The sequence below is a fragment of the Luteimonas padinae genome (assembly GCF_014652935.1).
In the GTDB taxonomy this organism is placed as follows: domain Bacteria; phylum Pseudomonadota; class Gammaproteobacteria; order Xanthomonadales; family Xanthomonadaceae; genus Luteimonas; species Luteimonas padinae.
Window position 1 is genome coordinate 55,411 of sequence record NZ_BMZT01000004.1, and the last position, 56,006, is coordinate 111,416.

The following is a 56,006-nucleotide window of genomic DNA, read 5'->3' on the forward strand; positions in this document are numbered from 1 at the left end:
CAAGGCGCGACGCAGCAATGACCGCATCCCCTCCGCCCCCTGCCGACGACGACGGCGCCCCGATCCTCGATCTGGAGCGCTTCGTTCCCTACCAGCTCAGCCTGCTGTCCAACGTGGTCAGCCAGGAGATCGCCGAGGCCTACGGCGAGCGCTTCGGGCTGGCGATCACCGAGTGGCGGATCCTCGCCGTGCTCGGCCGCTTCCCCGGCATGTCCGCGGCGGGCGTGGCCGAGCGCAGCGCGATGGACAAGGTGGCGGTCAGCCGCGCGGTGGCGCGCCTGCTGGAGCGCGGCCTGCTGCACCGCGAGACCCACGGCGACGACCGCCGGCGTTCGGTGCTCGAACTCAGCGAGGCCGGCCGCAAGGTCTATTCGGAGGTGGCACCGCTGGCGCTGTCGTACGAGCGCGAGCTGCTGGCGCCGCTCAGCGAGGAGGAGCGCCAGCTGTTCTCGCGCATGCTCGATCGCCTCGGGGAACGCTACGGGCTCTGAGCGCCACCCATGACGCCGCCCGCCACCGGACCCGACCCCGCCATGGCCGCGCCCGACGACGCAGCGGCCACGCGCGAGCGCGCATGGGCGCACGCGAACGCGCTGGCCGCGGCCCGCGACTGGCCCGGCGCCGCTGACGCCTACGCGGCGCTCGCCGGGTCCGACCCCACGGACGCCGCCGCCTGGATCGGGCTGGCCAAGGCCAGCGGGCGGGCCGGCCGCTACCGCGCGATGCACGCCGCCGCGCTGCGCGCGCACGCCGCCGGGCCGCGCGAGTGGCCGCATACGCTGGCGCTGGCACGGCTGCTGCGCGACCTGCACGAGACGCGCGCGCTCGCGGCGCTGTGCACGGCCATGGCCGGCTTCGCCGATGCCGCCGGCCCTGACGGACTGGTCGCGCTCGCCGACCTGCTTGTCGACGAGGACCTGCACGACGAGGCGCTGGCGTGGCTGGATCGCGCCGTCGACCGCGCCCCCTCGCACGGCCCGGCACGCTACGTGCGCGGCAGCACGCGCCTGTTCCTGGGCGACATGGCAGGCGCGCGCGACGACCTCGAGCGGGCCATCGCCGCCGCGCCGCACTTCGCCCACGCGCACCGCCGGCTGTCGCAGCTGCGTGCGCAGGACCGCGCCGGCGCCGCGGCGCGCGTGGAGCGCCTGCGCCACGAGCGCGCGCGCGTGGCCCCGGGCAGCGAGCACGACATCCACTTCAGCCATGCCCTGTTCGACGAGCTGCACGACCTCGGCCGCCACGACGAGGCCTGGCCCGAGCTCGAGCGCGGCATGCGTGCCAAGCGCGCCACCCTGCGCTACGACGTCGCCGACGACCTGCGCCTGGCCGAGGCGATCGGCGACCGCTGCGACGCCGGCTTCATCGCAGGCGCCGGCTTCGAACCGGCCCCGGACACCCCGGCCCCGGTGTTCATCGTCGGCCTGTTCCGCTCGGGTTCGACCGTCCTGGAGCGCATGCTCGGCGGGCACCCGGCGGTGGCCGCGGGCGGCGAGAGCATGGGCTTCGCCGCCGCGCTGCGCCTGGCCGCGGACCACCGCAGTCGCGGGCCGATCGATGCCGGCCTGCTGGAGCGTCTGGACGCGGTCGACTGGCCGGCGCTCGGCCGCGATTTCATGGCCGCGAACGCCTGGCGCGCGCGCGGCCGCGCGCTGTGGACGGAGAAGCTGCCGACCAATGCCCTGCTGCTCGGCTGCATCGCGCGGGCGCTGCCACGGGCGCGCTTCATCCATGCGGCGCGCGCGCCGATGGACGTCTGCTTCTCCAACCTGCGGATGCTGTACGGCGGCTTCGCGCCCTGGTCGTACGACCAGCGCGAACTCGCGGCGTGGCACCAGGCGCACGTCCGCCTCATGGCGCACTGGCACGCGGTGCTCGGGCCGCGCCTGCTGGACGTCCGCCACGATGCCCTGCTGCGCGAACCCGAGGCCGTGATGCGCGGCGTGCTCGCCCACCTCGGGCTCGGTTTCGATCCCGAGGTGCTGCGCCCCGAGCGCAGCGGCGGCGCCGTTGCCACCGCCAGCGCCGCCCAGGTGCGCTCGGGCCTCAGGGCGCCCGGGCCGCCGGAGTGGCGGCCCTACGTCGACCGGCTCGGCCCGCTCATCGCGGGCCTGGGGCTGGACGGTCCGCCAGGCTCTGGACCGCCGGCCTGAGCCGGCCGCGCCGCCTCAGCGGCGCTCCTCGGTGATGTCGATGCCCGCAGCCTGCGCTTCGGCCAGCTCGCCCTGCCCGGCGAGGTCGTCGTCGCGCAGGGTGTCGAGGTGCATCAGCTTCTTCACCAGCGGGGCGATCACCAGCATCACGATGCCGACGCCCACCGCCAGCCAGCCGACGTTCGAGTAGACCTCCATCACCCGCTCCACGCCGCCGCCCTCGCCGCCGGTCGCGGCCGAGATCAGGCCGGCGGCGAAGTTGCCGGTGGCCGAGGCGAAGAACCACGCGCCCATGATCAGGCTGGCCATCTGCGCCGGCGCCAGCCGGTTCATCGCCGACAGGCCCACCGGCGACAGGCACAGTTCGCCCATGGTGTGGATCAGGTAGATCAGGAAAATGAAGATCACCGGCGTGGCGCCGGCGCCCGCCGCGGCGGCACCGGCCACCAGCACCAGGAAGCCCGCGCCCACCAGCACCACGCCGAGCGCGAACTTGGCCGGTGCCGAGGGCTCCCAGCCGCGCTTGGCCAGCCACAGCCAGAACATGGCGAACAGCGGCGCCAGCGCGATGATGTACATCGAGTTGAGCGACTGGAACATCGACGCCGGGACTTCCCAGCCGAAGATGTGGCGGTCGACCGAGCGGTCGGTGAACAGGTTCAGCGAGGCACCGGCCTGCTCGAACAGCGCCCAGAACAGGATCGAGCCGATGATCAGGTACAGCGCGGCGATGATCCGGTTGCGCTCCTCGCGGCCCAGCTTGAACACCGCCGTGAACAGGACGTAGGCCACCAGCACCAGGCCGGCGCCGCCCAGGAGGATGCCGACCATCGACTGGTGCTGGATCAGGTACCAGACCACGCCGACCGACAGGAACGCCAGCGCGTACAGCACCCACTCGAAGGTGATGCCGCCCAGCACCGGCTTCGCCAGCTTTTCCGGCACGCGCGACTCGCCGCGGCCCATCAGCATGGGCTTGCCGATCACGAACACCACCAGGCCCGCCAGCATGCCCACGCCCGCGGCGCCGAAGCCCCAGGCCCAGCCGTAGGTCTGGCCGAGGTAGCCGGCGATGAGCGAGCCGAGCATCGCGCCCAGGTTGATGCCCATGTAGAAGATCGTGTACGCCGGGTCGCGACGGATGTCCGTGCGCGGGTACAGCTGCCCGACCATCACCGAGATGTTGGCCTTCAGGAAGCCGGAGCCGACGATGATGAAGGACAGCGCCAGCCAGAAGATGTTCATCTCCGGCGCGTTCTGCCCGCCATCGCCCTCGAACGCCATCAGGAAGTGGCCGAAGGTCAGCAGCACCGCGCCGAACAGCACCGCCTTGCGCTGGCCGAGGTAGCGGTCGGCGAGATAGCCGCCGACGACCGGCGCGATGTACACCAGCGCGGTGTAGGCGCCGTAGATCACCGACGCTTCGGAGTCCGAGAACATCCAGTGCTGGACGAGGTAGAAGATCAGCAGCGCGCGCATGCCGTAGTAGGAGAAGCGCTCCCACATCTCGGCGAAGAACAGCACGAACAGTCCGCGCGGATGACCCAGCAGGGTCTTCTGGGCCTCGAGGGCGTGGTCTGGATGGGCCAACTCGCTACTCCGTGATTGCGCCCGCGTTTCGCGGGTCGAATCGGCCAACTTACCGCGTGCCGCCACCACAGGGAAGCTGAACGGGACGCCGAAACGCGAACGGCGGCCCGGAGGCCGCCGCTGCGCAGGCGCTGCGGGCGCGCGCGGCGCCCGCAAACCTCACTTCACGCCGTGCATCAGCCGCTGGATCAGCGGCGCGATCAGGAACAGCAGCACGCCCGCGCCGAGCAGCGCCCAGAAGCCGAAGCTGTAGCCGGCATGCGCCGATTCCACCGTCATGCCGCCTTCGCCGCTCACGCTGGAGGCGAACATGCCCGACAGGTTGTTGCCGATCGCGATCGACAGGAACCAGCCGCCCATCGCCAGGCCGGTGAGCTTGGCCGGCGCCAGCTTGGTGGTCATCGAAAGCCCGATCGGCGACAGGCAGAGCTCGCCGATGGACTGGATGACGTAGACCATGAACAGCGTCCAGAACGGGATCTTCAGCGTGGCCGGGTCGACCATGCTCGACAGCGCCAGCATCAGCAGCAGGAAGGCGAGGCCGTTGAAGATCAGGCCGAGGCCGAACTTGCGCGGAATCGACGGATTGGCCCGGCCCATCGCCACCCACAGCCAGGCGATGACCGGCGCCAGCGTGATGATCGCGATCGAATTGACCGACTGGAACCACCCCACCGGGAAGATCCAGCCGCCGAGGTCGCGGTTGACGATGTTCTGCGCGAGGAAGTTGAACGAGCTGCCTGCCTGCTCGAAGAACATCCAGAACAGCACGTTGAAGCCGAAGATGATCAGCATCGCGATCACCATGTCGCGCTGCTTCGAGCCTTCGCGGATGCCTTCGACCAGCAGCATGATCGCCGGCACGATGAACAGCGCCAGCAGGATCCAGTTGAGCAGCTCCGCTTCGATGGTCAGCAGGAAGTAGAACGCGGGGATCGCCGCCAGCGCGCCGACCGCCACCGCCAGCACGCGGCCCATGCCCGGCGCATCCGCCGGCGCGGCGCCGATGCCCTTGAGCTGCGCGCGGCCGAACCAGAACCACAGCAGGCTGAAGAGCATGCCGATGCCCGAGGCGATGAACACCACCTTGTAGGCCGGCATGCCGTCGCTGCCGAACACCTTCTCGGCCAGCCAGCCGGTCAGGATGGGCGCGATGAAGGCACCCATGTTGATGCCCATGTAGAAGATGGTGAAGCCGGAATCGCGGCGCTCGTCGCCGGTGGCGTAGAGCTTGCCCACCATGGTCGAGATGATCGGCTTGAACAGGCCGTTGCCGACGATCACCGTGGCCAGGCCGAGCTTGAGCCAGGCGTCGCTGGGCGTGGTGATCATGAACAGGCCGGCGGCCATGAACACCGCGCCGAGCAGGATCGCGCGCTGGTAGCCGATCAACTTGTCGGCCACGTAGCCGCCGAAGATGGCGGCCGCGTACACCAGCGCCAGGTAGGCGCCGTAGAGCTCGCTGGCCGGCGCCTCGCCGGAAGCGTCGCCCTGATAGAACTGCGCCACGATGTACAGCACCAGCGCCCAGCGCATGCCGTAGAACGCGAAGCGCTCCCAGAACTCGGTCATGAACAGCATCCACAGCGGACGCGGGTGGCCCATGACCTGGGCGAATTCCGGGATCACGGGACCGGAGGCGGGTGGGTCAATGCCCGGTCCGGCGGGCTCGACGCGGTTCGAATTCATCGTGCAGGTTCCCCAAGTGGATGGCGAAACTTAGCCCGTAGGGGGCGCTCTTGGGAACTGCCCGGAGCCGCCGGCACCCGCGCTGGTGCCCGTTCTCAGGTGCCCGAAGGCCGTTTGCCGCTACATCGGGCGCTCCGGGCCGAGGTAGGTGCGGTCGTCGAAGCTCGCGCACCACTGCGGCCGGTACACCACCACCAGCACCATGATGCCGCCGCTGAGGAAGGCCTCGCCGAACATCAGCAGCGGCGTCGCGACCAGGTAGGCCGCCACGGCCCCGCCCAGCAGCGCCGCGACGACGGCCTTGGCCAGCGACGAGGCCGCCATCGCCACGGCGGCCGCGGCGAAGGCGTTGACCATGACGTAGGTGAAGATGTTCGAGGGCACCCAGCGCATCGCCGCCAGGGACACCGCGACCGTCGCCGCCACCGGGACCACGCCGGTCAGCAGGAAGTCCCAGGCCCAGCCCTCCATGTCGGTGCCGAGCAGCACGCCGGCCAGGCTGGCCGCCGCCATCACCCAGCAGGCGACGCGCGCGCCGAACAGCAGGGTGGCGACGGTCGCGCCGAGGAAATGCAGCACCACGCCCTGCAGCGCGGCGGTGTTGAACCAGCGTATCGCCATGATCGCCAGCGTGGCGCACAGCAGCACCCGGCGCGCCATGGCGTCGTCGCGCCAGCGCGCAAGCGGCAGGCCGCGGGCGGACAGCGCCAGCACCGCGGCGGCGGCGCCCCAGGCCGGGACCGACGCCCAGACCGGGAAGCCCGCGCCAACGTCCATCGGCGGTCAGTACGCGGCCTCGGCCGGCAGGCCGCCGATCCGGGTGCGCACTTCGAACAGTTCGGGGAAGAAGGTCAGCTCAAGCGCCTGCTTCAGGAAGCCCACGCCGCTGGAACCGCCGGTGCCGCGCTTGAAGCCGATGATGCGCATCACCGTGCGCATGTGGCGGAAGCGCCAGAGCTGGAACTCGCTTTCCAGGTCCACCAGGTCCTCGCACAGGTGGTAGGCCTCCCAGTGCTCGCGCGTGCCGGCGTAGATGCGCTCGAACACCGCCACCAGCTCCGGGTCCATCACGTGCGGGCGGGTCCAGTCGCGCTCGAGGTGGCGCGCCGGGACCGGGTGCCCGGTGCGGGCCAGGTGGCGCAGGGCCTCGTCGTACAGGCTGGGCGCCTCGAGCGCGCCGCGCAGCATCGACTGCGCCGCGGCGTCGTGGGCGAACACCTTCAGCATCCCGGCGTTCTTGTTGCCGAGCAGGAACTCCACCGTGCGGTACTGCGCCGACTGGAAGCCCGACGAGGGGCCGAGCAGGTGGCGGAACTCCGCGTATTCGGAGGGCGTGAGGGTCTCCAGCACCGACCACATCGCGGTGAGCTGGCGCAGCACCGCCTTGCAGCGCGCGAAGATCTTCTGGCAGGGATCCAGCCGCCCCTCGCGCAGGTGGCCGGTCGCGGCCTGCAGCTCGTGCACCAGCAGCTTCAGCCACAGCTCCGAGACCTGGTGCTGGATGATGAACAGCATCTCGTCGTGGTGCGGCGGGTCGGACACCGGATGCTGCGCCGACAGCAGCCGGTCCAGGTGCAGGTAGCCGCCATAGGTCATGCGCCCCGACAGCTCGGTGTGGATGCCGGCTTCGAGGGCGCGTTCGTTCTGTTCGGTGCTCATGCGCGAAAGGGTAGCGCAGGCCGCCGCTGCAGCGGCGGCGAGGCCGGCGGCCGTGTCACCCTGCTGCCGCATCGCTGGTGCACAATCGCGAGGCCGCGGCGGGGGCCGCGCCAGCCATCTTCCAGGGGAACCATACGATGCAACCGATTCCGCGCCGCCTGGCGCTCGCCCTTGCCCTGTCCGCGGCCATCGGCGCCGCCCAGGCCGACAGCACGCCGCAGACCCTGCCGTTCGCGCAGGACTGGACCGATACCGGCCTGATCACCGCCAACGACGACTGGTCGAACGTGCCCGGCATCCTCGGTTTCCTCGGCGGCGACCTGACCTCGGCCAACGGCGTGGACCCGCAGACCGTGCTCGGCGCCGACGCGACCGGCGTCGTCGACGTCATCGCCAACCAGACCAACACCAGCATCACCAACGGCGGCGTGGCCGAATTCCACATCGCCGACCCGGTGGTGGCGCTGCAGGGCAGCGGTTCGGCGGATGCGCCCTATCTCAGGATCCACCTCGACACCCGCGGCGCGAGCGGCATCCAGGTGTCCTACCGCCTGCGCGACGTCGACGCTTCGGCGGACGACGCCGCCCAGCAGGTCGCGCTGCACTACCGCGTCGGCGGCACCGGCGACTTCGTCAACGTGCCCGAGGCCTACGTGGCCGACGCGAGCAGCCCCGGCGGCACCCGCGAGACGCCGGTGTCGGTGACCCTGCCCGCCGCCGCCGACAACCAGGCCCTGGTCGAGCTGCGGATCATGACGACGAACGCCGCCGGCAACGACGAATGGGTCGGCATCGACGACATCAGCGTGGTCGCCGCCGGCGTCGGCTCCACCCCGGTGATCAACGTCGGCAACGGCAGCGTGGCCGAGGGCGATTCGGGCATCACCGAGATGTTCTTCCAGGTCGCCCTGACCCGGCCCGCCGGCCCCGGCGGCGTCAGCTTCGCCTATGCGACGGTCGACGGCACCGCGCTGGCCGGCCAGGACTACATCGCCGAAAGCGGCACCGCCATCATCGCCGAAGGCGACACTTCGGCCCTGCTCTCGATCGGCGTGATCGGCGACACCGTGGCCGAGCCCGACGAAACCTTCGGCCTCGCGCTGTCGAACATCTCCGGCGCGCAGCATGGCACCCTCGTGGGCACCGGGACCATCGTCAACGACGATTTCGCGATCGTGCCGATCGCCGCCATCCAGGGACCGGGCGCGACCTCGCCGCTGGCCGGCCAGTCGGTCGTCACCGAGGGCATCGTCACCGCGCGCAAGAACAACGGCTTCTTCCTGCAGACCGCGGACGGCCAGGACGACGGCGACGACGCAACGTCCGAAGGCATCTTCGTGTTCACCGCCGGCGCGCCCCCGGCCGCCGCCACCGTCGGCAACCGCGTGCGCGTGCAGGCCACGGTGGAGGAGTACATCCCCGCCGCGGACCCGTACCAGCTGCCGATGACCGAGCTCACCTTCGCCACTGTCACCCAGCTCGGTACCGGCCATGCGCTGCCGGCGCCGGTGGTGCTGTCGGCCGACAGCGTGCTGCCCGATGGCCCGCTCGACCAGCTCGAGGCCTACGAGGGCATGCGCGTCAGCATCCCCAGCGCCACCGTGGTCGCGCCCACCCGCGGCAACACCAGCGAAGCCAACGCCACCTCGACCGGCAACGGCCAGTTCGCGGTGGTCGTCACCGGCGTGCCGCGCCCGCTGCGCGAGGCCGGCATCCAGGTGCCCGACCCGGATCCGAGCGGCACCACCGCCACCGCCATCCCGCGCTGGGACTTCAACCCCGAAGTCATCGCCGTGGACAGCGACACCATCGGCGCGCCGCAGGCCGACCTGGCCGCCGGCTGCCGGATCGTCGACGGCACGCTCACCGGCCCGCTCGACTACACCTTCCGCCGCTACACGATCTACCCCGAAGGCGCGCTGGCGACCGCCTGCGACGGCCGCGACCAGCCGCGCGGCGCGGTCGTGCCGAGCGAGGACCACGCCACCTTCGCCACCTACAACCTGCAGCGTTTCTTCGACACGGTGAACGACCCCGCGATCAGCGAGCCGGTGCTCACTGCCGACGCGTTCGCGGCCCGGCTCAACAAGGCCTCGCTCGGCATCCGCGCCTACATGCATTCGCCCGACGTGATCGGGGTCAGCGAGGTCGAGAACCTCGGCGCGCTGCAGGCGCTGGCCGCCAAGGTCAACGCCGACGCGGTCGCGATGGGCGCGCCCGATCCGGGCTATGTCGCCTATCTCGAGGAAGGCAACGACGTCGGCGGCATCGACGTCGGCTTCCTGGTGAAGGCCGGCGACGTCGCCGCGGGCCTGGCGCGCGTGGACGTGCTGTCGGTCGAGCAGGTCGGCAAGGACGTCAGCTGGACCTACGCCCCCTCGGGCGAGACCAGCCTGCTCAACGACCGCCCGCCGCTGGTGCTCGACGCGGTGGTGAACTTCGCCGACGGCCGCACGCTGCCGGTCACCGTGGTCACGGTGCACCAGCGCTCGCTCAACGACGTCGAAAGCGAAGACGCTGCCGGTACCGGCACCCGCGGCGACCGCGTGCGCCAGAAGCGCCAGCTGCAGGCAGAGTTCCTCGCGGACATGCTGCAGGACAGGCAGGCGGCCGACCCGGAGCGCGGACTCGTGGTGCTCGGCGACTTCAACGCCTTCGAGTTCAACGACGGCTACGCCGACGTCATGGGTACCGTCATCGGCATGCCGTCGGCCGACGACACCACCGCGGTCAATGGCGACGGCGCCGACCTGGTCGAGCCTGACCTGGTCAACGCGACCTACTTCCTGGATCCGTCCGAGCGCTACTCGTTCGTGTTCGAGAACAACGCGCAGTCGCTCGACCACATCCTGCTCAACGAGGCGGCGCTGGGCTCGCAGATCAACTCGTGGACGATCAGCCACGCGCGCCTCAACGCCGACTTCCCGGAAACCGCGCGCAATGACGCCAACAGCGCCGCGCGCCTGTCCGACCACGATCCGTCGGTGCTGATGCTGCGCCTGCAGGCGGTGCAGTTCGCGGACATGGCGGCCGTGGTGACCGCGCCGCAGCCGGTGGTCGCGGTGGCCGGCAGCATGGTCTGGCAGGTCACGGCCAGCAACGCCGGTCCCGACGCGGCGCAGTTCCCCGGCCTGGGCTTCGCGGTGGACGCGGCGCTGCCGCAGCTGGCGGTCACGGCGCCCACCGGCTGGACGTGCGGCCCGACCACCGTCGAGGGCGATGACAGCAGCATCGCGTGCACGGCCGACACGCTGGCCAGCGGCCAGTCCGCCGCGTTCAGCGTCTCGGGCGTGGCCACGCCGGAGACGGCCGGCACCGCCGTGACGCTGACGGCGGCGGCGACGTCGCAGACGCAGGATCCCGACAGCGCCAACGACAGCGACAGCGCGGCGATCGCGGTGGAGGTGCAGGCCGACCTGGGCGTGCAGGTGTCCGGAGCGTCCACGCACTCGCGCGGCGCCACCACCAACCACTCGATCGTGGTGAACAACAACGGGCCGTCCGCGGCGCCGGTTCCGGTGGTCGAGATCGTGACCTCGGTGCCGCGCGCACGCGTCACGGTCGAGCCCTCCCCGGGCTGGACCTGCGCGCCCGCGGCCACCTCCGCGTTCCGGGCCACGTGCACGGCCGACGGCGGCGCCATGCCGGCCAGCGCGACCGCGCTGTTCAGCGTGGTGATCGACACCTCGGGCAGGCTGATGCCCCCGCTGTTCCGGATCGAGGCGGCAGTGGACTCCGCCGCCACCGACCCGGCGCTGCATGACAATGCCGACGCGATGCAGGTGAAGACCGTCCGCTGAGGCCTGCGCTCCGGCGGGACCAGGAAAGCGCGGCCCACGGGCCGCGCTTTTTCGTGCCTTCCCGGATCGCCCCTCGCGACGCGCCGCGGGTTGCCGCAGCGCGCAAAGACCCCCGCATCCCCGGCGGGTATCATGTCCGGCTCCTGTGGATGACCGAGCACGTGACCGCATGAGCGTTGCCGCAAGCTTCGAGATCGAATACCTCCAGTACCTGGGCCCCGACGGCACCCTGGTGGCGGACCTGCCGCCCGAGGCCCCGTCGGCCGCCGACATCCTGCCGCTGTTCCGGCAGATGCTGCTGGTGCGCACCTTCGACGCCAAGGCCATCGCGCTGCAGCGCACCGGCAAGCTCGGCACCTACGCCGCCTGCCTCGGCCACGAGGCCACCCACGTCGGCATCGGCGCCTCGATGCGCCCCGAGGACGTGTTCGCCCCCAGCTACCGCGAGTACGGCGCCCAGTTCATGCGCGGGGTGAAGCCGCGCGAGGTGCTGATGTACTGGGGCGGCGACGAGCGCGGCAACGATTTCTCCGGCCCGAAGCACGACTTCCCCTGGTGCGTGCCGATCGCGACCCAGTGCCTGCACGCGGCCGGCTCGGCGCTGGCGTTCAAGCTCCGCGGCGAGGACCGCGTGGCCGTGACCTGCTGCGGCGACGGCGGCTCGTCGAAGACCGACACCTACGCGGCCATCAACTCGGCCGGCGCCTACGCCCTGCCCTTCATCCAGTGCATCATCAACAACGGCTGGGCGATCTCGGTGCCGCGCAAGTCGCAGACCGGCGCGAAGACGCTCGCGCAGAAGGGCCTGGCCGGCGGCCTGCACTGCCTGCAGGTGGACGGCAACGACCTGTTCGCCGTGCTCGAGGGCATGCGTCGCGCCATGGAACGCGCGCGCTCCGGTGAGGGCGGCAGCGTCATCGAGTTCATGACCTACCGCCTGCACGACCACACCACTGCCGACGACGCCCGACGCTACCGCGACGAGGCCGAGGTCAAGGACGCCTGGACCCGCGACCCGATGACCCGCCTGCGCACCTGGCTCACCGCCCAGGGCGTGTGGGACGAGGCGCAGGAGAAGGCCTGGGTCGAGGAGTGCGGCCAGATGGTCGACGTCGAAATCAACGCCTACCTGGAGAGCAAGGTGCAGCCCGTGGAAGCCATGTTCGACCATCTCTACGCCGATCCGCCGGCCGACCTGCTCGAGCAGCGCGCCGCCGCCATCGCCCTGGAGAAGCGTTCGTGAGCGCCGTGGCGAAGGACGCGGCACCGGCCGCCATCACCCTGATCGAGGCGATCACCCAGGCACTGGCCTACGAGATGCGCAACGACGATTCCGTCGTCGTGCTGGGCGAGGACGTGGGCGTCAACGGCGGCGTGTTCCGCGCCACCGCGGGCCTGCACGCCGAGTTCGGCGACCTGCGCGTGATCGACACCCCGCTGGATGAAACCACGATTGCCGGTTTGACCGTCGGCATGGCCGCGCAGGGCATGAAGCCGGTGGCCGAGGCCCAGTTCGACGGCTTCGTCTATCCGATGCTCGACCATGTGATCTGCCACGCCGCGCGCTTCCGCTATCGCACCCGCGGCCGCCTGACCTGCCCGATGGTGCTGCGCGTGCCGTGGGGCGGCGGCATCCGCGCGCCCGAGCACCACTCCGAGGCCAACGAGGCGCTGTTCACCAACGTGCCGGGCCTGCGCGTGGTCCTGCCCTCGTCGCCGGCGCGCGCCTACGGCCTGCTGCTGGCCGCGATCCGCGAAGAGGATCCGGTGATCTTCTTCGAGCCCAAGCGCATCTACCGCCAGTACAAGGAAGTGGTGCCCGACGACGGCGAGGCGCTGCCGCTGGACGTGTGCTTCGTGCTGCGCGACGGCACCGACGTGACCCTGGTGACCTGGGGCGCGCAGGTGAAGGAGACGCTGGAAGCCGCCGAGGCGCTGGCGAAGGACGGCATCAGCGCCGAGGTCATCGACGTCGCCACGCTCAAGCCGCTTGACTTCGCCACCATCGCCGAATCGGTGGCGAAAACCGGCCGCTGCGTGATCGTGCACGAGGCGCCCAAGACCGCCGGCTTCGGCGGCGAGATCGCCGCGCGCCTGGCCGAGGAGTGCATGTACGACCTGCTGGCGCCGGTCGAGCGCGTCACCGGCTACGACACGCACATCCCGCTGTTCCGGCTGGAAATGAAGTACCTGCCGAGCGTCGAGAAGATCGTCGCCGCGGCGAAGCGGGCGATGGCCGCCGGCTGAGGACATTCGGCGGGGCCGTTCACGCGGCTCCGCCAACCCGCCGCGAAGGCAGCGCGTCCCGCGCGACGGGGCAGCTGCAGGACGCGGCAGGCGCACTGACAATGACATCGCAGGGCCCGCAGCATCGGCACAGCACGCCGGCATCGGGCCAGTGACCAGATCGAACCGCTCCCGCAGGGAGCACCGGATTCCCGAGGACACCATGGCCGACAAGAAGACCTTCCACCTCCCCGACCTTGGCGAAGGCCTGCCCGACGCGACCATCGTCGAATGGTTCGTGAAAGTCGGCGACACCGTGCGCCTGGACGAGAACCTGGTGTCGATGGAGACCGCCAAGGCCGTGGTCGAGGTGCCCTCGCCGGTCTCGGGCAAGGTGCTGAAGCTGGCCGGCGGCGCCGGCGACGTGGTGATCACCGGCGCGATGCTGGCCGAGTTCGAGATCGACCCCAGCCTGCCACAGCGCGCCGAGGGCCAGGACACCGGCCACCACCACGGCGGCGGCCACGGCGTGGGCAGCGAGGATCCGGCGCCCGACCACCGCGTGGTCGCCTCCGACGAGGGCGGCGCGATCGAGGACGCCGGCGAGCCGGCACCGAAGGCAACCGCCACCGGCGAGCGCGCCGACAGCGGCACCGTGGTCGGCGCCATGCAGTCCTCCGACGCCGTGCATACCGAACAGGCCGTGGCCGTGGGCGGCGTGCGCGCCATGCCCGCCGTGCGCGCCCAGGCGCGCAAGCTCAAGGTCGACCTGTCGCGCGTGCGCGGCACCGGTCCCGACGGCACCGTGACCATGGCCGACGTGAAGCGGGCCGCGGCCGACGGCAGCGCCGCTGTGGGAGCAGCTACAGCTGCGACCCGCGGTGCGGCAATGGCCAATACTTCCGGCCAGCCCGGGGTCGCAGCTGTAGCTGCTCCTACAGGGGCGAGCGGGGCGGACCGCGGGCGCACCGCGCTCTCCGCCTCGGGCAAGCCGATGCGCACGCAGCCGCCGGGCGTCACCGCCAGCGGCCAGCCCGAGCAGCTCAAGGGCGTGCGCCGCAACATGGCGCGGGTCATGGCCGACGCGCACAGCAAGGTCGTGCCGACCACGCTCGTCGACGACGCCGACCTGCACGCCTGGGTCGGCAAGCAGGACATCACCGCGCGCCTGATCCGCGCCATCTGCGCCGCGGCGAAGGCGGTGCCGGCGCTCAACGCCTGGTTCGACGGTGACAATCTCACCCGCACGATGCATCCGCACGTCGACATCGGCATCGCCGTGGACACCGACGACGGCCTGTTCGTGCCGGCCCTGCGCAACGCCGATGTGCTCGACGCGGCCGGCGTGCGCGCCGGCATCCAGCGCCTGCGCGCCCAGGTCGAGGACCGCAGCATCCCGGCCAGCGAGCTCTCGGGCTACACCATCAGCCTGTCCAACTTCGGCATGTTTGCCGGCCGCTACGCCACGCCCGTGGTGGTGCCGCCCTGCGTGGCCATCGTCGGCGCCGGCAAGCTCAGCCAGGACGTGGTCGCGGTGATCGGCGGCATCGAAGTGCATCGCCGCATGCCGATCTCGCTCACCTTCGACCACCGCGCCGCCACCGGCGGCGAGGCCGCGCGCTTCCTCAAGGCGATCCTGGACGACCTGGTGCTTCCCAACTGACGGGCTCCGGCTGACGGCGGCGCCTGGCGCGCCGCCGCATCGGCGTTCCCGTGGCGGGAGGACTTGCCTGCGTCGGCCGCGGCGTGGAGGATCGGGCGTAGCAGCGGGACCCTTTCGGGCCGCACCTCAACCACTGGGACTGACCGGCTGGACTGATCGGTGGATGGGGTCGCAGCTGTAGCTGCTCCTACAGACGGCAGCCGAGGTGGCCCACACCCCTGTAGGAGCAGCTACAGCGGCGCCCCGTCCCGGTCCACCGCAGGAGCAGCTACAGCTGCGAACGCCCCGCCGCGCGACGCTCGCGCTCCAGCCAGGCGACCAGCCCCTGTGCGTTGAGCTCGATATCCATCTCCAGCAGCGCCGGCACCACCCGCTCCGGATCCGTCACCCCGTGGATGCGCGCGCGATCGACGTAGAGCTTCGTCAACGCCTGCTTCAGCGCCTCGTGGCGTTCCGGCGCGTCGTCCAGGAACTGCGCCAGCGCGACCATCGCATCCACCTGCTCGATCAGCCGCAGGCCGACCCGTTGCACGTCACGCACGGCGCCGAAATGGGTCACGTGGCAGACCTTCGGCCCGGCCGCGAGCAGGCGTCTGATCGAATCCTTCATCTGCAGCGGATCGAACTGCACCGGCGAGGTGGTCGGGATCGCGAACGACCGGCCGTCGACGTCGAGCTCGCGGTAGGAAATGCCGAAGGCGTCGCCGGTGAACCAGGCACGCGTGCGTTCGTCCCACACCGACAGGTGGTGGAGCGCATGACCCGGCGTGTGTGCGAGCAGCAGCGGCCTGCCGGCGAGGTCCAGCACCTGGCCGTCCGCGGCTTCAAGCACGCGCTCCGCAGGCGCCGGCACCAGGCCGCCGTAGGCCACCTCGAACAGGGCATCGCCATAGACCTGGCGCGCGCTCGCGATCAGCTTCGCCGGATCGACGAGATGCGGCGCACCGCGCGGATGCACCACCAGCTTCGCCGCCGGCAGCTCGCGCAGCAGCGCGCCCGCACCACCGGCATGGTCGAGGTGGACGTGGGTGGCGATGAGCCAGTCGACCGCGTCCGGCGCCAGCCCCGCGGCATCGAGCGCCGCGAGCATGTTCGGCACGCTGTGCAGGGTGCCGCAGTCGATGAAGGCCGCGCGGCCGTTCTCGACCAGCAGCCAGGCGGCGCAGAACGCCGGCCGCTCGCCGAAGCCGGTGTCGATGATGGTGATGCCGTCGCCTGCCCGCACGCCCTTTCCTTACACCGTGGACCACGCTGCAGTCTAGCGACCAGCACTGCCCGCGCCGATGCGGCCTTGGTCGAACGCGTCGCTCAGCGGCGGCGGAACAGCAGCATCCGCAGCACGAACGCCACCAGCATCGCCGCCAGGAACACGCCATAGCCCGCCGCGGTGGCGAGGATGTGCCGCCACATGCGCCCGTGCGCGGGATCGGCGAGGTCCTGCAGCCAGTACAGGCTGGCCACGAACAGCGCCAGCGACGCGAGGATCGCGGCCAGGTCGTAGAGACGGCGCGCGACGCCGCGCGGCTGCCGCGGCCAGATCCAGAACAGCGCGGACAGGATCAGGAACCAGGGCAGAAACAGGATCAGGGTGAGGTTGTTCTCGACCAGGGGGTTCACGCCGCATCCTCCGCGAAGCGATCCAGCGCCCGCAGCAGCGCGTCGTCGTCCACGCCTTCGCCGAGCACGCCCACGGCGGCGTCGTCCAGCCAGACGCGGCCCGCGGCATCGACACGCGGCGCGGCGGCGCCGGACCTGAGCATCGCCACCACGCGACCGGCGTCGCGCGGCGATTCGAAGCCATCGCCCTGCAGCAGCAGCCGGTCGCCGTCCACCAGCTTGAAGTGGAAGCGGCCGTCGGCCTCGCGGTACTGCTTGAACACCGGCAGGGCGGGCTTGGCCTCGACGTCCCCGGCCTGTGCATCGCGGCCCGGTGCCAGCGACAGGTCGCGCAGGCCGACGGCCTCGCGCAGGCGGGCGAGGAAGGGCCGGGCGTGCGCGTCACGCAGGCGCTCGCCGCCCCGGCGCAGCACGCGCTCGATGCCGGCGGGATCGGCGACCAGGGCCTGGTAGCGCTCGCGCAGCGGCGCCAGCTCGGCATCGATGCGCTCGAACAGCTGCGTCTTGGCCTCGCTCCAGGCGATGCCATCGGCGAAGGCCCGGCGCATCGCCTCCGTCTCGCCGGCGCTGGCGAAGGCCTGGTAGAGCTGGAACAGCGCCGAACCTTCGGTGTCCTTCGGCTCGCCCGGCAGGCGCGAGTCGGTCAGGATCGAGAACACCAGCCGCCGCAGCTCCTCGCGCGGCGCGAACAGCGGGATCACGTTGTCGTAGCTCTTCGACATCTTGCGGCCGTCCAGGCCCGGCAGCGTCGCGACCTGCTCCTCGATCGCCGCCTCGGGCAGCGTGAAGTGCTCGCCGTACAGGTGGTTGAAGCGCTGCGCGAAATCGCGCGCCATTTCGATGTGCTGCACCTGGTCGCGGCCCACCGGCACCCGGTGGGCGTTGAACAGCAGGATGTCGGCGGCCATCAGCACCGGGTACATGTACAGGCCCGCGGTCACGCCGGCATCCTCGTCCATGCCCTCGGCGCGGTTGCGGTCGACCGCGGCCTTGTACGCGTGCGCGCGGTTGAGCAGGCCCTTGCCGGCCACGCAAGTCAGCAGCCAGGTCAGTTCGGTGGTCTCGGGGATGTCGGACTGGCGGTAGAACGCGACCTGGTCGGGGTCCAGCCCGCAGGCGATCCAGCTCGCCGCGATTTCCAGCGTGGAGCGCTGCACGCGCACCGGATCCTGGGTGCTGATCAGGGCGTGGTAGTCGGCGAGGAAGAAGAAGCTTTCAGCACCCGGAAGCGTGCTCGCCACAACCGCGGGACGGATGGCGCCGACGTAGTTGCCGAGGTGGGGAACGCCGGTGGGCTTGATGCCGGTGAGGACGCGGAGGCTCATGTGCGGGGACAGGGACGCGGGAAAATGGGGCCCATTCTATCCCCGCGGCCCCGGCGGCCACCGCCGCCACAAAAGAAGAGGGCCGGCATGTGCCGGCCCTCCGGGTCACGCAGGCAGTGGATCAGCCCAGGTCCTTCTCGAAGTCGCGGACCTCGCGCTCGGCGCGGTCGCGCTCCCAGCCGTACTGCTCCTGCAGCTTGCCGGCCAGGTATTCGCCGTTGCCCTCGGCGACGTCGAAGACGTCATCGGTCAGGTCGCCCCAGCGTGCCTGGGCCTTGCCCTTCAGCTGGCTCCACTTGCCCGAAATGATGTCCTTGTTCATGCGCTGCTCCTCGATCTTCTGTGGGGGGAGTGCCGCATCGCTGCGGAACGCCCCCAGAGTGCCGCGGACCGCATCACCGCAAGGTCAAGATTCCGTTGCGCCGGCCTTCACCTCGGCAACGCGGGTTCAGCGCGGATCGGTCGCACCGGTGTCGTCGGCCGCGTCTTCGACCTTCTCGCCGACCTTCTGCACGTCCTTGCCGGCGCCGGCCACGGTGTTGCACGCGGTGAGCATGCCGATCGAGAACATCGAAACCATCATCAGGATCGCAATACGCTTCATGTGACTCTCCTTCTATGCAGGGTGCCGCAGGCGGCCACCGCCCCGGTCAGGGACATGAAACGCAGCATGAGGTGAATTCCGCGTTGACGCGGGCCGCCGCGCCGGACCTCGGCGGGCCCGGTGTTCATGTCCCCGGTCAGTCGCGCATCAGCGTGGACTTGCCGAACAGGCTCTCCACCAGGTCCACGGCCAGGCGCGCGGTGCGGTTGCGCTTGTCGAGCGCCGGGTTGACCTCGACCACGTCGAGCGAGTCGGCGCCCCCCGCGTCGGCGATCATTTCCATCATCAGCTGCGCTTCGCGGTAGTCGAGGCCGCCGGGCACGCGGGTGCCGGTGCCGGGCGCGATCGAGGGGTCGAGCACGTCGACGTCGAAGCTCACGTGCAGGTGGGTATCGGCGTCGAGACCGGCCAGCGCCTCCTCCATCACCTGCTTCATGCCGACCTCGTCGATGTAGCGCATGTCGTAGATGTCGAGGCCGTGCTCGCGCACCAGGCGCTTTTCCTCGGGATCCACCGAACGGATGCCGATCTGGCGGACGTCGGCCGGCGAGATCATCGGGCCCTGTCCGCCCAGATTGACCAGCGCGTCGGGGCCGAGGCCGCAGAGGCAGGCCACCGGCATGCCGTGGACGTTGCCGGACGGCGTGATCGCGGAGGTGTTGAAGTCGGCGTGGGCATCGAGCCAGAGCACTCGCAGGCGCTTGCCCTGCGCGCGGCAGTGGCGCGCGACCGCGGTGATCGAGCCCATCGCCAGGCAGTGGTCGCCGCCGAGCATCACCGGCATGCGGCCGGCCGCGAGCTCGGCGGCGGACATCTCCATCACCGCGCGGTTCCAGGCCACGACCTCGTCGAGGTGGCGGTAGCCTTCGACCGGCGGCATCCAGGGATTGCGCGGGCCGGCCACGTCGCCGCGGTCGGCGACGTCGATGCCGCGCGCGGCCAGCGCCTCCACCAGGCCGGCGACCCGCAGCGCCTCCGGCCCCATCGACGCCCCCCGCGTGCCGGCACCGACGTCGGTCGGGACTCCAAAGACGGACACGGGCTGCGGCTTCAGCGACATGCGGGGCTCCAGCGGACACGGGCGGGATGGTGCCGGCAGTCCGGATCGAACGGACGACCTACCGCTTACAAGGCGGTTGCTCTACCAGCTGAGCTATGCCGGCACGTGCGCCATGAAGGCGCGCGGCATTCTAGCGCGACGCGACGACCACGTCGGCACAGTCGATCTCGCGCGCTTCGGCGGCGCCCGCGGTCGTGCGCGCGGCCGCGGCATCGAAGGTGGGACCGGCGGCGAAGTCGAGCCAGTGGCGCGTCGACGCTTCGCCCAGCGGCTGCGCCTGCACGGGGAAACCGGCGCCGCGCAGCGCGGCCTCGCGGCGGCGCGCGGCGGGCTCGCTGCCGTAGCGGCCCAGCGCGATGCCGTTGGCCTCGTCGCCGGACGGGATCACCAGCAGGTCGTCGAAGCCCGCCTCGCGGATCCTGGCCGCCAGCGCATTGGCGGCTGCTCGGTCGGGCTGGGGCGCCATCACCACGCGCCAGCCGCGCGGCGCTTCGACCACGTCGCGCACGCGCGTGCGCGTCGCGCCGAGCGGCTGCAGCGCGCCGCGCGCCGCGGCCACCGACGGGGCGTCGGCGTAGGGCCCGAAGCTCAGGCAGCGCAGCGGCGAAGCCGGGGGCGTCGCGTCGGGCGCCGGTGCAGGCACCGCGGCGACGCTGGCGACCGCCGCAGGCGGCGCGTCGGCAACGGACTGCGACGCCGCTGCCCCGGCCTCGTCCACGCCAGGTCCGCTCACGGCCTCCGCGTCGCGCGCAGCCTGCGTTGCCGGCTGCGCGACGGCGCCATCCGCGCCTTCGGCGGCTTCGCCAAGCAGCCGCAGCGGCTGCACGCCCTCGGGCTGGACCCAGGGCGTCGGCGGCAGCGGCCCCGGGCGCAGCAGCCACCAGGTGGCCACGCCGAAGTTGAGCATCACCAAGAGGACGAGCAGTGCGCGCGCGGGCATGCCCGGATTCTAGCCCGCGCCTGCGGGCTGGCGGGACAGCCGCGCCAGCCCGTCCATCACCAGCGAAGGCCGGTGCAGCGCGCCCGGCAGCGCCGCCAGCAGCATGCCCGCGCCTCCGCCATGCACGACGATCGCCGGCGGCGCGCCTGCCAGCCGCGCCGCCGCGTCTCGGCTGCGCTCCACCAGGCCCAGCGCCGCGCCGGCGCAGCCCGCGGCCAGGGCATCCTCGGTGCCGGTGCCGAATTGCACGAGGGCCCCGCCCTCCAGCGGCAGCTGCGACGCGCGCGCGTGCAGGGCTTCGCGCATCAGCGTCGGCGAGGGTGCGATGCAGCCGCCGAGATGCACGCCTTCGGCGTCCACCAGATCGATGGTGAGCGCGGTGCCCACGCCGACCACCAGCACCCCGCCCGCCACCTGCGCGCGCGCGCCGATCATCGCCAGCGCGCGGTCCACGCCCAGCCGCGCGGGATCGTCGTAGCCGATCCGCACGCCGCCCATCTCCCGCGCCACGCGCACCTCGACCACGCGCGCCGCGCGCGGCACCAGCACCTGCAGCAGCGCCGCGCGCAGGGCGGCCGGACCCACGCTGGCCACCCAGGCCACGTCGATCCGCGGCGGCAGCGCTGCCATCCAGCCCGCGCCCAGCACATGCTCTCCGTGCGGAAAGGCCGCCACCTCGCCCGCGCTGCCGTGGCGCAGCGGCGCCAGCTTGAGGCGCGTGTTGCCGAGGTCGAAGGCCCAGTCGCTCATGCCGCCGCCCGCAGGCTGGCCTCGCCGGCGTGGAAGTGGCGCTCGACGCCGTCCACGTCCACGCGCAGCGCGCCGTCGGCTGCCAGGCCCAGCGCCCTGCCCGCGTGCACCACGCTGCCCGCGCGCACCTCGACCTCGCGGCCGGCCAGCGCGTCCAGCGCGGCATGCCGCGACAGGAATGGCGCCAGGCCCTCGCGGTCGAAGCGGGACAGTGCCGGCACCAGGCTCGCGACCATCGCCGCCGCCAGTGCGCTGCGCGTCGGCGCCGCCGGGTGCGGCAGGCCGGCCAGGTCGCACCAGGGCTGGTCGATCCCGGCGGCGACGGCCGCCGGCATGCGCACGTTGAGGCCGAGCCCCACCACCGCGCGCACCGGCCCGGCGTGTTCGCCGCCGCCTTCGACGAGCAGGCCGCCGAGCTTGCGCAGTGCGCCCGTCGCATGGTCGACCAGCACCAGGTCGTTGGGCCACTTCAGCCGGACGGCCCCGTAGCCGAGGCCATGCAGCGCTTCGGCCGCCGCTACGCCGGCCACCAGGCCAAGGCCGCCCAGCCTCGCCAGGCCGCCATCGAAAGCGCGGGCCAGCGACAGGTAGAGGTTGGCGGCCAGCGGCGACACCCACTCCCGCCCGAGCCGCCCGCGGCCGCCCAGCTGGCGTTCCGCCAGCAGCACCTCGACGCGGCCCGCGGGGACCCGGCGCCGCAGCAGTTCGCTGTTGGTCGAATCGATCGCCCAGGCCACTTCGGGCCCCTGCACTTCGGCGCGCACGCTGTCGGGCAGCAGGGCCGCGATCGCGTCCGCTTCCAGCAGGTCCACGGGCGCCTCCAGGGCGTAGCCGCGCCCCGGCCGGGCACCGATGGCGATGCCGGCCGCGCGCAGGGCCTCGATCCGCTTCCACATCGCCGCGCGGGTCAGGCCGGCCTCGCGCGCGAGCACGTCGCCCGACACCGGGCCGCGCGCCAGGCGCAGCAGCAGGGTCTTCTCCGCCGTCTCGCCCTCGCGGGAAGCGGCTCCGTCGTCGTGCCCGGTCATGGCCGGATTATCACATTCCGCCCCGCCAGGCCGCTTGCGCCGCCCCGCATCCATGTATGATCCGGGGGTTGACCCGGTCACCGAACAGGCCTCCGTCATGTCCGTCCGCGCCTTCCTCGTCCTGACGCTGCTGTCCCTGGCCCTCCCCGCGGAGGCCCGCGAAGCGCGCATGGCCGGGCCGGGCGGCGACGGCTCAGCCTGCTCGACCGACTACGCCGCCAGCGCCGGCCCCGACGTGGACCCGGTCCGCGCAGCCAGGCGCCCCGAGTCCGAGAAGCCCGCGATTCCCCGCGGCACCGGCGCCGATGCCGATGCCTCGCGCCCGCCGCGCTGGCACAGCTTCCTGCCGGGGATGTTCCGCTAGGCGATGGCGTGATCAGGCGCCTGTTCCGGCGCCCGCCCGCCGACGTCGACCCGGCCTCGTGGCAGCAGGTGCTGGCCACCGTGCCCTGGGTCGCCGCCCTTGACGACGCGCGCGCGGAGCGACTGCGGATGCTCGCCGCGCGCTTCCTGCGCGACAAGGCGATCACCCCCATCGGCGGGCTCGCGCTCGACGACGCTGATCGCACCACTCTCGCCGCCCTGTGCTGCCTGCCGCTGCTGGAGTTCGGCGCCGAAGGCCTGCACGGCTGGTCCGAGCTGCTGGTCTACCCGGACGCGTTCCGGGTCGACCGCAGCCACGTCGACGCCGCGGGCGTGATGCACGAGTGGGAGGACGACCTCGCCGGTGAAGCCTGGGAGCACGGTCCGCTGGTGCTGTCCTGGGCCGACGTCGGCGCCGACCTCGCCAGCCCGCGCGACGGCTGCTGCGTGGTGGTGCACGAGATGGTGCACAAGCTCGACGCGCTGGACGGCGTGCTCGACGGCACGCCGCCGCTGCCACGCGCATGGCAGCGCGAGTGGGCGCGCGACTTCCAGCAGGCCTACGACGGCTTCGTGGAGCGCGTCGACCGCGGCCTGCACACGCGCCTCGACCCCTATGCGGCCGAGGCGCCCGAGGAGTTCTTCGCGGTCTGCAGCGAGTACCACTTCAGCGACCCCGCGCTGCTCGCGCGCGAACTGCCGGCGGTCGCCGCGCACCTGCTGCGGCTGTACGGCCCCTCGCCCTTCGCCCGCGCCTGAGCGCGCTCAGAGCCCCGGCGGCAGGCGCACGAGGAAACGCGCGCCGCCAAGCTCGGGCGAGGCCGAGACATCCAGCTCGCCGCGATAGCTGCGCACGATGTCCTGCACGATCGACAGGCCGATACCGTGGCCCTGCACGCGCTCGTCGCCGCGTACGCCGCGCTGCAGCACGTGCGCGATGCGCTCGGGCGGAATACCCGGGCCATCGTCATCCACCGCGAGCAGCAGGCCCGGCCGCCGGCGCGGCGCGCTCGCGCCCGACTCCACCGTCAGCAGCACGCGCGAACGCGCCCACTTGAAGCCGTTCTCCAGCAGGTTGCCCAGCAGTTCCTGGAGGTCGCCCGGTTCGCCATGGAAGCGCGCGGCCGGATCGATCTCGAATTCGCAGACCACGCCCTTGGCGGCGTAGATCTTCTCCAGCCCGCGCACGATGGCCTCGGCATAGGGCTCGATCTCGATCGGCGCCGCGAACAGCTGGTGCCCGCCGGACGCGCCGCGGCTGAGCTGGTAGCTCACCAGCTCGTTCATGCGCTGCACCTGGTCGGCCACCTCGGCGCGGAGTTCGGCCTCGCTGGCGTCGCCGTCCAAGCGCGTGCGCAGCACCGCCAGCGGCGTCTTCAGACTGTGCGCGAGATCGCCCATGGTGTTGCGCTGGTGCTCGAGGTTCTGGCGCTCGCTCTCGATCAGGGCGTTGACGCTCTCGGTCAGCGGCTCCAGCTCGCGCGGGTGCAGCTCGCTCATGCGGTCGGCCTGGCCGCGCTGCACGCGGTTGAGCTCGGCCACCACGCGGCGCAGCGGCAGCAGGCTCCAGCGCAGCACCAGCGCCTGCAGCAGCAGCAGCACCAGGCCGGCAATGCCGAGGTAGCCCCACAGCGCGCCGCGGAACACGCGCACCTGCTGTGGCAGCAGGCCGGCGTCTTCCATGATGTAGATCGTGTACGGGAATTCGGCCTCCGGGCGCTGCTCGAGATCCCAGATGAAGCCCTTGCCGTAGCGCAACACCTCGCCGTACGCGCCGTCGGCGCGCGTCATCGGCAACGGACCCTCGAACTTCTCCACGCCGCCTTCCAGCAGTTCCGCGTCCGGAAGCTGGGGGCCACTGGTGGACTCCGACGACCAGGTGCCGTTGGGCAGCACGACCAGCGCGTACAGGCCGCTGCCCGGGCGCTCGAAGCGCTCGTCGGGCTGGGTATAGGGCGGAATCAGGTTGCCGGCGCGGTCGAACTCGATGTCGCGGGCATAGGAGGTGGCGTAGCTGCGCAGGCGGTCGCGCTGCAGCTCGCTGGCGACATCGACGAAGGCGCGGTCGAGCGCGTAGCCGGCGGCCGCCAGGAACGCCAGCAGGCCCAGGCTCGCGGCCAGCAACTGGCGCGCCTGCAGCGAACGCGGCCGCCAGGCCAGTCTCCGATCCTTGCGCGCCTGCCCCACGCCGCCTCCACTCTGCCGCGGACGCCGGGGCGTCCCGCCGGGCTCAGCCCTCGTTGCTGCGCGGGATCGCGAAGCGGTAGCCGCGTCCGCGCACGGTCTCGATCGGCTTCAGCGTGCCTTCCGGGTCGAGCTTCTTGCGCAGGCGGCCGATGAAGACCTCGAGCACGTTGGAGTCGCGGTCGAAGTCCTGCTGGTAGATGTGCTCGGTCAGGTCGGCCTTCGAGACCAGTTCGCCGGCGTGCATCATCAGGTACTCCAGCACCTTGTACTCGTAGCTGGTCAGGTCGACGTTCTGGCCGTCCACGCTGACCGTCTGCGCGGCCAGATCCAGCACCACCGCGCCGCACTCGAGCGTCGGCTTGCTCCAGCCCGCGGCGCGGCGCACCAGCGCGTTGATGCGCGCCAGCAGCTCCTCGACGTGGAAGGGCTTGACCAGGTAGTCGTCGGCGCCCTGCTTGAGGCCATCGACCTTGTCCTGCCAGCTCGAACGCGCGGTCAGGATCAGCACGGGGAACTGCTTGCCCTCGTCGCGCAGGGCCTTGATCAGCTCCATGCCCGACATCTTCGGAAGGCCGAGGTCGATGATGCCGACGTCGAACGGAACCTCGCGGCCCATGTACAGGCCCTCTTCCCCGTCCTGGGCGGCGTCGACGGCGTAGCCCTCGCGCTTCAGCCGTGCGGCGAGGGTCTCGCGCAGGGGCGCTTCGTCTTCAACAAGCAGGATGCGCATCGATGTCTCCGGTGGGCCGTCGCGGCACGACCGCGGCGGCGAAAAGTGGCCTCAGGGTGCGCATTCAGTCGTCGTCGCCGCGTGTAGGGCGAGCCGGCCGGCGCGGACGGGCATCGGGGTCGTCCATGTACACGCGGACGCGGCCGCGGTCGTCGACCACCTTCACCCGGTTGATGTCGCGACCGTCGTAGGGAACACGCTCCGCGCTCAGCACCTGGCCGCCAGTACGGCTCTGCACGCGACGGACCGAGTCCGAGAGCGCGTCCCGACGCGCGCTGCGCTGGGCCGGCGCCGGCCTGCCCGGAATCGCCAGTTCACTGCGGGGCGGCTGCGCGCCGCCCCTGCGCGACGACCGCTCCCCGTCATCGGCATGCGCCGCCGTCACCGCGAACGCGGCGAGCAGGCACAGCAGCAGGGGCAGGCAGCGGACGGTCATGGGCGGCATTTCCGAAAGAATACAGAAAGTTACAGGGCGCGGCAGGAAGGTCATCCGGACGTGGAGGGACGATTCTCTGGACCAGGCGGTGAATTACCCCTTAACTTTTCCGGTCGCGGTCCCGCCCTGTTCATTTTTGTGCCGACGCGCCCACGGCATCGAAGCCGTGGGCCTCGGGCGGCCGCGCAGCCGTCACCGCGATCGCCTGCTCCACCAGCGACCAGTCGGCGCCGGGGCGGTGCGCGCCCTCGCTCAGCACCTGGCGGAAGGCGCGGCCGCCACGCTCGCCCTGGAACAGCCCCAGCCAGTGGCGGCTGATGTGCTTGAGCTGGGCGCCGCGGGCCAGCTGGCGCTCGACGTAGGGACGCATCGCGCGCAGCACGTCGGCGCGCGTGGACACAGGGCCGCCGTACCAGGCCGCGTCCAGCCGATGCAGCAGCCAGGGATCGTGGTAGGCCGCGCGGCCCAGCATGGCGCCGTCGACATGGTCGAGGTGCGCCGTCGCCTCGCCCGCGTCGGCGATGCCGCCGTTGACCACCACGGTCAGCGCCGGACGCTCGCGCTTGAGCGCGTAGGCCCAGTCGTAGCGCAGCGGCGGCACCTCGCGGTTCTCCTTCGGCGACAGGCCCTTCAGCCAGGCGTTGCGGGCGTGGACGATGAAGTCGCGGCAGCCGGCGGCCGCCACGGTGTCGATGAAGGCGAGGAAGCGCGCGTACTCGTGATCGTCGTCGACACCGAGTCGGCACTTCACGGTTACCGGCACGTCGCAGGCCGCGATCATCGCCGCCACGCCCTCGGCCACCAGCGCCGGCTCGCGCATCAGGCAGGCGCCGAAGCGCCCGGCCTGCACGCGGTCGGAGGGGCAGCCGACGTTGAGGTTGATCTCGTCGAAGCCGTGGTCGGCGCCAATGCGCGCCGCCTGCGCCAGCAGCGCGGGTTCGCTGCCGCCCAGCTGCAGCGCGACCGGATGTTCGACCGGGTCCATCGCCAGCAGCTTCGCGCGGTCGCCGTGGATCACGGCGTTGGCGTGGACCATCTCGGTGTACAGCCGCGCGTTGGGCGCAAGCAGGCGGTGGAAGACGCGGCAGTAGCCGTCGGTCCAGTCCATCATCGGAGCGACGGACAGGCGCACCGATGCGTCGTAGCGTGATTTCGCGTGCTCAGCCAACGACTTATCCGAGTTTTGGAGTACCTCAGTTGCGCTCATGTTCGGTTAATTTCGGCAGTTTTCGGGCGGTCGTTGCTACGCTGGATGCTACGCAAAGGGCCATGTAGCATCGTCCCTATGGGAACCATCGTCAGTCGACGCCGCAAAGACGGATCGCTAGGTTACACGGCCCAAATCCGCATCCACCGGCAGGGCAAGTGCATCCACTCCGAGTCGGAGACCTTCGACCGCCGGCAGTTGGCCACCGAATGGATGCGCCGCCGGGAAGCAGAGTTGGACCAGCAGCGCGCCCGCGGGGAACCGCTCGGCAAGGGCTCCACGGTCGCTGAGCTGTTGGACTGGTACGGCACGCACATCAAGGAACTGACGCCCTGGGGACGCACCAAGGAAGCCGACCTCAAACGCCTGACCGGCTACGAGATCGCCAGTAAAAACGTGCTGCACCTATCGACTGCCGACTACATCGCACACGTCGAAGCCCGCCGACGGGAGGGCGCCGGCCCGGCCACAGCCAACAATGATTTGATCTGGCTGCGGGGTGTATTCCGCACTGCACGAGGATCGCTGGGACTACCGATCAATTTGCAACTGCTGGAAGACGCCTCGCACGAACTCCGCCGTCGCCGCGTCATCGGCAAGCCCAAGGAACGCCAGCGTCGGGTGACGCCCTTGGAAGAGAAGGCCTTGCTCGACCACTTCGCCGTTCGAGACGTACGCGCCGAAATCCCAATGGCTGACGTCATCCGATTCGCCTTGGCGACTGCCCGCCGCCAGGAAGAGATCACCCGGCTCAAGTGGGCCGACCTCGACCGCGACAAGGGCATCGCTTGGTTGGATGACGTGAAGCATCCACGCAAGAAGGTCGGCAACCGCCGCGCCTTCCGCTTGCTGTCCGAAGCGTGGGAGATCATCGACCGGCAGCCCAAGGTCATGGCGGAGGGCCCAGACGGAAAGCAGACGCCCGATCCGCGCGTATTTCCCTACAACTCGAAGTCGATTGGTGCCAACTTCACCCGCGCCTGCAGGCTGCGGGGGCTGGACGACCTCCGCTTCCATGACCTCCGCCACGAAGCGACGTCCCGGCTGTTCGAGCGGGGCTATGACATCTCGGAAGTCGCCCAGTTCACGCTGCACGAGTCGTGGACGACCCTGAAGCGGTACACCCACCTGCGGCCGGAACAGGTCGAGGAGCGTCCAGCGAGAGCCTAGTCGAGTATCGCCGCTACCCTAGGTATGGAAATTTGACACCCTACTGGTGGGGCCGCAATACTACCGACCTAAGGTCTCCAAGCTTCCACATAAGAACCGTGAATCGTAAAACGAGATACGGAACGAGCGGAACCAACGTCTAGTCAGGTGGGTACTGCATCTTCCCTACCATGGCCTGCCGAATCCATTGAAGCGGGACATTGGTGTTCGTACCTTGGCTCCATCCACCGCAAGGCCGCCACCCCATGTCCGCCAAGAATCCCGAAGCTGAAATCATAGAGTTCCCCAAGCCCGGCAAGAGGCTCTCTTCCACCGAGAAGATCTGGGGCAAGCCGGTCTACAGCCACGGCTACACCGGCATCCCGTCGATCCTGCTCCAAGGTCAGCGCCGCTTGGGCCTGAACCCCATGCAGATGAACATCTGCGTCCAGTTGCTCGACTACTGGTTCGATCCCACGCGCAAGCCCTTTCCCACCAAGAAGGATCTCGCGCAACGGATCGGCTGTAACGAGAAGACGATCCAGATCAACATCCGTGCGCTGGAGAAGGCAGGACTGATTCGACGGGAGTACCGCAGAACTTCGGCAGGCGACTGGAACAGCAACATCTATCACCTCGACGGACTGATCGCGAAGGTGCAGGCGTTGGAACCGGAATTCGCTGCAGAAAAACTGCAGCGCGCTGCTCTGAAGTCCCAGCTCCAGAAGCCTGGCGGACTGAACGCGAAGTCCAAGTAAAAAATTACCCCGGCCGCGTGCCCTGTCGGGCAGAGACGGTACCGGGGTGTACGGAACTAAAGTACCCCACCGGGAAGGGCCTTGCAAGTGGCCTACCAAGGACGTTCAGGACGGGATGAACCACGCGAATCTCGAGCAAGCACTCTCTCTGGAGCGCTTCGGCCGCTACCTGGCCTGGGCAGCTGGCGACCGGGCTCGCGCCATCAATCTCTATGGCCTGAACACACGTCTTTCAGAGAGCTTGTACACCCCCCTCCAAACGCTGGAGGTCGCCCTGCGCAACCGCATCCATACCGTTCTCACCGCGGCCAACGGCGAGGACTGGTATAGCGAAGCCGCAGGCTTGTTGCTGAACGCACGTCAATTCGAACAGGTTACAGAAGCTATCGAGGAACTCACCAAGGCGGGCAAGCCGGTGACCGCAGGGGCTGTCGTCGCTAGTCTCACCTTCAGCTTCTGGACAACGATGTTCAATAAAGATTACGAAATCCTGTGGCAGCAAACCCTCCACAAAATTTCCGACACTGCCGCGCCGAGCGGGCTGAAGCGGAAGGATTTCTCTAAACGACTAACTCCGGTTCGGATTCTGCGCAACCGCATCGCACACCATGAACCGATCCTCAGCTGGAATCTCCCCAAGCATCATCGCCACATCATGGAGCTGATCGAGTGGCTGTCCCCACCGGCTCAGCATTGGTGTCGCACACATGATCGTTTTCCGCAGGTCTATCCCAATGAGGGCATAGTGCTGGGGCAAGGTCAGCTCGCAAACGTCTCGAATAGCTCACCTGTTAGGGAGGTGCCGCAATGACACCAGGTGACTCTCTCGAACGGCCCGACCACCATTCGGCCAACCTCCAAGAAGGGAGCAGGAAATTTCCAGCCTCGCCCATCGACGACTTCGCTGCAGGCATAGTCCGGACTTTGGAGGAGATCCAACGTGATCCCCTCCTCCATCACCGGCTCAGCCAGCGAGGCTTCTGATGTCACCCCGCCCTCTCCAACTCGGTCCCGATCCAGACCGCTCGTACCTTGAGCGATGGACCGAGATGCACCCTGATCGGTACGGAAGGACGGACGCGCATGATGAGTCAGACGACGCCTGGCACAAACGCGGTGCCGAAGGCGGCAGGGGTGCTGATCCCGGCACGGGAAGCCTCCTAGAGACGCTCCTGGGCTTGACCATATTTGTCCTCGCGCCACTGGCCGGAGCTATCGCAACGCTCCTGCTCTACCGATGGTCCGGACCTGATCACCTGACCTCCGGGTGGGTGCTTGGTTACGCTGGCGCATTCATTGCCTGCACCCTCGCAGCCGCCTTCCTGGTCTATGCACTTCGACGTCTGTTGCTGGCTGTCGCGATCTTCGGTGTAACGCTGGGCGTGGGCTACCTCACCTGGAACCTGTTGCACTGATGCCCAAGTCGATCCCTGTCGCTCCGCGACCTGCGTGCCGTCCCGGCACCCGGCCACCATCCGGGTGGCCTACTCGCCACGTCCCTGCGGCTCGCCGGATTCTCGCGAATCCGGTCTGGTTCGCCGGGGAGCACAGACGGGGTTGGCCGACGGACAGGCCCTCTCAATAGTTCGGCTTCAGTTCCAAACTCTCAGCCAGGGCCGACATATCCCAGTCGCTTATCTCTGCACGCGCCCGCTCGGCCACGACCTCATCGCTGGGTAGGCAAGGCATCTTGCGAAGCCGCTGCACCTCCGAAAGGTTGGCATCGATCTCCATCACGGACTGGCGCAGCCTCCAAATGCCGCGCACGGCCATACGGCCGATCAGACAAATGACGAGCGTCCCAATGATCGGCGCGGCCCTGACAGCCAAGCTCTTCATGGCGCGAACCCGGACGAGCTACTCGCAGAGCCCACGCGCTCCCCGCGCTCAGTAAGCCTCTTAACGCGATGACGACTGCAGACCAAGCCTTCCAACCTCAGACGTTCTGAGATTCTCCGATAGCTGGCACGTACGCCAATCTCTTCGACCACGCTCGCGATCGCCGACCTCAGCCTCCTGTCTTCGCTAAAACGCGTTTCCGAAGATCGCCTAAGCCATGCGTAGTACCCGCTCCGAGCGACCCCGAACGCTCTACATGCCATAGCAGCCGGAAAGTCATTCATGCGATCTCGTATGAATGCGTAGGCGACTTCGGCTGGAACCGGCGACGCCCCGAATCGCAAAGCCTGTCGTTCCAGAACCCTGGCAACCCTAAGCGCCTCAAGCAGCTCCGACTTGCCTACACCGATCCGCTCCACGGATGAGAGTGAGTCTTCCCGCCCAATCCATTGAAGAGCCGCCTCAGCCGCCAACAACTCAGCTCGAAGTACCTGGACGCTGGTGTGCTTCAGTGCGCATTCGACCAGCTCCGAGCACTTCTCCCAGCGGTACACACTGGCAACCGAGACACCGTAAGACTCCGCCACACGCTGTGCGTCTCTTTGCAGCAGGGCGAACTCTCGCACCACTGCGACTTTCGTAGCGTCCGCAACTTCAAGTTCGCTCATCACCCGGCCAAGAATCTGCGCGCGATCAAGATCGCACAAGTGTCCACAAATATTGACCACACAGATTGTTCAGTTTTCGTTCACCATTTCGTGAGCACCTAATAGGCCGTTTTTGAGGTACTTTTGTGCCATTGTGCCATTGTGCTCAGGCTTTCATGGGCTTTCGCCCGTTTAGCCTCAATTCTCACGCACTTTCGTGAGATGCACGTAATGACACCCACGGAGCTACAGATCGTCCAGCAGTACGGGGCACCGCTGATCCCACTTACGGCTGTCGCAAGCATCCTCGGACGCAGCCCCGGCTCGTTGCGCATCCTGATCAATCAAGGCCGAGGCGATCAGACGCTCGCCACAAAGCTCCGAGCCTGCCGCGCTCAACTGGGTCGTAGGACGATGTTCCGGGTGACCGACATTGCCCGCTTGATCGACGAGGCCTGAATCGTCGTGGGCGAGATCGCCACCATCCGGAAGAAGCGGAGCCGGCACTACACCACGCTGGGCAACGAACTCCTGCGGGATGCGCGCCTGAGCTGGAAGGCTCGCGGGCTCTTCTGCTACCTGTGGAGTCACTCCGACAACTTCCGCTTCAGCATCGAGAAGCTGACCACCAAGGCATCTGACGGGAGGGACTCGACAGCATCAGGGTTGGCCGAACTGCAGAAGCTCGGCTATCTGGTCATCGAACGTGTCCGCGGACCTAAGGGACGCTTCATCCGAGCAACCTGGACCCTCACCGAGGATCCGGAATCCTTCGTCAGTAGCGCGTCCACACCATATCCGGAAAACCCGGACGTGGTCGCCCACCACGAACGGGAAACCGGGGTTCCCGTAAAGCCGTCGCGTACTACAGAAGCACTATCTAGAAGAACTGGCGAGGCCTGCTCCACACGCTACTCACCCGGGGCTTCACGCCAAACAGGTGCCGTGCGATCGAGAGCGAGCGCGCCCACCGCGCCGCGCAGGAGTTGGCGTCCCGACAACGCGCTGCTGAGCGGGCGCGCCTGAAGCCAGCCGACCCGGCTACCACCAAAAAACACATGGAGGCCGTGACGGCGCTGCTTCGTACCGGGAGCTCTGCATGCTGAGCACGTTCCACACATCGCAGCAGTCCAGCGAATTGGCCCAGGAGTCCAGCATGCTGGACTCTCTATGGGGAGTGCAGGATAGCCTTGGCGGTGCCAAGACCCGGGATTCCTCCCGGCGGTTCCACTCCCCATTGGCCGAGCAGACCCGCGGGGGCATGTCATGCCTCGCGTAGAGACCAGCCTCGACCGTGCCACGAAGGAAGCTTTCCGCAGCCTGGCGAGACAGTCCGGCACGACCGAAGCCGCGCTTCTTCGGCGGGTGATCTCCACCGTGGTCAAGTCGAACCCCGATGCCCGTGCCGACCTGAGGGGAGCGACCACCCGTTCGATGCGGCTCACGGTTCGGGTGACACCGGAGATCTTCGAAGCCGTTACCCGAGCGGCCCGCAATGCTGGGACCACCCGGCCCGGGATTGTCCTCGGCACGCTGCGAGCGCGATTCCTCCAAGCGCCGACCCTGCTCCCTGCAGAGGCCGAAGCTGTCGGCCGTGCTGCCTACCAGCTCTCCATGGTCGGGACGAACCTCAATCAGCTGACTCGATCCCTGCACCAAGGCAGGATCGAGACATTGAAAGATCGCGACCCGGTACTCGTCGAAACCGCTTCGGCAGTCATTGCCTTGCGCGAGCAGGTCCGCGCTTTGGTGGAGGCGGCCACGACTCGATGGGCACCTGAGGAAGGCTGGAAATGAGCCAGACGCTCGAATCCCTGGACCGCCTGCTGCGCGGCCCTGTTCGCTGGAGGAAGGGCTCGCCCATCCTCGACGACAAGCGGCGACGGGCGTCGCTGGCGGAAGACCTACGGACGGTCGCGCGTATAACGGCGCGCACTCCGGAGGTGATGGTTCGGATTTCGGGCAAGGCCAAAGGTGGGAAGCATGTCGAGGATCACCTGCGCTACATCACCCGCAACGGCGACTTGACCGCCGAGGACGAGAGCGGGCGACTCGTCATGGGCCGGCGGATGGTCAAGGAGACGGCCGCCGCCTGGATGGAAGGCAGCGCGCTCAACCGACGCAGCAACAGTCGCGACACGGTGAACATCATCCTTTCCATGCCACCTGGGACGGACCGGGACAAGCTCTTGAGCGCTGCGCGCCAGTTCGGTCGGGAGATCTTCGGTGCAGAACATTCCTATCTGCTCGTTCGTCATGACGACACCGATCATCCGCATTGCCACCTGACCGTGCGATCCCTCGGCTTCTCCGGGCGCCGGCTGAACCCCAAGCGCGACGACTTACAGGCGTGGCGCGTGGTCTTCGCCGCTGCCTGCCGGCAACAAGGGATCGCCGCGGAGGCCACCCCCAGGCGTACGCGCGGCGTGGTCCGCAAGCCGAAGAAGCAGGCCGTCCTGCACGCCGACAAGGCGAAGCGATCGACGGTGCAGAAGTCAAAGGTGCGGGAGGCCTTGAAGGCTGTGACCGATCCTGCCGCCGGCTTGCAAGCACCCGACAGACGCGCGGTGGAGCAACAGGCGCAGACACGCGCCGATTGGAGCCGTGTTGCCAACGAGCTATCGCAGGCGAAGACAAGCGCGGGCCAAGAGCTTGCCCGACAGATCCGGAGCTTCCTGGCGCACATGCCCGCGCGCGAGACCGAACGGATGCAGCTGCAGAAGCAGTTGCGCCAGCACCTCCAACAACAGAAGGAGCTACACGATGCGAAGCCCGAAAGGACGCTTTGAGGACCCGAACACCCTGCAGACCGGCGAGTCCGGTCGCGCGATGCGAATGTTCCTGATGGCCTGCGAATACGGGAGCACCACCGTTCCACTTGCCCGATGCGCGGAGCTGTTCGGCTACTCGCCTGACGAGGCAGCGAAGCGAGCGGTCCGTGCCGCCCTTCCGGTACCGGCTTTCCGGTGTGGCAGCCAGAAGTCTCCTTGGCTGGTCAACGTGGAAGATCTCGCTGACTACATCGAAAGCCAGAGACGGCAGGCACTACAAGAGTGGCAAAGGGTCAACGGGGCCACGCACCGCCTGTCTTAGAAGTCCGATCTGAAATCTTGCACCACGGGTGAAGGGTCACGCCCGGCGCACTGCGCAAAAGCTCAAGGCATCCCTCCGCGGCACGACCGGCCTCCAGCAGGTCGCATCCATAGCCACGTGAGGAGAAGACTATGTCCGCCCAGGACCAGCGCTCACCCGCAATCATCACAGTCAGACCTACCCGCGTCATCGTCCGAAGGCGGGAGCCTGAGACCGTCACCATCAGAGCTGGCGGCCCCGAACCTGAGTCCGTGACCAAATGGATCTCCCGGTTCGCGCCAGCAATCGTTACGGGCGGCAGCCTGGCGATCGTGACCTGGCTCGCGTCCTTTGCCGTCTCCTACGTCAGCTCCTCGGCCAGCCTCTCGATTGTCCTGCTCGGGCTGCTGTCCACTGGCGCGGCGATCTACCGCGAGCTGCTTCGAGCCGGACTGATACCCCACTGGATCGTTGGCGCTTTCATCGCCTTGGCGCCCTTCTTGTTCACAGGCGTCGTCAACCTCCTCCCCCTCATCTCGATCAACCGGACTTACGTGGCGGCGATCTGCCTCGGCCTGGTCACCGGCGCCGCGGCGCATTGCCTGGGACTGCTCGGGCCTTCGCCCCGCCGCTAAGCCCCATCCCTCCGCCTACAAGGAACACCGCAATGAAGATCAAGGCCCTTATCTTTTCTATCGCGCTAGGCGTGACCGCCATCGGAGGCGTCGTTTCCACCCTCCCTGTCCGAGCCTCGGGTATTCCCGTGCTGGACGTCGCGAACCTCATGAACGCGATTCAGCAGTACACGCAGATGGTCGAGCAGCTGGCGCAGCTGCAGGCCCAGTTGCAGCAGGCCAAGCAACAGTACGAGTCGCTGACGGGTAATCGCGGACTCGGCGGGATCATGCCTGAGAACTACACAAGCACTGTTCCGCGCAACTGGCAGGAGACTCTGGCAGCCATGGAGGGCGGTGGATCAATCGGAAGCCTTGCTACCTCCATCGCCGAGCAGGCATCGCAACTTGACGATGAGCACTTCAACGGTGTCCTGGACGAAGTCACCGCGTCCCTGCGCAGCAACCTCGAGCATGACGCGAGCGCGCAAGCACTCAACGCCCAGATCTACGACAACTCCGGCGATCGGTTTGAACGACTCCAAGGACTCATGGGCGAGATCAACTCCGCCCAGGACATGAAGGCTATCGCGGACCTACAGGCCAGGCTGCAGGTCGAGACAGGGATGCTTACGAACGAGCTGATCAAGCTGCAGGCGATGAACGCCATGATCGCCAAGCGCAACAGCATCCAGGAGAGCGAAGCAATCCAATCCGGCTTCCGGCTGCGTGCCGGCGGCTACTGACGGAGCCGGACCATGCAGACCCGTCTCGCCACCGTCCTTGCAGCCGCCCTGTTGGCGGCTGCATGCAGTCGAACCGATACAGGTGACGCCGAACTGCGGGCCACATTGGAGGTCAAGCCCGCGTTCGATCCCGGCTCGATGACCACGCCCCCCGCCCTCGACGAAGTAACCGGCAGTGATGCCGTGAGTCGAGCCAAGGCGGAGGAGGTCTACTTCCGTTGCTCCAAGGTGCCACGCGCGGAACGCAAGGAGGACCCGTGGTGCCAACTGCGCGACAAGATTCTCTGAGGAGAAGGACATGGCCGCACCAGAGACTACCCGCATCGCCCACTTCCTCCTGGAAAACATTCCGGAGACCGTGACTACATACGTCAACGACAAGTCGGCTGTGATGATCGGCTATATCGGCCCGACGGCCGTCATCCTGCTGACCCTGTTCGTGCTGTTCTGGGGCGTTGCAATGGCATCCGGGCAGATCAGCGAACCCTTCACCGACGGCATGAAGCGGATCATCCGCATTTGCATCATCGTCGGGTTCGCGCTGACCGTCGGCATCTACCAGGACTACGTCGCCGACTTCTTCCTCCGGGTGCCGTCCGAGATGGCTTCGGAACTGGCCTACGAAGGAAGCAGCGGTGGATACGAACCGGCCTCCATCGCAACGGTGCTGGACGCCTCACTCCAACAGGGGTTCGACGTCGGCGACAAGGCTTGGGACAAGGGCGACGAGATGGCGCAAACCGGTATCAAGGCGGCCATCGCCGGCATGGGCTACTACGCATTGGCCATCCTGGTCTACCTGGCCGCCGCGGCACTCGTTGCAATCGCCGCGGGCATCCTGCTGGTGGCCTTCCTCGCCACGGCGCTGCTGCTGGCAATCGGCCCCTTGTTCATCCTTTTCGCCATCTTTTCCATGACCTACCGCTGGTTCGAGACCTGGCTGGGGCAGCTCGTCAACTTCGCGATCCTCTACGTCATGGTCGCAGTGACCGTCGGCCTAGTCTTCGGAATGTTCGACCAGTACCTGTCCATGCTGCCGATCACCACGCTGTCGGAGACCGTGGTCAACACGCTGAAGCTGATTGGCATGACCATCGCGGTCGCTGCCGTGCTGTTACAGACCCGATCGATGGCCGCCGCACTGGGTGGTGGAGCTGCGATGGCATCACAGAACCTCGCGGGCAAACTTGCTTCGGCGGGGGGCGAGTTCGCGCGCCTAGCAGCCACCGGTAGCTCTAAACGGAGCTTGATGCCGAACGTGTCCGCTGGCAAGGCGATCGGATCGACTGTGAAGGCGGGAGGCCGAGCGGCGAGCTATGTGAAGAAAGGGCTCGAGATGGCCAGAAGAAAGTACCAACCACCGAGCACTGTAATCGGGAGCACAGCTCAGTGACTCCGAAGACAGCGGGCCATGTCCCCTGACCTTCGTGTGCTGGAAGCTAGCCAGCCTCAGGCTCGGCGAACTTTCTGGTGGTCAATTGTGCGCAGTACGGCCGGGCCGCCAGTGGCGATTTCCCTGCGACGCCCCTCTTCTGGGAAGGCGGGGCACGTGGGACCTCACATCTTCAGCGCAAGGCCGTACGCAATTCGGGGACAAGTCAATGCGATTCGACGGTTGAAGGCTGAGGGGAGTGCGTGGCGAATCATATCAACCGCCTGAAATGACCCGTGCGCTCACGCATGGTCAACGCGGAAGGTCATCACCGTCTCGGTGCGCATGCGCTTCGACAAAGCGCCCCGCGTAGGCATGGGGAGATAACGGCTTCCTGGGGGGAGTTCCCTCTCACGGGTGCTCACTAACACCAGTCCTGACTGCCGCGCTGCCTGCGCGACGCCATCAGAGTTGCGAATAAAAGTATCTTTCAAGCATGAATTCCCTACCACAAATGTGGCATGCCCGTGGCCAGAAAGGACTCGCTCAACCTGCGAGAGCATGCGCAGAAGATCGCCAGCATAGCGTTCCACCATCCGCCGTTGACGGGGCTGCAACTGCTCAAGCCGCCCCATTGCTTCGGCGACTGACCTAACACTGCTTCCGCCATCTTGGTCGGCTGCTCGTTCAGCGCCGATAGTAGTGGAGCGGATTGTGCGTAACTCGGCGAGCGTGTAACCCAGCCACACAAGTGCCAGTCGATGACCACGCATGTAATCGATGGCGTTCAGGTACGGGGGTGACGTCAGGACTGCATCCACGCTCCGTGGCGCGAGCTCCAGATTTCTAGCATCACCCAATTTCACGTCGGCAGGACGAGGGGATGGCTGGTCTGCAAGTCGCTGGCTCAGCTGCCGAACCGACCTGACAAAGCTCGACTCGACGTCATAGCTCGATGTAAGGGCAACCTTGTGTGGTCGGCTGTGCGATGTGTCACGCGCAAGCGACGCGCCCTGCTCCTTGGTCACGATCAACCGGCTTAGGGCAATCGATAAAGCATCGACCGCCGCTCGCCGCGGAGGTGACAGTCTGGCACGACGTCGCTGATCCAGCACGTATGCGAGGCGCGCTAGCGAGCGCCTTTGTGGTGCGTCGAACCAGTAGCCCACGAACTCACGCGTTTCCTGATCGTGCCAGTGCAACTGCTGAGAACGGAGGTCGACCTGTGCTGCGTCACACAACAACTGCTTCAGCTCGCTATCTAGCACCTGCTCACTAATAGGCGTTGTCCAGACACGGCTCATCAGTACCGCCAATGGATCCATATCGAAGCCGACCGCCCGGTGACCAAGGGCCAGCGCCTGCCGGAGGACCGTCCCTGAACCAGACATTGGATCCAAAACTACGCTGTCCGCCGGCAGGTCGGCCAACGAAGCAAGGGCCAGCTCCGGGGCCATACGCGCGGGAAAGGGGTGAACGGTGCGGATCAGCATATCGATAGCCCTGCGGGTGCGGCGGTGATAATTTCGTCTAGCGCCATGTCACGCGGTGCGACTAATCCGGCCGGGGCGCCACGGCAGAGAGCGCTCTTTGCAGTTGAGCGAGGGCCTTGCGCACGTCATCCCACCCCTCTAGCGGTCCTGATCGCACACCTCCTTGCCATTCCAAAATATGCATGCAGTGAATCACGACGGCTGCAGGCGGCACGACGTGGCCACTCTCATATTTGCTGATCAACCCCTGGCTTTTCCCTAGCTGCCGACCGAAGTCCCGCTGCGAGAGCCCTAAAAGGGAGCGAGCAGCCGAAACCAACTCTGAGGGCTTGAAATGGGACGGGCGCTTTCTCACCGGGGAATGATGCATGCACTCGAGGAATTATGCTAGATTCAGGCAAGGGGCAGCGGCTGCCGGGGGCGTGGTTGCATGGAATTTGCGGAACTTAGGTCGCCCACCAAGGTCGCGAGTCATCGACTTGAGAACGCTCCTCTGACCGGGCACTGGGATCGGGGTGACACACCAGAGCCCAGGTTGCACCGAATACACGCATATCCGGCCAAGTTCCCAGCGTTCCTGACTGGGCGCGCACTCGCTTACAGTGCCCAACAAGGCCTCCAGGTACGCCGAGTGGGCGACGTATTTTGCGGTTGCGGCACGGTGGCGCATGAAGCCAGGCGTGCGGGCCTGGCGTTCTGGGGATGCGACATCAATCCTGTAGCAACCCTGATCGCCAAGGCGAAAAGCGCACGCTGCGCTGGCGCGAGCATGCGCCGACGATCGGCTGAAATCGAGGCTGAGATGGATGGCGCCTCAAGGGCGCACCGCTTGAGCCCCATCGCTGTGCAGCGCCTTCAACGCTGGTTCTCGGACTCGGCATTCAATGATCTCGCCTGTCTCCTCAACACGATCAATGACGTCGTGCCCCATAGCTCGCCATACCGTTCCGTCTTTCACTGCGCCTTCTCTGCCATCTTGAAGGATTGTTCTCAATGGCAGCAGCGCTCCGTCAAACCAGCTCTTGATAGAACCAAGGTCGCGAAGGACGTCCGCCGAGCTTTCGCGGCACAGGTGGAAATGATGGCTGCCGCATTCGATGAAGCAGGCAAGGCCACCGGGCCGGCACCCGACATCCGGCGGGCCAATGTGCTAACTGTGGACCCACCTAGTGAGCTTCTAGATCTGATCGTGACGAGCCCGCCTTACGTCACATCCTACGAATACGCTGACCTACATCAGCTCTCATCGCTCTGGCTCGGCTTTGCCGACGACCATCGCATCTTGCGCCAAGGCTCCATTGGCACCTTCGAATACGAGATTGACCTTCGGCGTGCGCACACTGCCTTGAATAGGACGGGGAAGCAGGTCGTTTTTACTTTGTACGAGCAAGATCCCGCTGCGGCACGCGCAGTCGCGCAGTACTTCTTAGATATGCAGAAGATGGCCGCCCGCTGTCGCGAGTTTCTCACAGCCGAGGGCGTAGCGATCTTTGTCATCGGCAACACGCGCTATCGGGACGTGCCGATCGACAATGCTGCTCACCTGGCTGAGTCATTGTTGGAAGCTGGTTTCAAGCGTGTACGCGCCACGCGCCGGCGTATCTCGAACAAGAGCGCGACACCCTTCCGTGATGCTGCAGGCCGCTACACCCGGCTAAGAACGCGGAACCCCATCTACGCTGAAGAATTTGTACTAATCGCCCACCTATGAGCCGTGCCAAGCCTCTGAAGCTACGTCCGTATGCGCGCCTTCTCACCATGCTGGGCGACCAGCTGATCAAGAACGAACGGGTGGCACTGGTCGAACTCATCAAGAACTCCTACGACGCGGATGCGACCTGGGTGAGAGTGAACTTTGAAGGCTTCGACGAGAACTTCGTTGGCAAGGAAGGGTCGAGGATCATCATCGAAGATGATGGCGCTGGCATGTCTACTGACATCATCGAGAACCATTGGGCAAACCCTGCGACTCCACTAAAGTTGCAAGGCAAGCTTGCCAAGAAGCACACGACCAAGAAGGGTCGGGTCATACAAGGCGAGAAGGGTATTGGACGCTTTGCTCTGCTTAAACTCGGCCGGAAGATCACGCTGACGACCAAGACGCGCGCCAGCACGGCCGAGAACGTTGTGGTCATGGACCTGTCCACGTTCGATTCGAACTTCATTGACGACAACGACACGGCTCTGTTTCTCGACGACCTACGCCTGTCCTTGCGTGAGGTCGATCCAGCGCAGCTGATACAGTCGAGACAAGTTGAGGTGGGCTTGAGGACTTTGAAGCGTCCCAAGCACGGTACGGCGATCGAGATTAGGCATCTCGCTAGCTCTTGGTCCAGAACAAAGGTTCAGGGCGTTTACAAGGATTTGGTACGGCTGCAATCTATTTTCGCGCTCGGCGAGGAGGGAGACGAAGCAGCAGACCCTTTCGAAGTAGTCATCTATCGCAACGGAGCCTACGAGGCTTTCGCGGACGCCCGTCAAAGCGAGCTTGCAGGGTTGCTGGAGAATCGGACAGTCTTCCATATCGAAGGCAGTTTCCAGCCAGCCACTAAGAGCTTCGAGTTCGAGATCGACGGCCAACATCAGTCGATCCAGTTGAACGACCCTGACCTTACCGGAATGAGGATATTTCGCGACACATTCGGGACAGTGGTTGAGCGACCAATTGAATCAGGGCCGTTCAGCTTCGAGTTTTTCGTCTTCGATTTCGCGGCCGATGCACCCGGGAAGTACCGCCTCGACAACGACGACAAAGAGCTACTTAGGCAGCATAGAATCTATCTCTATCGCGACGGGATTCGGGTGTACCCGTACGGCGACCCCGACGACGACTGGCTGCTTATTGACGTCCGCCGCGGCACGGTTAAGGCTAGCGAGTTTTTGAGCAATGATCAGGTCGTTGGTCAAGTGCGGATCACTCAAGCGGCCAATCCGGAGCTACGTGATAAAACGAGCCGGGAAGGTCTTGTCGAGACGGGTAATCCGACGAGTGACTTCAGGGCTCTGTTGCAGATATTTCTTGCATGGGTGCGAAAGCGACCCTACGCCCAGTACAAGATCAAGGCCGCGCGCAGCGACGACGTCAGCATTTTCAAAGAGAATGCCGTGCAGCATGCGCTTGAGTCGGCAGCCGACGCTGCCCAAGCAGCTGGCACTCCCGCACAGGTCCGCGAGAAGCTTGGAGAGGCAACCCGCCAGTACAAGCAGGAACGCCGCTACCTGGTGCAGCGCGCTGAGACCACCGAGCATCTCGCGGGTGTGGGCTTATCCGTGGAGTCGGCTACGCACGATCTAACATTGGCGATACGAACGGCCACCTCATCTACTGATGCCTTGATCTCGCAGATCTCGCGCTCTGGTCAGATTGATCGCGACGTTCTCAAGCGTGAACTGCTGTCGATCCGTGGGAGCTTGGCTTTCATTGCCGACCAGCTAAAGGACATGCAGCTGCTTTTCAAGAGCAGTAAGCAGCGCCGGAAAGACATCAAGGTTTTAGACCTTGTGACGAAGGTTGAGCGCTTGTTTAGAGCACTGCTGGAGCGCGCCGAGATCAAGGTGACGATAGAAGAGGTTGGCGGTCCACTTGTAGCGAAGACGACAGACGCAGTTCTGCTGCAAGTGTTGCTGAATCTTTTCGATAACGCGATGTATTGGCTGAAGAGCTCACCCGCACCGCGTGAAATCGAGGTACTGCTCGACGGCGATAGAGGCATCATGGTTTTTGCGGACAATGGCCCAGGAATCCGTGCAGACGACATCCCATATATCTTCGAGCCGTTCTATACCGGGAAAGCAGAAGAAGGTCGAGGGTTGGGTTTGTACATAGCGCGCCAGCTTCTCGACCGTCACGACTACACGATTGACGTTGCAAGCAAGGGGGAGCGGATCTTGCGCGGTGCAAACCTCGTCGTCAGCTTTGTCAAGGAGGACGCGTAGTGGCCAGCGCAATCCAAGGTCTTTTCAGCGGTGTGGCCGTGGTCATCGACGATCAGGCGCATGCGAAGACGGACAAGAACCTCGATGCGATCATCGAGACAATCCACGCCGCAGGTGGTTTGGCCATTATTCACACTGCCCTACCCAAGAAGGACGAGCTGTCCAACTATTCAAGCGTCGCCTTCGTGATGATGGACTGGGATCTGACGCCTCCCGGCTTGTCGATTTCCGAAGAGAACAGGCAGGCACTCTTCGAAGAGAATGTGGAATTCATTCGCGCGTTGGGTGCGCACCGACATACCCCAGTCGTGATCTTCACGAACGAGAACCTTGAGGAGGTCACGGCTGTTCTTAACGCGCACGTGGACATGCGGTCTCACCTCGCTTCCGGAAGGCTCTTGCTGCGCGACAAGGCAGAAGTCGGTGACAAGATCTATGAAGTCCTCAATCAATGGGCGAACGAGATACCGTCCGTACTGGCGCTGAAGACATGGGAGCAGCAGAGTGTTCGGGCTCTCAACGACCTGTTCATCGACCTCCACGACCGGAGTCCCCATTGGCCGGTGATGCTGTGGGAAACCTACAGTCATGACGGACCGGCGCCGGCCGACGAACTTGGGAAATTGATCACTCGGTTGGTTGCTTCGAGAATGGACCAGCTTGAACTGGATCTCAGCCGTTTCGTTGGTGAGATCGACGCGAAGCACCGTGATGATCCAGCTGAGTATGAGCGGACTCTGAAACGTGTGCTGGAAGGCGAGCGTGTCCTTGATGTGCGACGCTTGCATGCAGACAGCAGCGCCCCTGGCGATTTCTTTCAGACGCCAGAAGCGACCACGTCCATCTACATAAACGTGCGCCCCGAATGCGACGCTATCAGGCGCGCAGGGCGATCGATGCCCGATCTATACCTATTGAAGGGACAGCTCGTCGATCCATCAAAGATCGACATACACGCCGACCACGGCCAGATCTTGGATCGTGATGACCAGTTCACGGTCTACTCCATGTTCAATGGAGCTTCCTATCGTTTCGGGTTCAAGGATCTGACGATCAAGAAATGGGAGGACTGGTCAAAACATCGGAAAGGCCGGCTTTTGTCGCCATTTGCGACGCGACTTCAGCAGAAGTTCGCGGCCTACTTGCAACGCTCCGGGTTGCCGGCAATCCCGAGAGTGCTAAGAAGCTCAGTTACAGACTCCGCGGAGACCGGCGAAACTGCAGCTGCCGACGGAACGGCTCAAGCCTGAGGAATGGAGGCAGCAATGCGTCCGCCCGACCAAAGAGCGTCACAGGTGCAACATGCTCTGAGCGCCCCAGTCTAATTATTTGAAATAATAAGAGTTCTTGGCCCTGTCGGTCCAGTCCATCATCGGGGCGACGGACAGGCGCACGGAGGCGCGATAGCGCGCGTCGTCGCGGCGCCGGGAGGCGCCCAGGGGCATCGGGTTCGAGGTCGCTGTCGTCATCGTGTCAGCCACGGCGGATGGTTGCGGACCGTGCCCGCCCAGGGGCGGACAGGGTACACGCTGCCGGCGGCTCAGCCGGCGTCGGGGAGCGGCCGGCCCCAGCGGCGGTAGCTTTCGACCATGCCCTCGCGCAGCCGCTTGGCGCGCGCATCGCCGGGTTCGACGCCGAGGTCGCGGGCGATGCCCGGCCAGCCATCCGCGTGACCCGCCGACCAGGCCTCGATCACGCCGCGGCAGGGGCGCCCGGAGACGCGGGCAAGCGCGCAAGCGTAGTAGAGGTCCCCGGGCTTGCGCTCCTGTCGACCCAGCAGGTCCTGCAGCAGCGGGCGCGGGGCGTCGAAATAGCGCACCAGCTCATCGATGAAGGCATCGGGATAGCGCGCGGCATAGCGGTTGATGTCGGCCAGGCGGGCGTCGACCACGGCGTCTCCGGTGGCGGGTGCCCGGGCCACGGCCGCGTCCTGCGCGAAGGCGGCAGGCGGCGCAAGCAGCCACAGCAGGCAGGCGAGCAGCAGGCGATGTCGGCAAACGGTCATGCGGTCTCCGCGTCAGGGATGGCCGGCGGCTGGCAGCAGCAGGTCATGCTCGCGCCCCGGAAACACGCGTCCGTCCGGATCGCGCACTTGCAGCGCGCCGTCCTGCACCAGCGCGTAGCGGCGCTGGCCGCCGGTCCCGGCCTCGAGGCTGAGCAGGCGGTCGTCGAGGCGCCATTCGCCGGCCTCATCGAAGCTCTGGCTGCCTTCGACCGCAACATACACCTCCACCAGCCGGTAGCTGCGGTGGCCGTCGCGCTGCTCCAGGACCAGGCGCGTGTCGATGGCCTCGCAGTCGGCGCAAGGCAGGCGGCCGCGCCATTCGGCCGCGCCCGTGTCGATGCCGTCGGGCGGCGGCGGTGCGTCCTCGTCCGCGCGCATGCAGCCAGCGGCGATGGCGACGGACAGCATGGCGAGCAGGAGCGCGCGGAAGCAGGACATGCGCCGATTGTGCCGCAGGCGCCGGTTGTCCGCGCGCAGCGACGCGACGCGGTCGGCCTGGCCGCGCCCGTCAGGGGGCCAGGATCGAACGCAGCGCGTCGGGAAGGTCGGCCGCGGAGTCGAGCGTGCGCATGCGCGCGGCGGCGCCTACGGCCAGGCACGCTTCGCGCTCGTGCTCCCAGGTCAGGTGATAGGGCAGGTGCAGGCCCCAGCCACCCAGCTCGAGCACCGGCGCGATGTCCGAGCGCAGCGAATTGCCGACCATCGCGAACTCGCCCGGCGCGATCCCGAACTCCTCGAGCAGGCGGCGGTAGGTGGGCACGTCCTTCTCGCTGACGATCTCGATGCGCCGGAACAGCGACGACATTCCCGACTCGCGGACCTTGGCCTCCTGGTGGAACAGGTCGCCCTTGGTGATGAGCACCACCGGGAATTCGCGCGCCACCGCCTCCACCGCTTCGCGCACGCCCGGCAGCAGTTCGACCGGATGGCGCAGCAGGTCCTTGGCCAGCGCCACGATGCGATGCACGTCGGCACCGCTGATGCGGCCGCCGGTGATGTCGATCGCGGACTCGATCATCGACAGCGCCATGCCCTTCACGCCGTAGCCGAACACCGCCAGGTTCGCCTTCTCCACCGCGTACAGCCGCTCGCTGGTGCGCGCATCGCCGTTGACGTAGCGGGCGATGATGGCTTCGAAGTCGCGCTGCGCCTGGTCGAACCAGTCCTGGCTTCGCCAGAGCGTGTCGTCGGCGTCGAAGCCGACCATCCTGATGCTGGGCATCGCGTGATTATCCCGGAACGAAGAGGCGACGGCATCCCTGCCGTCGCCCTGGAACGATGTCGCCTGGCGCCGGTCCGACGGACGCGGCGCGGAGGATCAGTCTCCGCCGCCGGCCTTGGCGGCGTGGGCGCGGTACTCCTCGGGGGTCAGCTCGCCGTCGCCGTCGGCATCGGCCTGGTCGAACACCGATGCGAGCGCGGGCAGCGCCGCGGACTCCTCGCGCGAGATGGTGCCGTTGCCGTCGGCGTCGACGTCGTTCCAGCCCAGCTGGCGGCCAGCCGGCGGGACATCGGCGGCGGTGGCGGCCGGCGTCGCGGCGTCCTGCGCCGCCTGGGCGGCCTCGGCGGATTCGACGGCCGCCTTCTGGGCCTCGCGGACTTCGGGAGTCACGGCGCTCTGGGCCAGGGCCAGCGGCATGGCCAGCACCGCACCCAGTGCGAGGACGGCGGCGATCGGCTTGCGTGCGTTCTTCATCAGGGGGAATCTCCTCAGGCGGATGCGGGGGCATCCGGTTTCGATGGGGTGCGACCGGTCGATCCGGCCACGGGCCACACCCTGCAATGGCCCGCATTAACCGCGTCCGCTGCGCGATCCACGCGTCGACATGGCGTTAACCACCGGCGACGCGCGAGCCGCTAGAACGCGTGCGCGTGGCCGGCGCCTGCACCATACTCGCGGCTCCAATGCCCATGGAGCGCACGCGATGAAACCGTCCCTCCCGGTTGCCGCCCTGGCACTCGCCATCCTCGCCAGCGCCTGCGCCAGCGCGTCGGGCCAACACCCGTTCAACGTCGAGGCCGTCGCGAAGTTCGATGAACCCTGGGCGATGTCCTTCCTGCCCGACGGCCGCCTCCTGGTCACCGAGAAGAAGGGGCGGCTGAAGCTCGTCGACGTCGCCAACGGCAGCAGCCGCGACGTGGCCGGCGTGCCGGAGGTCGACTACGGCGGCCAGGGTGGATTCGGCGACGTCGTGCCGCATCCCGGCTTCGCCGGCAACGGCCTCGTGTACCTGAGCTATGCCGAGGCCGGCGACGGCGACACCCGCGGCGCGGCGCTGGCGCGCGCGAGGCTGGTGACCGCTGACGATGGCACGGCGCGGCTCGACGGGCTCGAGGTCATCTGGCGCCAGGTGCCGAAGGTGGACGGTCGCGGCCACTACGGCCACCGCATCGCCTTCGACGGCGAGGGCAAGCTGTGGCTGAGCTCCAGCGAGCGCCAGAAGTTCGACCCGGCCCAGGACATGGCGTCCAACATGGGCAAGATCCTGCGCCTCGAGGACGATGGCCGGCCCGCCGCCGGCAATCCCTTCGCCGGCGATGGCGGGGTCGCCGCCGAAATCTGGTCGCTCGGCCACCGCAACGTGCTCGGCCTGGCCTTCGACGCGGGCGGGCAGCTCTGGGACGTGGAGATGGGGCCGGCCGGCGGCGACGAACTGAACCTGGTCGAGCGCGGCGGCAACTGCGGCTATCCGATCGTCTCCAACGGCGACCATTACGACGGCACGCCGATCCCGGACCACGACACCCGGCCGGAGTTCATCGCGCCGGCGGCGCACTGGACGCCGGTGATCTCGCCGTCGAGCCTGGTGTTCTACCGCGGCGACGTGTTCCCGCAGTGGACGGGCGACGCCTTCATCGGCGGCCTGTCGTCGCAGTCGCTGGTTCGCGTCGAAGTCGACGGCCGCCAGGCGCGCGAGGCCGAGCGCTTCGGCATGGGCCACCGCATCCGCGAGGTCGAGCAGGGGCCCGAGGGCGGGCTGTGGCTGCTGGAGGATGGCAAGGGTGGCCGCCTGCTCAAGCTGACGCCGAAGCCGTCACCGGCCGGCTGATCAGGGCAGGACGACGCCGGTGCCGATCTCGCGCCCGTCCTCGAGCACGCGGAACCCGCGGCGGCCGTCGCCGGGAAGCTGCACGGCCGCTCCGCAGATCAGCTCCACCTCGTGACTGCTCCCTGGCGCGAGCTCCGCGACCGCGCCGCGGCCGATGGCGCAGCGCGCGTTCGATCCGCCGTCGAACTCCACGCGGCCACGCCAGCCCCGGCTGATCGCCACCGCGCGGCCGCCGGCGTCCGTGGCCAGCAGGTCCAGGCGCACCGGAATGCCGAGCTTTCCGGGATAGTCGAGCCGCGGCTGCGGCGCGGCTTCCGCCGCCGCGGTGGTGTCCTGGGGCGACGGCCCGCACGCGGCGAGCAGCATCGGCAACAACAGCATGATGGGGCGCATGGCGATTCCTGGCGTCGGCGCAAGGGCGGAGCGGCGGGCGGGCCGGCACGTCGCGCGCCCTTCATCCCGCCATCGCGAAAGGCTGCCATAGTAGGTCGCGACACCATGGCGCGATAGACGATGACTCTTGCAGCACCCCTCGACGATCAGGAAGCCGCGCTCGAGCTCGCGATCGCCGAGCTCGACGCCGGCATGGCCGACCTCCAGCTCAAGCACCGCGACCTGTTCGCCTATGCCAACGCCTGGGCCGAGCGCCACGACGCGGTGATGCGCCTGGCGCCGCCGCACCTGGAGGACAGCGCCCGTGCGCGCCTGCGCCGGATCGCGATCCGCTGGGGCCTGGCCGACGGCGTGCGCATCACCCGCCAGTTCCCGGCGCTGCGCGGGGGCTGAGCCCCGCGGGACCGCGTCACGGTCCCGCGCGGACACTTCCTCAGAAACCGACGCTGCTGGTGAAGTCGCCCAGCAGCTGGCCGAAGATCTCGACCTGGCTCTGGATCTGCGCGGCGTGGTCGGTGTGCAGCACTTCGAAGTCGTAGTGCAGGAACGGATCCATCTCGTCGTCCAGCACCATCCGCCCATAGCGATAGCGGCTGTTGTAGACGTTGGCCACCTGCAGCGTGGTGCCGTTCTCCAGATCCAGGCCGACCTCGAGCTGCAGCGAACCGCAGCGGCCGTCGTTGCAGTCGTAGAAGTTGAGGTAGGCGTTCAGGTCGTTGGCGCGGAACCGGATCATCGGGTCGCCGGCCGAATCCTCGAGCAGCTCCGGCGACAGCTCCATCCGCTCCAGCACGGCCATGGCCTCGGGCCCGGTCACGCCCCGGCCCGGATCGGCGGCCGCCGGGATCGCGGCGAGTGCAAGCAACGGGGCCAGCAGGCCCGCGGTCCATCTGTCCATCGTGTGGCCTCCCCCTGTGGTGGGACGAATGCTAGCCGAATCGGAGGGCGATGGATCCTCCCGCCGGGCGCTCAGCCGGCGGGCTGCGGCGGAGCGTCGTCGGGCCATTCATGGCCGTGCGCATCGTCGAGCAGGCGCATCCGCCTGCGCTCGACCCGCTGCTCCCCGGCGGCCCGCACCGTGCGTAGGGTTTCCAGCATCAGCGGCACGCCGGTGGAGCGGCGGAAGCGCGCGTGGCCGGCGTCGACGATCGACATGTCCGCGACGACCTTCTCGCGGTCCTCGCCCGTCACCTGCCGCCCGTGCAGCTGCTCGACAGCCGCCAGGGCCACCTCGGCCGCACGCTCCCGGTCCATGCGCGTGGTCCAGTCCAGCGTCGCCTCGTCCGAGCCCGCCGCGCCGGCCTGCATGAGCAGGGTCACCCGCGCCGGCACCTTTCCGGCACCCAGCGGACTGTCGATCTCGACGTCGACCCCGAACGGCACGCCGGCTTCGAGCTCGGCACCGAACAGGTCGTTGTACGCCAGCGCGTCGCGCGACATCAGCGCGCCCGGGACTTCGGGCCGGGTCATCCGCGCGACCATGTCCGCGGCGGCCTCGCGTCCCCGCGCCCGTGCCGCCTCGCCGTCCGCGCCCGCCGGCCAGCCGCCCGCCGCCTCCACGCCCGACTGCAGCGCGGCCTCGAACCCGGTACGCAGCGCGGGCCCGAGCTGCGCGGCAAGCTGGTCCAGGTTGCGCAGGGCGCTGAAATTGCCGGTCGCGTCCAGCTCGACCTCCAGCACGAGATCGGGCAACGACTCCAGCAACTGGCGCATCAGCGCCTCCTGGCCGTCCCCGCCCTCCAGCTGCTCGTAGCGGCTGTCGTCGAAGGACCAGGTCTGGACGAAGCCGTCGTCGAGCACGCCGGTGATGCGGATGGTCTCGATGCCGGTGGTGCGCGAACGCTCCCTGCCGCCCTCCCCGATGGAGATGTCGTAGTCCTCGGCCGCATAGCGCAAGGCCACGCCTTCGTGCCAGGGCGCGACCCAGCGCACCAGCTCCGGCGGCGCAGGCGCGGCGTTCTTCCTCGCCAGCGCGACCTCGGGCCATGCGAACGCGAGCAGCAGCGCCAGCGCGATGCAGGCGCGCGGCCCGCTCAGCCGCACTTCGAGTAGCCGCAGTTCAGGCAGGTCGCGCAGCCGTCCATCACCACCACGGCCTTGGTGCTGCACTTGTGGCACATGGTGGCGGAGGGCGGGAAGCTGGTGCCTTCTCCGGTCACCGCGACGTCCTCGCCGGCACGGTCCGCGCCCTGGTCGGCGAACAGGCCGCCTACGGGGCCGGCGTCGGCCGCGGCGACGTCGGCGTCACTGTTTTTTTTTGAGCGCGACTCGTACTGGCGGCGCTTCTCGTCGATCAGCGCGCGCTGCGCCGCGCTCAGCTCCGGGTCGTGGATCATGCCGATCGACTTCAGATGATCCTCGACGATAGCGCCGAGCTCGGCCACCAGCGAAGGCATGTACACGCCGCCGGCCTTGAAGTAGCCGCCGCGCGGATCGAACACCGCCTTCATCTCTTCCACCAGGAAGGTCACGTCGCCGCCCTTGCGGAACACCGCCGACATGATGCGCGTCAGCGCGACGATCCACTGGAAGTGCTCCATCGACTTCGAGTTCACGAAGATCTCGAAGGGACGGCGCTGTTCGTGCTCGCTGCCGGCGTTGAGCACGATGTCGTTGATGGTCACGTACATGGCGTGCTCCACCAGCGGCGACTTGATCTTGTAGGTGCTGCCGACCAGCACTTCCGGGCGCTCGATGCGCTCGTGCATCTGGATGACTTCGGCCGTGGGGCGCTCGGCGGCGGCCTCCTGCACGGCGGCGGGGCCGGCCTGCGCGGCGGCCTTGTCGCCCTCGGCGGTGGCGACGGAGTACCCGGTGATTTTCTTCTCGATCCTGACGGCCATGACGCGTGTTCCTGCTGTTTCGTGGGATGCGCGCTCCCCCGCCTGCGCGGGGGAGTCCGGAGGGTCTTACCTGCCCGCGGGCTTGCGCGCGGGCGCCTTCTTCGCGGCGGCCTTCTTCGCCGGTACCTTCCTGGCCACCGTCTTCTTCGTCGCCGCCTTCTTCGCGACGGGCTTCTTCGCCGCCACCTTCCTGGCCGCCGGCTTCGGGGGCGCGGCCTTCTTCGCCACGGCCTTCTTCGCCGCCGCCTTCTTCACCGCTTTCTTCGCGACCTTCTTCGCGGCCTTCTTGCGCTTGATCGCCGCGGCCTCGGCGCGTGCAGCGGCGCTGGTGGCGGCCAGCGACTGCTTGGCCCCGGCCACGCGGGTGCCCACCGCCTTCTTCGCCGCGCCCGCGCGCTTGGCGACGACCTTCTTCGCCTTCCCCGCGCCTTCCACCACGGCCTTCTCGGCCTTGCCCGCGGCCTGCTTCACCTGTTCCACCGCCTTGGACGCGCGCCTGGACACCTTGCTGCCGACGTCCTTCGCCTTGTCGGCGACGGTCCCGGCGGCATTGCCGAGCGTCGCTGCGACCCCATTGCCGTTGCTCATCGTGTTTGCCTCGTCGTCATGGTCGCGGACGGGGTGCCCGCGGGCTGGAATGTAGCGCGGCCGGACGCCGCCGTGGGCCTGCTCAGAACTTGCCGTAATAGCCTTCCTTCAGCGCGTCGAAGAGGTTGGCGGCGGTGTGGGTTTCGCCGTCGTATTCGATCTCCTCGTTGCCCTTCACCTCCACCGTGCTGCCGTCCTCGAGCTCGAAGCGGTAGGTGGTGTTGGCGAGGTCGGACTCCTTCACCAGCACGCCCTGGAAGGCGGCGGGGTTGAAGCGGAAGGTGGTGCAGCCCTTCAGGCCCTTCTCGTGGGCGTAGAGGTAGATGTCCTTGAAGTCCTCGTAGGGATAGTCGGTCGGGACGTTGGCGGTCTTGGAGATCGACGAGTCGACCCACTTCTGCGCCGCGGCCTGGACGTCGACGTGCTCCTTCGGGCTGATGTCGTCGGCTGAGATGAAGTAGTCCGGCAGCTGCGCCGCCGGGTCCTCGCTGAACGGCATGGCCGCGGCGTTGACCAGGTGGCGGTAGGCCAGCAGCTCGAACGAGAACACGTCCACCTTCTCCTTCGACTTCTTGCCCTCGCGGATCACGTTGCGGCTGTAGTGGTGCGCGAACGAGGGCTCGATGCCGTTGGAGGCGTTGTTGGCCAGCGACAGGCTGATGGTGCCGGTGGGCGCGATCGAGCTGTGGTGGGTGAAGCGCGCGCCATGCTCGGCCAGCTGCTCCACCAGCTCCGGGGCGACGCCGGCGACCTGCTGCATGTAGCGGCTGTAGCGCGCGTGCAGCACCTTGCCGGGGATCTCCTGGCCGACCTTCCAGCCGTCGGCGGCCATCTCCGGGCGCTTGCGCAGCATTTCCGCGGTGACCTCGAAGCGCTCCTCCATGATCGGCGCCGGGCCCTTCTCCTGCGCCAGCGACAGGCCGGTTTCCCAGCCGGCCACGGCCATCTCGCGGGCCACGCGCTCGGTGAAGTCGCAGCTCTCCTTGGAGCCGTACTTCATCTTCAGCATGGTGACCGTCGAGCCCAGGCCCAGGAAGCCCATGCCGTGGCGGCGCTTGCGCATGATCTCCTCGCGCTGCTGCGGCAGCGGCAGGCCGTTGACCTCGACCACGTTGTCGAGCATGCGGGTGAACACGCGCACCACCTCGCGGTACTCCTCCCAGTCGAAGGACGCCTGGTCGGTGAACGGGTCGCGCACGAACTTGGTCAGATTGACCGAGCCCAGGAGGCACGCGCCGTAGGCCGGCAGCGGCTGCTCGCCGCAGGGGTTGGTGGCGCGGATGTTCTCGCACCACCAGTTGTTGTTCATCTCGTTGACGCGGTCGATGAGGATGAAGCCCGGCTCGGCGTAGTCGTACGTCGAGACCATGATCATGTCCCACAGGTGGCGCGCGCGGACCTTGCCGTAGACCTTGCAGGCCACCAGCCCGTCGTCGCGGACGATGTAGCCGTCGTGCTGCGGCCAGTCGCGCCAGACCACCTGGGCGGCGTCGTCGAGGTCGATGTCGCCCTGCTCCTTGGCACTCACCGGGAACACCAGCGGCCACTCGGCGTCGGCCTTGACCGCCTCGATGAAGCCGTCGGTGACCAGCAGCGAGAGGTTGAACTGGCGCAGGCGGCCGTCCTCGCGCTTGGCGCGGATGAAGTCGCGCACGTCGGGGTGGCTGACGTCGAAGGTGCCCATCTGCGCGCCGCGGCGGCCGCCGGCCGACGACACCGTGAAGCACATCTTGTCGTAGATATCCATGAACGACATCGGGCCCGAGGTGTAGGCGCCGGCACCGGCCACGAACGCACCGCGCGGGCGCAGGGTCGAGAACTCGTAGCCGATGCCGCAGCCGGCCTTCAGCGTCAGACCGGCCTCGTGGACCTTCTCCAGGATGCCGTCCATCGAGTCGACGATGGTGCCCGACACGGTGCAGTTGATCGTGCTGGTGGCCGGCTTGTGCTCGAGCGCCCCGGCATTCGAGGTGATGCGGCCAGCCGGGATCGCGCCGCGGCGCAGCGCCCAGAGGAAGCGCTCGTTCCAGTACTTGCGCTTCTCCGGCGTGTCCTCGGCCTCGGACAGCGCGCGCGCGACGCGCTGGCAGGTGCCGTCGATGTCGGCATCCAGCGCCTCGCCCTGCTTGGTCTTCAGGCGGTACTTCTTGTCCCAGATGTCGACCGAAGCCGGCTGCATCGGGATGTCCTGGTCGGTGCCAGCCATCGTGTTCTTCACAGCCTCCAGGCGAACCGTGCTCATGCTGCTTCCATCTCCTTGATCCTGGCCGGTCGTGCGCGAACCGGCCGTCGTGGTGTGGTGCCTGCCGGGCGCGGTCCGCTTCGGGTCGCGCCGACGGCAAGGCTGCATGGCGCGCGGCGCACGCCATGCCGTGTTCGTCAATGTCGAGTCTGGCCAGTCGTCATGTCATGCATGCGAACCACCCCCGAATGGTTGGCGTGCCGGCCCGGCAACAACTAGTACTGGGCTGAACATGTCCTGGCGACCACTACATCTTGTGGCCGACAGGTGAGACCGTAAGGCCGCCGCGGACCGAAGTCAATCGTCCGCGCGGCCCCGGCGCGCGAAGCCAGGCGTGAGGCCGTTCACACCACGACATGAACGAGCGACACATCCGGATGCGCGCGCCGGAAGCGCCCGGCCGGCACGCCGGAGCAGCCGCCGGGCGCCTCGCACCGCCCCCGGCATGCCGGCACTTCCTCACGTCGCGGCCACGACGGTTTGGGCACCTTGGACTGCAATCCGCCACGGGGGCGCGGAGGTCGCAGCTTCCCGTTTCCGCATCCGCCATCGGTCCGACTTCAGTGCCGATTGCACGATTCTGGACGACACTGGAGGAGTTTCATTTTTCCCCGCATGCCGATGAAGCGATCGACCCGGACCACCCTGCTCGCCCTGACGATGGCCGCCGCCTTCGGTGGCTTCGCCGCGACCCTGATCCGCGAAGGCCTCGACGTCCCCGCGCGCGCCGAGCCCGCCGCCGCGGTGCCGATGGCGGCGGCCCTGCCCGGCGTCGTCGACGGCCAGGCCCTGCCCTCGCTCGCGCCGATGCTGCGCCGGGTGACGCCGGCCGTGGTCAGCGTGCATTCCAGGCAGCGCGTGCGCATCAACAACCCCTTCGCCAACGATCCGTTCTTCCGCCGGATGTTCCCCAACGTCCCCGACGAGCGCATCAACGAATCGCTCGGCTCGGGCGTGATCGTCGACGCGGCGCGCGGCTACGTGCTGACCAACCACCACGTGATCGAGGGCGCCGACGAGGTGTCGGTGACCCTGAGCGACGGCCGCACCCTGACCGCCGAGTTCGTCGGCTCCGATGCCGACACCGACGTGGCGCTGATGCGGATTCCGGTGCCGGGCGACGGCCAGCCGCTGCAGGCGATCCCGCTCGCCGACAGCGGTGGGCTCGAGGTCGGCGACTTCGTGGTCGCGGTCGGCAATCCCTTCGGCGTCGGGCAGACGGTGACCTCCGGCATCGTGTCCGCGGTCGGGCGCAGCAACGTGCCGGGCGTCGGCTACCAGAACTTCATCCAGACCGATGCCAGCATCAACCCGGGCAACTCCGGCGGCGCGCTGGTGAACCTGCGCGGCGAACTGGTCGGCATCAACACCGCCAGCTTCAACCCGCGCGGCAGCATGGCCGGCAACATCGGCCTCGGCTTCGCCATCCCGGCCAACCTGGCGCGCAGCGTGATGCAGCAGCTCGATGCCCACGGCGAGGTCCGCCGCGGCTCGCTCGGCATCGACACCCAGGACCTCGACGACCGCCTGGCCGCCAGCCTCGGGCTGCCCGCCGGCAGCCGCGGCGCCGTGGTCACGCGCGTCCAGGCCGGGTCGGCCGGCGCCGAGGCGGGGCTGCGCCCCGGCGACGTGATCGTCGCCGCAAACGGCGAGCGCATCGGCGACGGCGAGTCATTGCGCAATTTCCAGGGCCTGCAGCCGGCCAACGCCCGCGTCACCCTCGACGTCCGCCGCGACGGCCGGGCGCAGCAGCTGCAGGCCACGCTGCGCGAGCAGCCGCGCATGCTCGCCGGCCAGCAGCTCGACCCGCGCCTGTCCGGCGCCAGCTTCGTCGAACTGCCCGAGGCGCTGCGGCGCGGCGGCGTGTCCGGCGTGCTGGTCGAGGACGTCGCCTCCGGCAGCCGCGCCGCGCGCAACGGCCTGCGCGCCGGCGACGTCGTGGTCGCCGCCGCCGGCGAGCGCGCATCCGACCTGCCCGCCCTGCGCGCGGTGCTGGCCGATCCCCCCGCGCAGCTGGTGCTGCGCATCCTGCGAGGCCGCGGCCAGGGCAACCTGGTCATGGAATGAATCCGATCCCCCAAGGAGAAACGCGATGAGCCCGACCCATACCGACAACCTGAAGTCCAGCCTGTCCGAAGCCGGCGGCCACCTGAAGCAGGCCGCGTCCGACACCGCCAGCGCGGTACGCGGCGCCGCCGCGGCCGCCGGCGAAGAGATGCGCCTGGGCCGCGC

The 56,006-nt window shown here is 68.1% G+C and carries 56 protein-coding genes, 1 tRNA gene and 1 pseudogene (1 of these 58 running past the window's edge); 27 read left to right on the forward strand and 31 right to left on the reverse strand.

Translation table 11 applies throughout. The annotated features are described in order from the left end of the window. Window positions 1-17: 17 nt before the first annotated feature. Window positions 18-491: a MarR family winged helix-turn-helix transcriptional regulator gene (locus tag IE168_RS05435; RefSeq protein WP_189496002.1), complete on the forward strand. Its 474-nt coding sequence runs from the start codon at window positions 18-20 to the stop codon at window positions 489-491. A 9-nt stretch (window positions 492-500) separates the two neighbouring features. After that, a complete protein-coding gene (locus IE168_RS05440) occupies window positions 501-2,153 on the forward strand; it encodes a sulfotransferase family protein (RefSeq protein WP_189496003.1) in 1,653 nt (550 codons plus the stop codon). A gap of 15 nt (window positions 2,154-2,168) precedes the next feature. On the opposite strand, the gene IE168_RS05445 is transcribed toward IE168_RS05440, so the two are convergent. The 4 genes from IE168_RS05445 to IE168_RS05460 form a co-directional block, all read right to left on the reverse strand. Further along, window positions 2,169-3,743, reverse strand: coding sequence for a peptide MFS transporter (locus tag IE168_RS05445; RefSeq protein ID WP_189496005.1), 1,575 nt, complete (start codon window positions 3,741-3,743; stop codon window positions 2,169-2,171). Window positions 3,744-3,902: 159 nt separating this feature from the next. After that, the gene (locus tag IE168_RS05450; RefSeq protein WP_229823191.1) at window positions 3,903-5,348 is read right to left on the reverse strand and encodes a peptide MFS transporter; all 1,446 of its coding nucleotides are present in this window, start codon (window positions 5,346-5,348) and stop codon (window positions 3,903-3,905) included. 204 nt (window positions 5,349-5,552) lie between these two features. Further along, window positions 5,553-6,209: an energy-coupling factor ABC transporter permease gene (locus IE168_RS05455; protein ID WP_189496009.1), complete on the reverse strand. Its 657-nt coding sequence runs from the start codon at window positions 6,207-6,209 to the stop codon at window positions 5,553-5,555. A gap of 6 nt (window positions 6,210-6,215) precedes the next feature. After that, a complete protein-coding gene (locus IE168_RS05460; RefSeq protein WP_189496011.1) occupies window positions 6,216-7,091 on the reverse strand; it encodes a tryptophan 2,3-dioxygenase in 876 nt (291 codons plus the stop codon). A gap of 137 nt (window positions 7,092-7,228) precedes the next feature. Between IE168_RS05460 and IE168_RS05465 the strand changes: the two genes are divergently transcribed. From IE168_RS05465 to IE168_RS05480, 4 genes are all read left to right on the forward strand, one after another. Next, a complete protein-coding gene (locus IE168_RS05465; RefSeq protein WP_189496013.1) occupies window positions 7,229-10,891 on the forward strand; it encodes a Calx-beta domain-containing protein in 3,663 nt (1,220 codons plus the stop codon). Between the two features lie 169 nt (window positions 10,892-11,060). Further along, window positions 11,061-12,134 (forward strand): pyruvate dehydrogenase (acetyl-transferring) E1 component subunit alpha, encoded by a 1,074-nt coding sequence (gene pdhA / locus IE168_RS05470; protein WP_189496015.1) that lies wholly within the window; start codon window positions 11,061-11,063, stop codon window positions 12,132-12,134. Then, window positions 12,131-13,138: an alpha-ketoacid dehydrogenase subunit beta gene (locus IE168_RS05475; RefSeq protein ID WP_189496017.1), complete on the forward strand. Its 1,008-nt coding sequence runs from the start codon at window positions 12,131-12,133 to the stop codon at window positions 13,136-13,138. The genes pdhA and IE168_RS05475 overlap by 4 nt, the downstream gene beginning before the upstream one ends. 202 nt (window positions 13,139-13,340) lie before the next feature. Further along, window positions 13,341-14,780: a dihydrolipoamide acetyltransferase family protein gene (locus IE168_RS05480; protein WP_189496430.1), complete on the forward strand. Its 1,440-nt coding sequence runs from the start codon at window positions 13,341-13,343 to the stop codon at window positions 14,778-14,780. Window positions 14,781-15,048: 268 nt separating this feature from the next. Here the strand turns inward: IE168_RS05480 and IE168_RS05485 are convergent, their stop codons facing one another. The 10 genes and pseudogenes from IE168_RS05485 to IE168_RS05530 form a co-directional block, all read right to left on the reverse strand. Then, the gene (locus IE168_RS05485; protein WP_189496019.1) at window positions 15,049-16,005 is read right to left on the reverse strand and encodes an MBL fold metallo-hydrolase; all 957 of its coding nucleotides are present in this window, start codon (window positions 16,003-16,005) and stop codon (window positions 15,049-15,051) included. Window positions 16,006-16,088: 83 nt separating this feature from the next. Then, window positions 16,089-16,397, reverse strand: a complete 309-nt coding sequence (locus IE168_RS05490) for a hypothetical protein (RefSeq protein ID WP_189496022.1) — start codon at window positions 16,395-16,397, stop codon at window positions 16,089-16,091. 136 nt (window positions 16,398-16,533) lie between these two features. After that, window positions 16,534-17,722, reverse strand: a pseudogene (locus IE168_RS05495) (tryptophan--tRNA ligase); the annotation flags it as partial. 121 nt (window positions 17,723-17,843) lie between these two features. After that, complete coding sequence (locus tag IE168_RS05500) at window positions 17,844-18,044, reverse strand: CsbD family protein (protein WP_189496026.1); 201 nt, start codon at window positions 18,042-18,044, stop codon at window positions 17,844-17,846. 126 nt (window positions 18,045-18,170) lie between these two features. Then, the gene (locus tag IE168_RS05505; RefSeq protein WP_189496028.1) at window positions 18,171-18,326 is read right to left on the reverse strand and encodes an entericidin A/B family lipoprotein; all 156 of its coding nucleotides are present in this window, start codon (window positions 18,324-18,326) and stop codon (window positions 18,171-18,173) included. A gap of 136 nt (window positions 18,327-18,462) precedes the next feature. After that, window positions 18,463-19,386 carry an arginase gene (rocF, locus tag IE168_RS05510; protein ID WP_189496030.1) on the reverse strand — a complete coding sequence of 308 codons (924 nt, stop codon included), beginning with the start codon at window positions 19,384-19,386 and terminating at the stop codon, window positions 18,463-18,465. 27 nt (window positions 19,387-19,413) lie between these two features. Continuing rightward, window positions 19,414-19,489, reverse strand: a tRNA-Thr gene (locus IE168_RS05515). A gap of 27 nt (window positions 19,490-19,516) precedes the next feature. Then, complete coding sequence (locus IE168_RS05520) at window positions 19,517-20,326, reverse strand: SPOR domain-containing protein (RefSeq protein ID WP_189496032.1); 810 nt, start codon at window positions 20,324-20,326, stop codon at window positions 19,517-19,519. A gap of 9 nt (window positions 20,327-20,335) precedes the next feature. After that, entirely contained in the window at window positions 20,336-21,076 is a 741-nt protein-coding gene (locus tag IE168_RS05525) for a type III pantothenate kinase (RefSeq protein ID WP_189496034.1), read from the reverse strand. Beyond that, entirely contained in the window at window positions 21,073-22,104 is a 1,032-nt protein-coding gene (locus IE168_RS05530; protein ID WP_189496036.1) for a biotin--[acetyl-CoA-carboxylase] ligase, read from the reverse strand. The genes IE168_RS05525 and IE168_RS05530 overlap by 4 nt, the downstream gene beginning before the upstream one ends. Before the next feature lie 97 nt (window positions 22,105-22,201). On the opposite strand from IE168_RS05530, the gene IE168_RS05535 reads away from it, so the two are divergent. Both IE168_RS05535 and IE168_RS05540 read left to right on the forward strand, forming a co-directional pair. Further along, the gene (locus IE168_RS05535; RefSeq protein WP_189496038.1) at window positions 22,202-22,468 is read left to right on the forward strand and encodes a hypothetical protein; all 267 of its coding nucleotides are present in this window, start codon (window positions 22,202-22,204) and stop codon (window positions 22,466-22,468) included. Continuing rightward, a complete protein-coding gene (locus tag IE168_RS05540; RefSeq protein WP_189496432.1) occupies window positions 22,435-23,226 on the forward strand; it encodes a M90 family metallopeptidase in 792 nt (263 codons plus the stop codon). Before IE168_RS05535 ends, IE168_RS05540 begins: the two co-directional genes overlap by 34 nt. Before the next feature lie 6 nt (window positions 23,227-23,232). Here the strand turns inward: IE168_RS05540 and IE168_RS05545 are convergent, their stop codons facing one another. The 4 genes from IE168_RS05545 to dusA form a co-directional block, all read right to left on the reverse strand. After that, on the reverse strand, window positions 23,233-24,654 hold the full coding sequence (locus IE168_RS05545) for an ATP-binding protein (RefSeq protein ID WP_229823144.1): 1,422 nt from the start codon (window positions 24,652-24,654) through the stop codon (window positions 23,233-23,235). A 43-nt stretch (window positions 24,655-24,697) separates the two neighbouring features. Further along, window positions 24,698-25,384: a response regulator transcription factor gene (locus IE168_RS05550; protein ID WP_189496040.1), complete on the reverse strand. Its 687-nt coding sequence runs from the start codon at window positions 25,382-25,384 to the stop codon at window positions 24,698-24,700. 64 nt (window positions 25,385-25,448) lie between these two features. Next, window positions 25,449-25,820 carry a hypothetical protein gene (locus IE168_RS05555; RefSeq protein ID WP_308430341.1) on the reverse strand — a complete coding sequence of 124 codons (372 nt, stop codon included), beginning with the start codon at window positions 25,818-25,820 and terminating at the stop codon, window positions 25,449-25,451. A gap of 130 nt (window positions 25,821-25,950) precedes the next feature. Then, entirely contained in the window at window positions 25,951-27,027 is a 1,077-nt protein-coding gene (gene dusA, locus IE168_RS05560) for a tRNA dihydrouridine(20/20a) synthase DusA (protein WP_189496042.1), read from the reverse strand. A gap of 78 nt (window positions 27,028-27,105) precedes the next feature. Between dusA and IE168_RS05565 the strand changes: the two genes are divergently transcribed. The 4 genes from IE168_RS05565 (at window position 27,106) to IE168_RS05580 (ending at window position 30,349) form a co-directional block, all read left to right on the forward strand. Next, entirely contained in the window at window positions 27,106-28,197 is a 1,092-nt protein-coding gene (locus IE168_RS05565; protein WP_189496044.1) for a site-specific integrase, read from the forward strand. A gap of 245 nt (window positions 28,198-28,442) precedes the next feature. Next, a complete protein-coding gene (locus tag IE168_RS05570) occupies window positions 28,443-28,934 on the forward strand; it encodes a helix-turn-helix domain-containing protein (RefSeq protein WP_189496046.1) in 492 nt (163 codons plus the stop codon). A gap of 115 nt (window positions 28,935-29,049) precedes the next feature. Further along, a complete protein-coding gene (locus IE168_RS05575; protein WP_189496048.1) occupies window positions 29,050-29,745 on the forward strand; it encodes an Abi family protein in 696 nt (231 codons plus the stop codon). Between the two features lie 367 nt (window positions 29,746-30,112). Further along, a complete protein-coding gene (locus IE168_RS05580; protein WP_189496050.1) occupies window positions 30,113-30,349 on the forward strand; it encodes a hypothetical protein in 237 nt (78 codons plus the stop codon). 163 nt (window positions 30,350-30,512) lie between these two features. Here IE168_RS05580 and IE168_RS05585 read toward each other — a convergent pair whose 3' ends face one another. Next, complete coding sequence (locus tag IE168_RS05585) at window positions 30,513-30,773, reverse strand: hypothetical protein (RefSeq protein ID WP_189496051.1); 261 nt, start codon at window positions 30,771-30,773, stop codon at window positions 30,513-30,515. A 1,112-nt stretch (window positions 30,774-31,885) separates the two neighbouring features. Here IE168_RS05585 and IE168_RS05590 point away from each other — a divergent pair. The 8 genes from IE168_RS05590 (at window position 31,886) to IE168_RS05625 (ending at window position 37,245) form a co-directional block, all read left to right on the forward strand. Continuing rightward, the gene (locus IE168_RS05590) at window positions 31,886-32,446 is read left to right on the forward strand and encodes a helix-turn-helix domain-containing protein (protein ID WP_189496053.1); all 561 of its coding nucleotides are present in this window, start codon (window positions 31,886-31,888) and stop codon (window positions 32,444-32,446) included. Window positions 32,447-32,686: 240 nt separating this feature from the next. After that, window positions 32,687-33,217: a hypothetical protein gene (locus tag IE168_RS05595; RefSeq protein ID WP_189496055.1), complete on the forward strand. Its 531-nt coding sequence runs from the start codon at window positions 32,687-32,689 to the stop codon at window positions 33,215-33,217. Beyond that, a complete protein-coding gene (locus IE168_RS05600) occupies window positions 33,214-34,209 on the forward strand; it encodes a relaxase/mobilization nuclease domain-containing protein (RefSeq protein WP_189496057.1) in 996 nt (331 codons plus the stop codon). Before IE168_RS05595 ends, IE168_RS05600 begins: the two co-directional genes overlap by 4 nt. Before the next feature lie 55 nt (window positions 34,210-34,264). Continuing rightward, on the forward strand, window positions 34,265-34,513 hold the full coding sequence (locus IE168_RS14825; RefSeq protein WP_386659156.1) for a pyocin activator PrtN family protein: 249 nt from the start codon (window positions 34,265-34,267) through the stop codon (window positions 34,511-34,513). A gap of 251 nt (window positions 34,514-34,764) precedes the next feature. Further along, window positions 34,765-35,127, forward strand: a complete 363-nt coding sequence (locus tag IE168_RS05610; protein ID WP_189496059.1) for a hypothetical protein — start codon at window positions 34,765-34,767, stop codon at window positions 35,125-35,127. Window positions 35,128-35,159: 32 nt separating this feature from the next. Then, window positions 35,160-35,852, forward strand: a complete 693-nt coding sequence (locus IE168_RS05615) for a TrbJ/VirB5 family protein (protein WP_189496061.1) — start codon at window positions 35,160-35,162, stop codon at window positions 35,850-35,852. Between the two features lie 12 nt (window positions 35,853-35,864). Then, window positions 35,865-36,140: a hypothetical protein gene (locus tag IE168_RS05620; RefSeq protein ID WP_189496063.1), complete on the forward strand. Its 276-nt coding sequence runs from the start codon at window positions 35,865-35,867 to the stop codon at window positions 36,138-36,140. Between the two features lie 10 nt (window positions 36,141-36,150). After that, window positions 36,151-37,245 (forward strand): TrbL/VirB6 family protein, encoded by a 1,095-nt coding sequence (locus tag IE168_RS05625; protein ID WP_189496065.1) that lies wholly within the window; start codon window positions 36,151-36,153, stop codon window positions 37,243-37,245. Window positions 37,246-37,526: 281 nt separating this feature from the next. Here IE168_RS05625 and IE168_RS05630 read toward each other — a convergent pair whose 3' ends face one another. After that, the gene (locus IE168_RS05630; RefSeq protein ID WP_229823146.1) at window positions 37,527-38,717 is read right to left on the reverse strand and encodes a site-specific DNA-methyltransferase; all 1,191 of its coding nucleotides are present in this window, start codon (window positions 38,715-38,717) and stop codon (window positions 37,527-37,529) included. Window positions 38,718-38,778: 61 nt separating this feature from the next. After that, window positions 38,779-39,087: a helix-turn-helix domain-containing protein gene (locus IE168_RS14830; protein WP_189496067.1), complete on the reverse strand. Its 309-nt coding sequence runs from the start codon at window positions 39,085-39,087 to the stop codon at window positions 38,779-38,781. 261 nt (window positions 39,088-39,348) lie between these two features. On the opposite strand from IE168_RS14830, the gene IE168_RS05640 reads away from it, so the two are divergent. From IE168_RS05640 to IE168_RS05650, 3 genes are read left to right on the forward strand one after another with little or no spacing between them, the layout of a single operon-like run. Beyond that, window positions 39,349-40,428 carry a TRM11 family methyltransferase gene (locus IE168_RS05640; RefSeq protein ID WP_229823150.1) on the forward strand — a complete coding sequence of 360 codons (1,080 nt, stop codon included), beginning with the start codon at window positions 39,349-39,351 and terminating at the stop codon, window positions 40,426-40,428. After that, the gene (locus IE168_RS05645; RefSeq protein ID WP_189496069.1) at window positions 40,425-42,653 is read left to right on the forward strand and encodes an ATP-binding protein; all 2,229 of its coding nucleotides are present in this window, start codon (window positions 40,425-40,427) and stop codon (window positions 42,651-42,653) included. Before IE168_RS05640 ends, IE168_RS05645 begins: the two co-directional genes overlap by 4 nt. After that, a complete protein-coding gene (locus IE168_RS05650) occupies window positions 42,653-43,903 on the forward strand; it encodes a hypothetical protein (RefSeq protein ID WP_189496071.1) in 1,251 nt (416 codons plus the stop codon). Before IE168_RS05645 ends, IE168_RS05650 begins: the two co-directional genes overlap by 1 nt. A 290-nt stretch (window positions 43,904-44,193) precedes the next feature. Here IE168_RS05650 and IE168_RS05655 read toward each other — a convergent pair whose 3' ends face one another. The 4 genes from IE168_RS05655 to IE168_RS05670 form a co-directional block, all read right to left on the reverse strand. Continuing rightward, window positions 44,194-44,658 carry a hypothetical protein gene (locus IE168_RS05655; RefSeq protein ID WP_189496073.1) on the reverse strand — a complete coding sequence of 155 codons (465 nt, stop codon included), beginning with the start codon at window positions 44,656-44,658 and terminating at the stop codon, window positions 44,194-44,196. Between the two features lie 12 nt (window positions 44,659-44,670). After that, window positions 44,671-45,096, reverse strand: coding sequence for a copper resistance protein NlpE N-terminal domain-containing protein (locus tag IE168_RS05660; protein WP_189496075.1), 426 nt, complete (start codon window positions 45,094-45,096; stop codon window positions 44,671-44,673). Between the two features lie 70 nt (window positions 45,097-45,166). Then, window positions 45,167-45,880, reverse strand: coding sequence for an HAD family hydrolase (locus IE168_RS05665; protein ID WP_189496077.1), 714 nt, complete (start codon window positions 45,878-45,880; stop codon window positions 45,167-45,169). 96 nt (window positions 45,881-45,976) lie between these two features. Further along, on the reverse strand, window positions 45,977-46,354 hold the full coding sequence (locus tag IE168_RS05670) for an EF-hand domain-containing protein (RefSeq protein ID WP_189496079.1): 378 nt from the start codon (window positions 46,352-46,354) through the stop codon (window positions 45,977-45,979). Window positions 46,355-46,583: 229 nt separating this feature from the next. On the opposite strand from IE168_RS05670, the gene IE168_RS05675 reads away from it, so the two are divergent. Then, window positions 46,584-47,708, forward strand: coding sequence for a PQQ-dependent sugar dehydrogenase (locus IE168_RS05675; protein ID WP_189496082.1), 1,125 nt, complete (start codon window positions 46,584-46,586; stop codon window positions 47,706-47,708). Here IE168_RS05675 and IE168_RS05680 read toward each other — a convergent pair whose 3' ends face one another. Beyond that, window positions 47,709-48,101, reverse strand: coding sequence for a hypothetical protein (locus IE168_RS05680; RefSeq protein ID WP_189496084.1), 393 nt, complete (start codon window positions 48,099-48,101; stop codon window positions 47,709-47,711). It abuts the gene before it with no gap. Between the two features lie 120 nt (window positions 48,102-48,221). Here IE168_RS05680 and IE168_RS05685 point away from each other — a divergent pair, with 120 nt between their 5' ends. Further along, window positions 48,222-48,494 (forward strand): hypothetical protein, encoded by a 273-nt coding sequence (locus IE168_RS05685; protein ID WP_189496086.1) that lies wholly within the window; start codon window positions 48,222-48,224, stop codon window positions 48,492-48,494. A 40-nt stretch (window positions 48,495-48,534) separates the two neighbouring features. Here IE168_RS05685 and IE168_RS05690 read toward each other — a convergent pair whose 3' ends face one another. From IE168_RS05690 to IE168_RS05710, 5 genes are all read right to left on the reverse strand, one after another. Continuing rightward, entirely contained in the window at window positions 48,535-48,999 is a 465-nt protein-coding gene (locus IE168_RS05690; protein WP_189496088.1) for a YbjN domain-containing protein, read from the reverse strand. Between the two features lie 71 nt (window positions 49,000-49,070). Then, window positions 49,071-50,210, reverse strand: coding sequence for a hypothetical protein (locus tag IE168_RS05695; protein ID WP_189496090.1), 1,140 nt, complete (start codon window positions 50,208-50,210; stop codon window positions 49,071-49,073). Next, window positions 50,135-50,944 carry a TSCPD domain-containing protein gene (locus IE168_RS05700; RefSeq protein WP_189496092.1) on the reverse strand — a complete coding sequence of 270 codons (810 nt, stop codon included), beginning with the start codon at window positions 50,942-50,944 and terminating at the stop codon, window positions 50,135-50,137. Before IE168_RS05700 ends, IE168_RS05695 begins: the two co-directional genes overlap by 76 nt. A 66-nt stretch (window positions 50,945-51,010) precedes the next feature. Continuing rightward, window positions 51,011-51,532, reverse strand: a complete 522-nt coding sequence (locus IE168_RS05705) for a hypothetical protein (RefSeq protein ID WP_189496094.1) — start codon at window positions 51,530-51,532, stop codon at window positions 51,011-51,013. An 82-nt stretch (window positions 51,533-51,614) separates the two neighbouring features. After that, window positions 51,615-53,774 carry an adenosylcobalamin-dependent ribonucleoside-diphosphate reductase gene (locus tag IE168_RS05710; protein ID WP_189496104.1) on the reverse strand — a complete coding sequence of 720 codons (2,160 nt, stop codon included), beginning with the start codon at window positions 53,772-53,774 and terminating at the stop codon, window positions 51,615-51,617. 621 nt (window positions 53,775-54,395) lie between these two features. Between IE168_RS05710 and IE168_RS05715 the strand changes: the two genes are divergently transcribed. Both IE168_RS05715 and IE168_RS05720 read left to right on the forward strand, forming a co-directional pair. Further along, window positions 54,396-55,841 (forward strand): trypsin-like peptidase domain-containing protein, encoded by a 1,446-nt coding sequence (locus IE168_RS05715; RefSeq protein WP_189496106.1) that lies wholly within the window; start codon window positions 54,396-54,398, stop codon window positions 55,839-55,841. Between the two features lie 25 nt (window positions 55,842-55,866). Continuing rightward, window positions 55,867-56,006, forward strand: partial view of a hypothetical protein gene (locus IE168_RS05720; RefSeq protein ID WP_189496108.1) — the start only. It continues 223 nt past the right edge of the window; 140 of the gene's 363 nt are visible here — the first part of the coding sequence; it begins with the start codon at window positions 55,867-55,869; its stop codon lies off the right edge, out of view.

Bases quoted from the DNA above. Each gene is read 5' to 3' on its own strand.
- IE168_RS05435 (WP_189496002.1), top strand. From the start codon at position 18: ATGACCGCATCCCCTCCGCCCCCTGCCGACGACGACGGCGCCCCGATC.
- IE168_RS05440 (WP_189496003.1), top strand. From the start codon at position 501: ATGACGCCGCCCGCCACCGGACCCGACCCCGCCATGGCCGCGCCCGAC.
- IE168_RS05450 (WP_229823191.1), bottom strand. From the start codon at position 5,348: ATGGGCCACCCGCGTCCGCTGTGGATGCTGTTCATGACCGAGTTCTGG.
- IE168_RS05455 (WP_189496009.1), bottom strand. From the start codon at position 6,209: ATGGACGTTGGCGCGGGCTTCCCGGTCTGGGCGTCGGTCCCGGCCTGG.
- IE168_RS05460 (WP_189496011.1), bottom strand. From the start codon at position 7,091: ATGAGCACCGAACAGAACGAACGCGCCCTCGAAGCCGGCATCCACACC.
- IE168_RS05465 (WP_189496013.1), top strand. From the start codon at position 7,229: ATGCAACCGATTCCGCGCCGCCTGGCGCTCGCCCTTGCCCTGTCCGCG.
- pdhA (WP_189496015.1), top strand. From the start codon at position 11,061: ATGAGCGTTGCCGCAAGCTTCGAGATCGAATACCTCCAGTACCTGGGC.
- IE168_RS05480 (WP_189496430.1), top strand. From the start codon at position 13,341: ATGGCCGACAAGAAGACCTTCCACCTCCCCGACCTTGGCGAAGGCCTG.
- IE168_RS05500 (WP_189496026.1), bottom strand. From the start codon at position 18,044: ATGAACAAGGACATCATTTCGGGCAAGTGGAGCCAGCTGAAGGGCAAG.
- IE168_RS05505 (WP_189496028.1), bottom strand. From the start codon at position 18,326: ATGAAGCGTATTGCGATCCTGATGATGGTTTCGATGTTCTCGATCGGC.
- rocF (WP_189496030.1), bottom strand. From the start codon at position 19,386: ATGTCGCTGAAGCCGCAGCCCGTGTCCGTCTTTGGAGTCCCGACCGAC.
- IE168_RS05520 (WP_189496032.1), bottom strand. From the start codon at position 20,326: ATGCCCGCGCGCGCACTGCTCGTCCTCTTGGTGATGCTCAACTTCGGC.
- IE168_RS05525 (WP_189496034.1), bottom strand. From the start codon at position 21,076: ATGAGCGACTGGGCCTTCGACCTCGGCAACACGCGCCTCAAGCTGGCG.
- IE168_RS05530 (WP_189496036.1), bottom strand. From the start codon at position 22,104: ATGACCGGGCACGACGACGGAGCCGCTTCCCGCGAGGGCGAGACGGCG.
- IE168_RS05535 (WP_189496038.1), top strand. From the start codon at position 22,202: ATGTCCGTCCGCGCCTTCCTCGTCCTGACGCTGCTGTCCCTGGCCCTC.
- IE168_RS05550 (WP_189496040.1), bottom strand. From the start codon at position 25,384: ATGCGCATCCTGCTTGTTGAAGACGAAGCGCCCCTGCGCGAGACCCTC.
- IE168_RS05555 (WP_308430341.1), bottom strand. From the start codon at position 25,820: ATGACCGTCCGCTGCCTGCCCCTGCTGCTGTGCCTGCTCGCCGCGTTC.
- dusA (WP_189496042.1), bottom strand. From the start codon at position 27,027: ATGAGCGCAACTGAGGTACTCCAAAACTCGGATAAGTCGTTGGCTGAG.
- IE168_RS05565 (WP_189496044.1), top strand. From the start codon at position 27,106: ATGGGAACCATCGTCAGTCGACGCCGCAAAGACGGATCGCTAGGTTAC.
- IE168_RS05570 (WP_189496046.1), top strand. From the start codon at position 28,443: ATGTCCGCCAAGAATCCCGAAGCTGAAATCATAGAGTTCCCCAAGCCC.
- IE168_RS05575 (WP_189496048.1), top strand. From the start codon at position 29,050: ATGAACCACGCGAATCTCGAGCAAGCACTCTCTCTGGAGCGCTTCGGC.
- IE168_RS05585 (WP_189496051.1), bottom strand. From the start codon at position 30,773: ATGAAGAGCTTGGCTGTCAGGGCCGCGCCGATCATTGGGACGCTCGTC.
- IE168_RS05595 (WP_189496055.1), top strand. From the start codon at position 32,687: ATGCCTCGCGTAGAGACCAGCCTCGACCGTGCCACGAAGGAAGCTTTC.
- IE168_RS05600 (WP_189496057.1), top strand. From the start codon at position 33,214: ATGAGCCAGACGCTCGAATCCCTGGACCGCCTGCTGCGCGGCCCTGTT.
- IE168_RS14825 (WP_386659156.1), top strand. From the start codon at position 34,265: ATGGCCTGCGAATACGGGAGCACCACCGTTCCACTTGCCCGATGCGCG.
- IE168_RS05615 (WP_189496061.1), top strand. From the start codon at position 35,160: ATGAAGATCAAGGCCCTTATCTTTTCTATCGCGCTAGGCGTGACCGCC.
- IE168_RS05620 (WP_189496063.1), top strand. From the start codon at position 35,865: ATGCAGACCCGTCTCGCCACCGTCCTTGCAGCCGCCCTGTTGGCGGCT.
- IE168_RS05625 (WP_189496065.1), top strand. From the start codon at position 36,151: ATGGCCGCACCAGAGACTACCCGCATCGCCCACTTCCTCCTGGAAAAC.
- IE168_RS05630 (WP_229823146.1), bottom strand. From the start codon at position 38,717: ATGCTGATCCGCACCGTTCACCCCTTTCCCGCGCGTATGGCCCCGGAG.
- IE168_RS14830 (WP_189496067.1), bottom strand. From the start codon at position 39,087: ATGCATCATTCCCCGGTGAGAAAGCGCCCGTCCCATTTCAAGCCCTCA.
- IE168_RS05645 (WP_189496069.1), top strand. From the start codon at position 40,425: ATGAGCCGTGCCAAGCCTCTGAAGCTACGTCCGTATGCGCGCCTTCTC.
- IE168_RS05655 (WP_189496073.1), bottom strand. From the start codon at position 44,658: ATGACCGTTTGCCGACATCGCCTGCTGCTCGCCTGCCTGCTGTGGCTG.
- IE168_RS05660 (WP_189496075.1), bottom strand. From the start codon at position 45,096: ATGTCCTGCTTCCGCGCGCTCCTGCTCGCCATGCTGTCCGTCGCCATC.
- IE168_RS05665 (WP_189496077.1), bottom strand. From the start codon at position 45,880: ATGCCCAGCATCAGGATGGTCGGCTTCGACGCCGACGACACGCTCTGG.
- IE168_RS05670 (WP_189496079.1), bottom strand. From the start codon at position 46,354: ATGAAGAACGCACGCAAGCCGATCGCCGCCGTCCTCGCACTGGGTGCG.
- IE168_RS05675 (WP_189496082.1), top strand. From the start codon at position 46,584: ATGAAACCGTCCCTCCCGGTTGCCGCCCTGGCACTCGCCATCCTCGCC.
- IE168_RS05680 (WP_189496084.1), bottom strand. From the start codon at position 48,101: ATGCGCCCCATCATGCTGTTGTTGCCGATGCTGCTCGCCGCGTGCGGG.
- IE168_RS05685 (WP_189496086.1), top strand. From the start codon at position 48,222: ATGACTCTTGCAGCACCCCTCGACGATCAGGAAGCCGCGCTCGAGCTC.
- IE168_RS05690 (WP_189496088.1), bottom strand. From the start codon at position 48,999: ATGGACAGATGGACCGCGGGCCTGCTGGCCCCGTTGCTTGCACTCGCC.
- IE168_RS05700 (WP_189496092.1), bottom strand. From the start codon at position 50,944: ATGGCCGTCAGGATCGAGAAGAAAATCACCGGGTACTCCGTCGCCACC.
- IE168_RS05705 (WP_189496094.1), bottom strand. From the start codon at position 51,532: ATGAGCAACGGCAATGGGGTCGCAGCGACGCTCGGCAATGCCGCCGGG.
- IE168_RS05710 (WP_189496104.1), bottom strand. From the start codon at position 53,774: ATGAGCACGGTTCGCCTGGAGGCTGTGAAGAACACGATGGCTGGCACC.
- IE168_RS05715 (WP_189496106.1), top strand. From the start codon at position 54,396: ATGAAGCGATCGACCCGGACCACCCTGCTCGCCCTGACGATGGCCGCC.